Source organism: Streptomyces scabichelini, from assembly GCF_011045015.1.
GTDB classification, from domain to species: domain Bacteria; phylum Actinomycetota; class Actinomycetes; order Streptomycetales; family Streptomycetaceae; genus Streptomyces; species Streptomyces scabichelini.
This window is the reverse complement of the sequence record NZ_JAAKZY010000022.1, coordinates 1-56259: the sequence shown is the minus strand read 5'-3', so window position 1 is coordinate 56259 and position 56259 is coordinate 1. Positions and strand designations below refer to the sequence as shown.

At 69.6% G+C, this 56259-nt stretch carries 53 protein-coding genes (1 of these 53 only partly in view); 27 read left to right on the top strand and 26 right to left on the bottom strand.

Annotated elements, in window-relative coordinates; translation table 11 throughout:
- The 4 genes from G5C60_RS09830 to G5C60_RS09815 form a co-directional block, all read left to right on the top strand.
- On the top strand, positions 1 to 2600 hold the 3' portion of the coding sequence (locus G5C60_RS09830; RefSeq protein WP_165256920.1) for a S8 family peptidase. It extends 760 nt beyond the left edge of the window; the window shows 2600 of its 3360 coding nt (coding positions 761-3360); its start codon lies off the left edge, out of view; the stop codon is at positions 2598 to 2600.
- A 738-nt stretch (positions 2601 to 3338) separates the two neighbouring features.
- On the top strand, positions 3339 to 3572 hold the full coding sequence (locus G5C60_RS09825) for a hypothetical protein (RefSeq protein WP_165256918.1): 234 nt from the start codon (positions 3339 to 3341) through the stop codon (positions 3570 to 3572).
- 243 nt (positions 3573 to 3815) lie between these two features.
- Positions 3816 to 4325, top strand: a complete 510-nt coding sequence (locus tag G5C60_RS09820; RefSeq protein ID WP_338145764.1) for an NUDIX hydrolase — start codon at positions 3816 to 3818, stop codon at positions 4323 to 4325.
- 303 nt (positions 4326 to 4628) lie between these two features.
- Positions 4629 to 5342, top strand: a complete 714-nt coding sequence (locus G5C60_RS09815) for a class I SAM-dependent methyltransferase (RefSeq protein WP_165256914.1) — start codon at positions 4629 to 4631, stop codon at positions 5340 to 5342.
- Between the two features lie 45 nt (positions 5343 to 5387).
- Here G5C60_RS09815 and G5C60_RS09810 read toward each other — a convergent pair whose 3' ends face one another.
- The 3 genes from G5C60_RS09810 to nadC all read right to left on the bottom strand — a co-directional run bounded on the left by G5C60_RS09810 (position 5388) and on the right by nadC (position 7768).
- Positions 5388 to 5684, bottom strand: a complete 297-nt coding sequence (locus G5C60_RS09810; RefSeq protein ID WP_165256912.1) for a DUF1330 domain-containing protein — start codon at positions 5682 to 5684, stop codon at positions 5388 to 5390.
- A gap of 345 nt (positions 5685 to 6029) precedes the next feature.
- Positions 6030 to 6887: a PhzF family phenazine biosynthesis protein gene (locus tag G5C60_RS09805; RefSeq protein ID WP_165256910.1), complete on the bottom strand. Its 858-nt coding sequence runs from the start codon at positions 6885 to 6887 to the stop codon at positions 6030 to 6032.
- Positions 6875 to 7768 carry a carboxylating nicotinate-nucleotide diphosphorylase gene (gene nadC / locus G5C60_RS09800; RefSeq protein WP_165256908.1) on the bottom strand — a complete coding sequence of 298 codons (894 nt, stop codon included), beginning with the start codon at positions 7766 to 7768 and terminating at the stop codon, positions 6875 to 6877. Before nadC ends, G5C60_RS09805 begins: the two co-directional genes overlap by 13 nt.
- Before the next feature lie 387 nt (positions 7769 to 8155).
- Between nadC and G5C60_RS51740 the strand changes: the two genes are divergently transcribed.
- Positions 8156 to 8581, top strand: a complete 426-nt coding sequence (locus G5C60_RS51740; protein ID WP_165256906.1) for a winged helix-turn-helix transcriptional regulator — start codon at positions 8156 to 8158, stop codon at positions 8579 to 8581.
- Between the two features lie 358 nt (positions 8582 to 8939).
- Here G5C60_RS51740 and G5C60_RS51735 read toward each other — a convergent pair whose 3' ends face one another.
- Together G5C60_RS51735 and G5C60_RS09785 are read right to left on the bottom strand one after the other, a co-directional pair.
- The gene (locus G5C60_RS51735) at positions 8940 to 9581 is read right to left on the bottom strand and encodes a TniQ family protein (protein WP_338145763.1); all 642 of its coding nucleotides are present in this window, start codon (positions 9579 to 9581) and stop codon (positions 8940 to 8942) included.
- Between the two features lie 354 nt (positions 9582 to 9935).
- Positions 9936 to 10568 carry a TetR/AcrR family transcriptional regulator gene (locus tag G5C60_RS09785; RefSeq protein WP_165256904.1) on the bottom strand — a complete coding sequence of 211 codons (633 nt, stop codon included), beginning with the start codon at positions 10566 to 10568 and terminating at the stop codon, positions 9936 to 9938.
- 95 nt (positions 10569 to 10663) lie between these two features.
- On the opposite strand from G5C60_RS09785, the gene G5C60_RS09780 reads away from it, so the two are divergent.
- Together G5C60_RS09780 and G5C60_RS09775 are read left to right on the top strand one after the other, a co-directional pair.
- The gene (locus G5C60_RS09780; protein ID WP_165256902.1) at positions 10664 to 11404 is read left to right on the top strand and encodes an SDR family NAD(P)-dependent oxidoreductase; all 741 of its coding nucleotides are present in this window, start codon (positions 10664 to 10666) and stop codon (positions 11402 to 11404) included.
- 204 nt (positions 11405 to 11608) lie between these two features.
- Positions 11609 to 12001: an ester cyclase gene (locus G5C60_RS09775; protein WP_165256900.1), complete on the top strand. Its 393-nt coding sequence runs from the start codon at positions 11609 to 11611 to the stop codon at positions 11999 to 12001.
- Positions 12002 to 12471: 470 nt separating this feature from the next.
- Here the strand turns inward: G5C60_RS09775 and G5C60_RS09770 are convergent, their stop codons facing one another.
- Positions 12472 to 13752: a cytochrome P450 gene (locus G5C60_RS09770; protein WP_165256898.1), complete on the bottom strand. Its 1281-nt coding sequence runs from the start codon at positions 13750 to 13752 to the stop codon at positions 12472 to 12474.
- A 153-nt stretch (positions 13753 to 13905) separates the two neighbouring features.
- Between G5C60_RS09770 and G5C60_RS09765 the strand changes: the two genes are divergently transcribed.
- From G5C60_RS09765 to G5C60_RS09745, 5 genes are all read left to right on the top strand, one after another.
- Positions 13906 to 15456, top strand: coding sequence for an FAD-dependent oxidoreductase (locus G5C60_RS09765; protein WP_165256896.1), 1551 nt, complete (start codon positions 13906 to 13908; stop codon positions 15454 to 15456).
- Positions 15453 to 16034, top strand: coding sequence for a nitroreductase/quinone reductase family protein (locus G5C60_RS51005; RefSeq protein ID WP_206439304.1), 582 nt, complete (start codon positions 15453 to 15455; stop codon positions 16032 to 16034). The genes G5C60_RS09765 and G5C60_RS51005 overlap by 4 nt, the downstream gene beginning before the upstream one ends.
- Before the next feature lie 96 nt (positions 16035 to 16130).
- Positions 16131 to 16472 carry an ArsR/SmtB family transcription factor gene (locus tag G5C60_RS09755; RefSeq protein WP_165256894.1) on the top strand — a complete coding sequence of 114 codons (342 nt, stop codon included), beginning with the start codon at positions 16131 to 16133 and terminating at the stop codon, positions 16470 to 16472.
- A 61-nt stretch (positions 16473 to 16533) separates the two neighbouring features.
- Positions 16534 to 16983, top strand: a complete 450-nt coding sequence (locus G5C60_RS09750) for an SRPBCC family protein (protein WP_338145762.1) — start codon at positions 16534 to 16536, stop codon at positions 16981 to 16983.
- Positions 16983 to 17603, top strand: a complete 621-nt coding sequence (locus tag G5C60_RS09745; RefSeq protein ID WP_165256890.1) for a dihydrofolate reductase family protein — start codon at positions 16983 to 16985, stop codon at positions 17601 to 17603. The genes G5C60_RS09750 and G5C60_RS09745 overlap by 1 nt, the downstream gene beginning before the upstream one ends.
- Before the next feature lie 73 nt (positions 17604 to 17676).
- On the opposite strand, the gene G5C60_RS09740 is transcribed toward G5C60_RS09745, so the two are convergent.
- Complete coding sequence (locus G5C60_RS09740; protein WP_165256887.1) at positions 17677 to 18072, bottom strand: RidA family protein; 396 nt, start codon at positions 18070 to 18072, stop codon at positions 17677 to 17679.
- A 139-nt stretch (positions 18073 to 18211) separates the two neighbouring features.
- On the opposite strand from G5C60_RS09740, the gene G5C60_RS09735 reads away from it, so the two are divergent.
- Both G5C60_RS09735 and G5C60_RS09730 read left to right on the top strand, forming a co-directional pair.
- Positions 18212 to 19186 carry a helix-turn-helix transcriptional regulator gene (locus G5C60_RS09735; RefSeq protein ID WP_165256885.1) on the top strand — a complete coding sequence of 325 codons (975 nt, stop codon included), beginning with the start codon at positions 18212 to 18214 and terminating at the stop codon, positions 19184 to 19186.
- Between the two features lie 194 nt (positions 19187 to 19380).
- Entirely contained in the window at positions 19381 to 20520 is a 1140-nt protein-coding gene (locus G5C60_RS09730; protein ID WP_165256882.1) for an FAD-dependent oxidoreductase, read from the top strand.
- A 120-nt stretch (positions 20521 to 20640) separates the two neighbouring features.
- Here the strand turns inward: G5C60_RS09730 and G5C60_RS09725 are convergent, their stop codons facing one another.
- Positions 20641 to 21342: an iron-dependent transcriptional repressor DtxR gene (locus G5C60_RS09725; RefSeq protein WP_165256880.1), complete on the bottom strand. Its 702-nt coding sequence runs from the start codon at positions 21340 to 21342 to the stop codon at positions 20641 to 20643.
- An 8-nt stretch (positions 21343 to 21350) separates the two neighbouring features.
- Positions 21351 to 21884 (bottom strand): YbhB/YbcL family Raf kinase inhibitor-like protein, encoded by a 534-nt coding sequence (locus G5C60_RS09720; RefSeq protein WP_165256878.1) that lies wholly within the window; start codon positions 21882 to 21884, stop codon positions 21351 to 21353.
- A gap of 164 nt (positions 21885 to 22048) precedes the next feature.
- Between G5C60_RS09720 and G5C60_RS09715 the strand changes: the two genes are divergently transcribed.
- Complete coding sequence (locus tag G5C60_RS09715; RefSeq protein ID WP_165256875.1) at positions 22049 to 22744, top strand: GntR family transcriptional regulator; 696 nt, start codon at positions 22049 to 22051, stop codon at positions 22742 to 22744.
- Between the two features lie 26 nt (positions 22745 to 22770).
- Here the strand turns inward: G5C60_RS09715 and G5C60_RS09710 are convergent, their stop codons facing one another.
- Complete coding sequence (locus G5C60_RS09710; protein WP_165256873.1) at positions 22771 to 23796, bottom strand: Lrp/AsnC family transcriptional regulator; 1026 nt, start codon at positions 23794 to 23796, stop codon at positions 22771 to 22773.
- 115 nt (positions 23797 to 23911) lie between these two features.
- On the opposite strand from G5C60_RS09710, the gene G5C60_RS09705 reads away from it, so the two are divergent.
- The 3 genes from G5C60_RS09705 (at position 23912) to G5C60_RS09695 (ending at position 28166) form a co-directional block, all read left to right on the top strand.
- Positions 23912 to 25504: an AbgT family transporter gene (locus G5C60_RS09705; protein ID WP_165256871.1), complete on the top strand. Its 1593-nt coding sequence runs from the start codon at positions 23912 to 23914 to the stop codon at positions 25502 to 25504.
- Between the two features lie 104 nt (positions 25505 to 25608).
- A complete protein-coding gene (locus G5C60_RS09700; RefSeq protein ID WP_165256868.1) occupies positions 25609 to 26802 on the top strand; it encodes a M20 family metallopeptidase in 1194 nt (397 codons plus the stop codon).
- A 497-nt stretch (positions 26803 to 27299) separates the two neighbouring features.
- Positions 27300 to 28166, top strand: a complete 867-nt coding sequence (locus G5C60_RS09695; RefSeq protein WP_165256866.1) for a nitroreductase/quinone reductase family protein — start codon at positions 27300 to 27302, stop codon at positions 28164 to 28166.
- A gap of 141 nt (positions 28167 to 28307) precedes the next feature.
- Here the strand turns inward: G5C60_RS09695 and G5C60_RS09690 are convergent, their stop codons facing one another.
- From G5C60_RS09690 to G5C60_RS09675, 4 genes are all read right to left on the bottom strand, one after another.
- Positions 28308 to 30425 (bottom strand): HelD family protein, encoded by a 2118-nt coding sequence (locus G5C60_RS09690; protein ID WP_206439303.1) that lies wholly within the window; start codon positions 30423 to 30425, stop codon positions 28308 to 28310.
- A gap of 93 nt (positions 30426 to 30518) precedes the next feature.
- A complete protein-coding gene (locus tag G5C60_RS09685; protein ID WP_165256968.1) occupies positions 30519 to 31133 on the bottom strand; it encodes a TetR/AcrR family transcriptional regulator in 615 nt (204 codons plus the stop codon).
- A gap of 96 nt (positions 31134 to 31229) precedes the next feature.
- Positions 31230 to 33362: an aminoglycoside phosphotransferase family protein gene (locus G5C60_RS09680; RefSeq protein ID WP_165256965.1), complete on the bottom strand. Its 2133-nt coding sequence runs from the start codon at positions 33360 to 33362 to the stop codon at positions 31230 to 31232.
- Between the two features lie 199 nt (positions 33363 to 33561).
- Positions 33562 to 34629, bottom strand: a complete 1068-nt coding sequence (locus tag G5C60_RS09675) for a phosphotransferase family protein (RefSeq protein ID WP_420907356.1) — start codon at positions 34627 to 34629, stop codon at positions 33562 to 33564.
- Between the two features lie 285 nt (positions 34630 to 34914).
- Between G5C60_RS09675 and G5C60_RS09670 the strand changes: the two genes are divergently transcribed.
- Positions 34915 to 35718 carry an HAD family hydrolase gene (locus G5C60_RS09670; RefSeq protein ID WP_165256854.1) on the top strand — a complete coding sequence of 268 codons (804 nt, stop codon included), beginning with the start codon at positions 34915 to 34917 and terminating at the stop codon, positions 35716 to 35718.
- On the opposite strand, the gene G5C60_RS09665 is transcribed toward G5C60_RS09670, so the two are convergent.
- On the bottom strand, positions 35687 to 36556 hold the full coding sequence (locus tag G5C60_RS09665; protein WP_165256852.1) for a GntR family transcriptional regulator: 870 nt from the start codon (positions 36554 to 36556) through the stop codon (positions 35687 to 35689). The genes G5C60_RS09670 and G5C60_RS09665 overlap by 32 nt on opposite strands.
- 169 nt (positions 36557 to 36725) lie before the next feature.
- Between G5C60_RS09665 and G5C60_RS09660 the strand changes: the two genes are divergently transcribed.
- Positions 36726 to 36908, top strand: a complete 183-nt coding sequence (locus tag G5C60_RS09660) for a hypothetical protein (protein ID WP_165256849.1) — start codon at positions 36726 to 36728, stop codon at positions 36906 to 36908.
- A gap of 7 nt (positions 36909 to 36915) precedes the next feature.
- Here G5C60_RS09660 and G5C60_RS09655 read toward each other — a convergent pair whose 3' ends face one another.
- The 3 genes from G5C60_RS09655 to G5C60_RS09645 all read right to left on the bottom strand — a co-directional run bounded on the left by G5C60_RS09655 (position 36916) and on the right by G5C60_RS09645 (position 39495).
- On the bottom strand, positions 36916 to 37788 hold the full coding sequence (locus G5C60_RS09655; RefSeq protein WP_165256847.1) for a GntR family transcriptional regulator: 873 nt from the start codon (positions 37786 to 37788) through the stop codon (positions 36916 to 36918).
- Positions 37789 to 37852: 64 nt separating this feature from the next.
- Positions 37853 to 38587, bottom strand: coding sequence for an HAD family hydrolase (locus G5C60_RS09650; protein ID WP_338145761.1), 735 nt, complete (start codon positions 38585 to 38587; stop codon positions 37853 to 37855).
- Between the two features lie 29 nt (positions 38588 to 38616).
- Positions 38617 to 39495, bottom strand: coding sequence for a winged helix-turn-helix domain-containing protein (locus tag G5C60_RS09645; RefSeq protein ID WP_165256842.1), 879 nt, complete (start codon positions 39493 to 39495; stop codon positions 38617 to 38619).
- Positions 39496 to 39712: 217 nt separating this feature from the next.
- On the opposite strand from G5C60_RS09645, the gene G5C60_RS09640 reads away from it, so the two are divergent.
- Positions 39713 to 39901, top strand: coding sequence for a hypothetical protein (locus G5C60_RS09640; RefSeq protein ID WP_165256840.1), 189 nt, complete (start codon positions 39713 to 39715; stop codon positions 39899 to 39901).
- Between the two features lie 48 nt (positions 39902 to 39949).
- Here the strand turns inward: G5C60_RS09640 and G5C60_RS09635 are convergent, their stop codons facing one another.
- On the bottom strand, positions 39950 to 40870 hold the full coding sequence (locus G5C60_RS09635; protein WP_165256838.1) for a winged helix-turn-helix domain-containing protein: 921 nt from the start codon (positions 40868 to 40870) through the stop codon (positions 39950 to 39952).
- Between the two features lie 255 nt (positions 40871 to 41125).
- On the opposite strand from G5C60_RS09635, the gene G5C60_RS09630 reads away from it, so the two are divergent.
- Complete coding sequence (locus G5C60_RS09630) at positions 41126 to 41314, top strand: hypothetical protein (RefSeq protein ID WP_165256834.1); 189 nt, start codon at positions 41126 to 41128, stop codon at positions 41312 to 41314.
- A gap of 109 nt (positions 41315 to 41423) precedes the next feature.
- On the opposite strand, the gene G5C60_RS09625 is transcribed toward G5C60_RS09630, so the two are convergent.
- A complete protein-coding gene (locus G5C60_RS09625) occupies positions 41424 to 42722 on the bottom strand; it encodes a GNAT family N-acetyltransferase (RefSeq protein ID WP_165256831.1) in 1299 nt (432 codons plus the stop codon).
- A 169-nt stretch (positions 42723 to 42891) separates the two neighbouring features.
- Between G5C60_RS09625 and G5C60_RS09620 the strand changes: the two genes are divergently transcribed.
- The gene (locus tag G5C60_RS09620; RefSeq protein ID WP_165256828.1) at positions 42892 to 44895 is read left to right on the top strand and encodes an NAD-binding protein; all 2004 of its coding nucleotides are present in this window, start codon (positions 42892 to 42894) and stop codon (positions 44893 to 44895) included.
- Positions 44896 to 45085: 190 nt separating this feature from the next.
- Here the strand turns inward: G5C60_RS09620 and G5C60_RS09615 are convergent, their stop codons facing one another.
- Positions 45086 to 45487: a nuclear transport factor 2 family protein gene (locus G5C60_RS09615; RefSeq protein WP_165256824.1), complete on the bottom strand. Its 402-nt coding sequence runs from the start codon at positions 45485 to 45487 to the stop codon at positions 45086 to 45088.
- 126 nt (positions 45488 to 45613) lie between these two features.
- Between G5C60_RS09615 and G5C60_RS09610 the strand changes: the two genes are divergently transcribed.
- Both G5C60_RS09610 and G5C60_RS09605 read left to right on the top strand, forming a co-directional pair.
- Positions 45614 to 47467 (top strand): S9 family peptidase, encoded by a 1854-nt coding sequence (locus G5C60_RS09610; RefSeq protein ID WP_206439301.1) that lies wholly within the window; start codon positions 45614 to 45616, stop codon positions 47465 to 47467.
- A 63-nt stretch (positions 47468 to 47530) separates the two neighbouring features.
- Positions 47531 to 48343 (top strand): SURF1 family cytochrome oxidase biogenesis protein, encoded by an 813-nt coding sequence (locus G5C60_RS09605; RefSeq protein WP_165256820.1) that lies wholly within the window; start codon positions 47531 to 47533, stop codon positions 48341 to 48343.
- A gap of 166 nt (positions 48344 to 48509) precedes the next feature.
- Here the strand turns inward: G5C60_RS09605 and G5C60_RS09600 are convergent, their stop codons facing one another.
- From G5C60_RS09600 to G5C60_RS09585, 4 genes are all read right to left on the bottom strand, one after another.
- On the bottom strand, positions 48510 to 49730 hold the full coding sequence (locus G5C60_RS09600; protein ID WP_277611166.1) for a hypothetical protein: 1221 nt from the start codon (positions 49728 to 49730) through the stop codon (positions 48510 to 48512).
- Positions 49727 to 50302, bottom strand: coding sequence for a SigE family RNA polymerase sigma factor (locus tag G5C60_RS09595; RefSeq protein ID WP_165256818.1), 576 nt, complete (start codon positions 50300 to 50302; stop codon positions 49727 to 49729). Before G5C60_RS09595 ends, G5C60_RS09600 begins: the two co-directional genes overlap by 4 nt.
- A 459-nt stretch (positions 50303 to 50761) precedes the next feature.
- Entirely contained in the window at positions 50762 to 51835 is a 1074-nt protein-coding gene (locus G5C60_RS09590) for an aspartate-semialdehyde dehydrogenase (protein ID WP_165256815.1), read from the bottom strand.
- Positions 51836 to 51893: 58 nt separating this feature from the next.
- Positions 51894 to 53171: an aspartate kinase gene (locus G5C60_RS09585; RefSeq protein WP_165256804.1), complete on the bottom strand. Its 1278-nt coding sequence runs from the start codon at positions 53169 to 53171 to the stop codon at positions 51894 to 51896.
- Positions 53172 to 53407: 236 nt separating this feature from the next.
- Between G5C60_RS09585 and G5C60_RS09580 the strand changes: the two genes are divergently transcribed.
- Both G5C60_RS09580 and G5C60_RS09575 read left to right on the top strand, forming a co-directional pair.
- Entirely contained in the window at positions 53408 to 54139 is a 732-nt protein-coding gene (locus G5C60_RS09580; RefSeq protein ID WP_165256802.1) for a response regulator, read from the top strand.
- Positions 54136 to 55548 carry a sensor histidine kinase gene (locus G5C60_RS09575; RefSeq protein ID WP_165256800.1) on the top strand — a complete coding sequence of 471 codons (1413 nt, stop codon included), beginning with the start codon at positions 54136 to 54138 and terminating at the stop codon, positions 55546 to 55548. The genes G5C60_RS09580 and G5C60_RS09575 overlap by 4 nt, the downstream gene beginning before the upstream one ends.
- Here the strand turns inward: G5C60_RS09575 and G5C60_RS09570 are convergent.
- Entirely contained in the window at positions 55514 to 56032 is a 519-nt protein-coding gene (locus G5C60_RS09570; protein WP_165256798.1) for an SgcJ/EcaC family oxidoreductase, read from the bottom strand. The genes G5C60_RS09575 and G5C60_RS09570 overlap by 35 nt on opposite strands.
- Positions 56033 to 56259 lie beyond the last annotated feature (227 nt).

Below are 56259 nucleotides of genomic sequence, written 5' to 3'. Positions count from 1 at the left end.
TCGACGCGGCGAAGAACTTCTCCGAGGCGGCGGACACCGTCGACCGGGTGGGTCACGGCACGCATGTGGCGTCGACGGTCGCGGGGTCCGGCGCGCACTCCGGGGGGAAGTACAAGGGGGTCGCGCCGGGTGCCCGGCTGATCAGCGGCAAGGTGCTCGACGACGAGGGCTTCGGCGAGGAGTCCGGCGTCATCGCCGGTGCGCAGTGGGCCGTCGCGCAGGGCGCCGAGGTGGTCAACCTGAGCCTGGGCGGCCCCGACAGCCCCGGTGACGACCCCCTCGAACAGGCGGTGGACGAGCTGTCCGCCTCCTCCAGCGCCCTCTTCGTGATCGCCGCCGGCAACGATGGCCCCGCCGCCGGCACCGTCGGTTCGCCGGGCAGCGCCGCCGCCGCGCTCACCGTGGGCGCGGTGGACCGCACCGACGCGATGGCCGATTTCTCCAGCCGCGGCCCGACGGCGGACGGTTCCCTCAAGCCCGACCTCACCGCCCCCGGCGTCGACATCGTCGCCGCGAAGGCCGCCGAGGGCACGGAGGGCGACCCGGCCGCCGACGGCTACGTCTCGATGAGCGGTACGTCGATGGCGACCCCGCATGTCGCGGGCGCCGCCGCGATCCTCGCCCAGCGCCACCCCGACTGGACCGGTGAGCGCATCAAGGCCGCGCTCACCGCATCCGCCAAGCCGACCGCCGGTGTCTCGGCGTTCGCGCAGGGCACGGGCCGTACGGACCTCCCCCGTGCCCTCGGCCAGCAGCTCACCACCAACCCGGCCACCCTCGGCTTCCCCGCCCAGCAGTGGCCGCACACCGACGACCAGCCGGCCACGAAGACGGTCACCTACCGCAACGACGGCGACCGCCCCCTCACCCTCGACCTGAGCACCGAGGCGTACGGCGAGGACGGAAAGCCCGCCGCCGAGGGCATGTTCGAGGTCTCACCGAAGCAGCTCACGGTTCCGGCGGGCGCCACCGCGACCGCCCAGGTCACCGCCGACAGCGGCGCGGGCACGGCCGACGGCTCCTTCGGCGGCGCGCTCACCGCGACGGACGGAGCGGGTACGACCGTACGGACCGGCATCGGCGTACACCGCGAGATCGAGTCGTACGACCTGACGGTCAAGCATCTCGACCTGCAGGGCAAGCCCGCCAGGCGTTCGGAGACCGGGGTGCAGGGTCTGGACAACGAGATCGGGCAGGCCTACTCCGACGACACGGACGGCGAGTTCACCGTACGGCTGCCCAAGGGGCGTTACAGCCTCGAAGGCCGGATCGACACGGGCGCGAACCCCGAAGACCGCTCCGGGGAGCTGGCCCTCCTCCTCAACCCGAAGTTCTCGCTCACCCGTGACACCACCCTCGTCATGGACGCCCGCAAGGCCAAGCCGGTCCGGATCACCGTGCCGGACAGCAGGGCCAAGCACACCGACGCCACCCTCAACTACGGGTTCGAAATCGGCGGGAACCGGTACTTCTCCACGTACCCCATCGGCGACTTCGGCAGGCTGCGCGTCGGTCAGTTCGGGGCCCGGCTTCCGGCGGGCGAGGCGTTCGCGCAGTACAGCGGCACCTGGACGCACGGCAGTACGCACTACCGGCCGGCCTGGAACCGTACCGGCGACCTGTCGGGCTTCACCGCGAACCTGAAGCGCGGGCAGTTCGCCAAGGTCACGTTCGCCGCCGGTGCGCCCGCCAGGGGCAAGACGGCGACGTTCGCCGCCGCGCCGCTGACTCCGGTCGGCCAGTCGGGCGGCATAAACCCCGACACGCGCTCGCTGCCGGGCGCTTTCACCGAGTACGTCCTGCCGGGCGTGCGGTGGCGGTACTCCGTCGAGCAGATCGGAGGCAAGGACGCGGACGGCGAACCGGTGTGGGAGGCCCGCCAGTGGAGCGCGAAGCCCCGCTCGTACAGCGCGGGCAGGCAGTACACCGAGCGCTTCAACACCGGCGTCTTCGGCCCGCACCTCACCGGCCCGCTGACGGACGGCGCGGACCGCCCCGGCGCGGTCCGCGTCGGCGACACCTTCCTCGCCTACCTCCCCCTCTTCTCCGACGGCGCCGGCCATATCGGCGACTCCCCGTACAGCAGGGCCAGGAGCACCCTGTACGCGGGCGGCACGCGGGTCTTCGCCGTGGACACGCCGCTGACCGGCGTCTCGTACGAACTCCCCGCTGCCAAGCGCTCGTTCCGTCTCACCACGGACGTCTCCCGCCCCACCACGCTGTCCTCGGTCAGCACCCGGGTCACCGCCGAGTGGACCTTCACCTCCGCGCACGTCACCGGTGAGCAGCGGCTGCCGCTGTCGGTGGTCCGCTTCACGCCCCGGCTGTCCACGGAGAGCACGGCCAAGGCGGGTACGCGTTTCTCTGTCCCGTTCACGGTCGAGGGCGCGGCCACCGCGCGCACCGCCCGCAAGTTGGCCTTCTCCGTCTCGTACGACGACGGCCGGACCTGGCACCCGGCGAAGGCGGTCGACGGCAAGCGCCTCGACCTGCGTCACCCGGCGAAGGCGGGCGCGGTCTCTCTGCGCGTGACGCTCACGGACGCGGCCGGCAACACCCTGAAGCAGACGATCCACCGGGCCTATCGGACCGTCAAGTAGGCCTCTGTACACGTGTGTTGGTTGGACGCCCGGGTCGGCTTCGGCCGGCTCGGGCGCTCTTGCCCTGAACGGGACCCGCTGACCGTCGGAAAGTGAGAGGGGCCGGAGGGGAGGAGGGGAGCAGCTCGATCAACAGGGAGACGATCGGCACGAACGGCACCATCGAGGCGAGCTCGTCGCGCAGCGCCTTGGCCTCGGCCGGGATGTCCTCGGCCGACAGCGGCGGGATCACCAGCTTCCCCTGCTCGTCCAAGCGGACCGCGCCCACGTCACCCGGAGAGGCGCTCGCCAGAGTCTCCTCCAGATCGGTGAGGGCCCTGGTGGAGCTGCATCCGGGCCCCCGACGGAAGAGACACGCCGATCGTCCCACCGCAAGCCCCCAACTGCCTTCAAAACAAGCGACATCACCCTCAGAACACCAAGCCACCTCCTGTACCCACCAACAAACGTCTCCCCGACTCACGTACGTAGCTACATGACTAACGTGCTTTACACGGCATCAACGCATTGACCTGTAGAGACACTTGACAGCACTAGATAATCATCGACACGACCGCCGCAAGGACGCCTACCTGGCCTACGTCAACGCAGCGCGGGCGTTCATACCCGTAACTGAGGAACTGTTCCGCGCCGAGGAAGCGGACACACTCTGGACGCCCTTCCCGGCCGAACCCAGTGCTGCCTGGCGCAAGAAGGCACCCGAGCGTCTGCGCGCGTTGACCACCGCGTTCGATCGCATTGACCTGGAGGGTCCGCCGGAGGTCATCGCCCCCCGGGCTCGCGATCATTGCGTCAGCGCACCGCCTGATCGCGGGCTCCGAAATCTTCGCCAAGGAAGCTGAGCAGGAAGCCGCCGAGGGCGGCAGCGCCACCGAAATGGATCTGCTGCGCGCCGAGGTCCACCACTACAGGATGCTCTGCGGCGAGTTCCGCAAGCAGGCCAAGAAGGCGCTGGATCTCTCAGGCAGCTGAGGCAAATGCCCCAAGCCAGCATGCCCGGAGTCAGCCGAGACGAACACAAGCTGAACCGTCTCACTGATCTCCGGGCACCGCAGGTCACCGACTCGCGCTACCCGGACTTACCTGAGACAGGACAATAGGTGTCGTATTTGCAGGACAACTGTCGTCATCCGCGTCCGGCCTCCTGGTGCAGGTGCTTTGGGGCCAGCCTCCGCGAGTCGCCGAGAAACGACGTTGTCGGTGGACTCTGCCAGGGTGTGCGACGTGGATGAATTGGTGGAGCGTGTCGACGGTCGAGATCGCGTGCTGGGGGTGGTCAGCCGTCGGGAGGCCATCCGGGAGGGTTGGCTGCACCGGGTCGCCGTGACGGTGTGTCGTGATGAACGTGGGCGGATCCTCATCCACCGGCGGTCGGAGCAGGTATCGCGCTTCCCCGGGCTCTATGAGGTCGAGGTCGGTGGCACCGCAAATGTCGGCGAGTCCTATGAACAGGCCGCCGCGCGGGAGCCGACCGAAGAGCTGAGCATTCGTGCGCTGCCGCGCCTGGTGTTCACGTTCATCAACCGCAGCGGCTTGAGCCCTCACTGGCTCGGCGTGCACGAAGCCGTGGTGCCGGACGCCATGGTCCCCGATCCCGATGAGGTCGCCTGGCATGGCTGGCTGACCGAGCCGGAGCTCGACTCGGCCCTGCTGGAGTGGCGCTTCACCCCCGATAGCCACGAAGCCTTCAGCCGGTATCTCGCGTTCCGGACCGCGCAGTCCTGACCTCTCTCGCCTCGCGGGCTGGGACGCCTGCGTGCGGCCAACGCGCCTTGTGAGATCGGCTGATCGCCATGGCCGAACTCCCGGCGATCGCCGGCGCAGACCGCGCGACCGCACACCGCTACTTCGACGACTTCGCCCTCCGCCGACTCCCCGCCGCGCTCGCCACGGCCCGTCAGGACACCGTCACGGCGGCCATGGCACCGCTGGCCGAGATGTTCGGCGACGCCGGCGGCATGGTCCAGCTGAGCCGTGAGCAGGCTCGCGGCCGGGCCGGCGACTTCGAGATCATCGAGTACATCCTGCGTGCTCAGCCCGGAGGCGTGCCCGGCACCTGGGGCCACCACTTCGACGACTACCTCCTGCACGCTCCCATCACCGACCAGCACCGCAACAAGATCGCCCACCAGGCCGCGCTCATCGAGTCCGCACTCGGGAGCGACCCGGCGGACGTCCCGAGCACGGCCCCCGCGCGCCACCGGCCGCCGCATCCTGCTGATCGCGTCCGGAGGCGCCGCCGACCTGCGCCGGGTCGACCCGGCTCTCCTGCACCCCGCCGACCGCCTGGTCCTCAACGACGTCGACCCCGACGCCCTCCAGCACGCCCTCACACACCTGCCGCCCGCGACCCGCGCCCAGACCGCCGCGGCCCCCGGCAACGTCCTGCGCACCGCCGCCCACCTGGCCGCCGACCACGGCCCCTTCGATCTGGTCCTGGCCGGAGGCCTCTTCGACTACCTCGAAGAACGCTTCGCCCGAGCCCTGATCCGCACCACCCTGTCCCGCCTGTGCCGCCCCGGAGGCACGTTCTACTTCTCCAACATCGCGACCCCGAACCCGTACGCCGCCCTGATGACCCACATCGGCCGCTGGAACCTCGTCGAACGCACCCCCGCCGACATCGAGGCCGACGTCCGAGCCGCCGCGCCGCCGGGAACCGTCGCCGGACTGGACATCACCGCCGATGCCACCGGCCTGACGCTTTTCGCGACGGTGCGGTGCGCTGACGAGCCGGGGTGATCCCCGCAGCCGGCATCGTGTTCCTCCCTGACGCAGCATCGGTCGTCAGTCGAGGCCTTCGATGATGCGGAAGTCGCGCTCGAAGCCGTCGGGGAGTTCGGCCAGCGCCTTCTGGTAGGCCGCACTCTCGTATGCGGCGACCGCCTGTTCGAAGCTGTCGAACTCGATCAGGACAACGCGCTCGGCGATTCCGGCTTCGTGTGCGACGACCCGGCTGCCGATGCTGGCGAGCACCCGCCCGCCTGCGGCCTTGACGGCCAGACCGGCCAGTTCGTTGTAGACATCAAGCCCCTCAGGGTCTGTGATGGTGGGGTAGACGCTGACCCAGTAGCCCTTGGCCACGGTTCCTCCTGTGTTCGGGATTGATGATCAGAAGCTTGCTCAGATCCATGGCCGGCGCGCTGTGGGTCAGCGAGCCGACGGAGACGGCGTCGAAGTCGGACGGCTTCGGTCAACCGGCTGGGGCTGCGGTCGGAGCCGGTCGAGTCGATGACCGGCCTCGCCGGAAGGGCGGCGGCCTGAACTGGAACGAAGAGGAGCCGACAAGTAGGGAGGAGTCGCACCAGTACGGCGTGATCGGCCATCAACCCTGAGCCCCTGCCACAGATGCCGCCAGAACTGGCCGGGCTCTCACCGGAGCAGTTGGACCTGCTGCGCACCGGCACCCTCGCCTTGAGCGCGCGGGCCTCATCGCATGACCCTGCGCACGATCGCTGCCTGGCCGCCGACTCGGATCCGGTGTCCCGTGCGGTCGCGGCGGACGGTCGCTGTGATGGTGGACGGGCTGCCGAGGTGGTCACCCATGTCGACAGTGAGGCGGTGTGTGCCGAACCCGGCAGCATGCGCTGCCAGGCAGGCCGTGCTGTTGGCGTTGGCGATGTCCTCGGCGACGCCGATCGGCGGGGCGAACATCCGGGCTGCTGCTCGGCCGTGTCGGTCCGGGGGCGAGTAGGCGTAGCAGCCCAGCAGACCGTAGCGGTCACAAGCTGCGCGTAACAGGGTTGAGTCCGGCGTGAGTTCGGCCAGTGCGGCGCGGGATCGGATGGGCAGCAGAAGCCTCGGCCGCCCGTTCGACGCCACGCAGGCGTCGCCGGCGACCGCGTCCTCCGTCAGTCCGAGGCCGCCTGCGACTGCCCTCAGTTCGGGTCCACCGGCGCTACGCAGGCTGACCGGGCCCGGGCCGAACGACGCCGTCAGGCCGTCACCGTTTCGGCTTGCCCGACCGTCGAAGCTGCGGTGGGCTGTACGCAGGACGGCGCGGTAGTCGTGGTCGCCGCCTTCCCGTTCGGCGAGCACGGCGAGGGCGGCGACGGTGCCGTGGCCGCAGGCGGGCAGTTCGTCCTGGGCGGTGAAGAACCGCAGTGTGTACGCGGGCTGACGACGCTCGATTCCGGTCGCGCGGAGGAAGACGGCGTGCGATGTTCCCAACTCCGCGGGAATGCGGCATCGCTCCTCGTCGGTGAACGGCGCATCATCCAGAACGGCGGTCGGGCTGCCACCCGCGCCGTCTCGCTGACACGCGTCGACGACCGCTACCTCGGACATGGCACCGGGCCGGTGGTCAGCAGCATGGTCAGGTCCAGTGCGGGCGCGCTGTGCGTCAACGCCCCGACCGAGATGAGGTCGACGCCCGTCCCGGCGATGGCGAGAACTGTGTCCAGGCGGATGGTGCCCGAGGCCTCCAGCAGGATCCGGGAAGCGTCGGCCCGCCCGGCCCGGAGCTTCACGACCTGCTCGATGTCGGCCACCGGCATGTTGTCGAGCATGATCCAGCGGGCTCCGGCGTCGAGGGCCTCGACGGCCTGTGTGACGGTCTGCACCTCGACATCGCTCTCCACGGTCCGCCCGGTGCGCGCCATCCCGCGCCTGACCGCCTCGATCGCGGCGGTCACCCCGCCCGCCGCGGCGATGTGGTTCTCCTTGAGCAGGACCATCGCCGCGAGATCGGGGCGGTGGTTGTGGCCGCCGCCGGCGGTGACCGCGTACTTGTCCAGGGCGCGCAGGCCCGGCGCCGTCTTGCGCGTGTCCAGGATGCGCGCCCTGGTCCCTGCCACAGCTTGGACGTAGCGGTCGGTCAGCGTCGCGATGCCGCACATGCGCTGCAGGAAGTTCAGCGCCGCACGCTCCCCGGTGATCAGGCTGCGCGCCGAACCGGACAGGTGCACCAGGACCTGGCCGTCGGCCAGTCGGGCGCCGTCGGCGACGGCCGGCTCGACCTTGACCTCGGGGTCGACCTGCGCGAAGACCTCGGCGACCACGGGGAGGCCGGCGGCGATGCCGCTTTGCCGGGTGCGGATCTCGGCCGTGGCCGCCAGGTCCTCGGGAACGCTCCACTCGGTGGTGATGTCCTTCCCTGACGCGTCCTCGGCCAGGGCGGCAGCGGCGGCGGCCCGTGCTGCCGCAGAGGGAAACTCGGTCGTGGTCATCTGGTCTCCAGCTCTGAGTGGACGTTGGCTTGGTGGCGGCAACCGCTGACGAGGCAGCACTGAAGTTCCGCTGGGCCGGTTTGCAGGACCTGGTGGATCCTGTACTCGATCTCCCGCGTGCCGGTCACCCGTCCCCCCGCCACGAACAGGTTCCGGGTGAGCCGTCCGTGCGACTCGGCGCCGACGTCGGACTCGGGGCACCATGCGCATGTACTGGTCCTCCCAGCCGGTCTCGCCTCCGTCGACCCGGGCTTTCAGGAACGCCTCTCACCCAGGTCGTCAGGGCAGGTGCCACAACAGCCTCCTCCGTTTCGATTTCCGAAGCGGTCACCGATGCTAGCGTGTCGGAATTCGAAGCATCAACCCTGGAGAGCTGGACATCCCGACATGGCAACACCCAGACCTGGCAGTCCTGTTCGCGGCTCGACCACCGGCCGCCCCCTCATGGCCGCACTCGATCTGTTCGGGCGGCGGTGGAGTCTGCGCATCCTGTGGGAGCTTCGCGCGGGTCCGCTTGGATTCCGCCCCTTGCAGAAGCGGTGCGACGACATGTCCTCCAGCGTGATGCGGCAGCGCCTGACCGAACTGCTGGATGCCCAGGTGATTCACCAACTACCGGACAGCCGCTACGAGCTCACCCCGCTGGGACAGGAGGCGCGCCACGCCCTGAACCCCCTCGCCCGCTGGGCGGAACACTGGGCGGCCACGATCGACCCGCAAGGGGCGGACCACACCGACGACCAGTCCGCCAGCCGCGTCTCACATCCGGACACAGTGGGCGACGGGGCGACGGAGAGGGGCTCCGCGGACTGACGCCCCGCCTCGGATCGGAGGCGGGGCGGGACCGCCGGGTCACGAGGTTGCCGTGGCTCGGCCGAGCGCCGGGGGCAGGCGCGAAACCTCCGCCAATCCTTCTTCGGATTTCGAAGCGATGGTGTCCAGCCTGCGACAGTGCTTCGATATTCGAAGCGCACTTGTCCGACTTCGATCAAGGGGGCGGCATGACTCAGCAGAACACCGACACGGAACGTTCCACCATCCTGTCCTGGAGGGAACCAGGGCCGCTCTTCGCCTTCAAAGGGGAACTGACGGGCCTGCAGTACTTGCAAGGCCTGGCACAAGTAGACGCTGAGCGCACGGTCGGCATCGCGAAGTCTGTGAACGAGCGGGGTCATCGACTCTCGCGCTTCGCAGGGATCCGCAGCTCGGAGCAACCGCGTCGCGGTCTGCAGAACCGCGCCCGTGGCCAGAGAGTCGGTCGGCGGCGCGGTGTAGGGCTTGGAGGTCTTCTTCTTCCCGGTGGTGTTGAGCAGGGGCTGGGCCTGCGCGGTGCGGGAAGCATGCTCGGCGTCGAGCACGGCGGCCAGGAACGATGTGCCTGCGTACGGGCGGGCTTCGGGCCAGGTCCGGAAGGTGCCGACGGGGCGTCGCAGCCCGCAAGACACTGCGGGCAGTACGGAGAGGTGCGCATGAAGACCCAACGGTTGGGCCGGGCGAGCTGCCGGGGGTCCTTCCCTTCCCCGTAGCGGCGGCTGAGGAGGCCATATCGCTGCCCCAGCGGGGCGAGCAACAACGTGCCGGCCTCCGCCACGGTCAGCTGTGCCGCGCGGGCCACCCGCACAAGGCGCGGCTTGTCCATGTCTGCAAGAAGCCAGGGCGAAACGATGACGGCGCTGCCACTCCCTTCGTCCAACAATCCCATCCTGGCGGCGACTTGGGCCGATGCCGTGCCGTTGCGATAGGCGAGGCGGAGGATGAAGCCGATCAGGGTCTCGTCGTCGAGCGGGTCGAGGCTGCGGGGAAGCGGGCGCACGCCGTGCTCACCCCGCTTCCGTTGCCGGCGTCTGTGACACGCTGCGCGGACTGCCCGTACGCGAGCGCGGAATCAGCCCGAGGGTGCGGCTCAGAGACGGAGACGCCCCGAGACCTGCCACGAGCTGCCGGCCGAGCGCGGCGCGGCCTTTCCCTGCCTGCCGGTAGAAGTCAGCAAGCCCGGCGCGCTCAATCTGAACCACCACAGGTCACAGCATCACGCTGGTTCACCTTCACTGAGACGGGTCGGGTCACTGGTGACCTGGCTGTTCCGTCGCACCGAAGGTTGGTCGGCAGGGCGGAGTGCCCCGCCTGCGGTCGGGGCTCGTGCCCGGACGAGGCGGACAGTGCCGGCTCAGCCGCTCGGCTGAGTCGGGCCCGTGGCTGGTGGCCAGCTCCGGAGGGCCATGTCGGCCACGTGTTGCAGGTCGTCGCGGGTGGTGCCGCTGGCGGCCTGGACCGCGATGCCGTTGGCCACGGTCATGAGGTAGCGGGCGAGCAGGCCGGGATCGGTGCCGGGGGGCAGGTCGCCTTCGTCGACGGCTCGCTTGAACCGGTCGCGGAGGAGGGAGGTGTGCTCGTTGCGCCAGGCGATGAGGTCGTCGCGGGCCTTGCGTCCCGGGTCGCCGGCGGCGAGGGACGCTTGGACGCCGAGGCATCCGGTGGGGCAGCCGGGGCGGGTGGTGGCCCGGACGGAGCCGTTGAGGAACGCGGTGGCCACCTGCCGGGCGGTCGGCTCCTGCATGGCACGCGCTCCGTACGAGGCGGGGCCCTCGGTGTAGCGCTCCAGGGCCTTGCGGAACAGGTCCTCCTTGTTGCCGAAGGCCGCGTACATGCTGGTCCGGGTGATGCCCATGGCGCTGGTCAGGTCGGTGAGGCTGGCGCCTTCGTAGCCCTGTTCCCAGAAGACCCGCATGGCGTGTTCAAGAGCTTGGTCGGTGTCGAAGCCTCTCGGTCGGCCGATCGGTGCCTTCCGTCGTGTCTCCATGCAATCGATCGTACCTCTTTTGCACTGGTCGGTACGGAAGGTGTTACAGTCTCGTTCGGTACCGATCGGTACTTGAATTTGGGGAGGTCATAGTCATGGGACAGCTTGAGGGTAAGACCGCAGTCGTCACCGGCGGCAGCGCCGGGATCGGCCTGGCGACTGCGAAGCGATTCGCGGCCGAGGGCGCGCACGTGTTCATCACCGGCCGGCGCGAAACCGAGCTGGAGAAGGCCGCCGCCGCCATCGGCAACGCCACCGCGGTGTCCGGTGACGCCAGCGTCGCGGCCGACGTGGACCGCCTGTACGAGCGCGTGCGAGAGCACGGGCAGGGCCTGGACGTGGTGTTCGCCAACGCGGGCATCAACCTCCTCGCGACGCTGGACGAGCTCACCGAGGACATCCATGACGCGGTCTTCGACACCAACGTCAAGGGCACCTTCCTCACTGTGCAGAAGGCCCTCCCGCTGCTCAACGACGGCGCTTCGGTGATCCTCACCGCCTCCACCGCCGCCGAGGGGGGCGCGGCGGGCATGAGCGCCTACGGAGCATCGAAGGCGGCCGTGCGGGCTTACGCCCGCGCCTGGGCCGACGAGCTCGGCAGCCGGGGTATCCGGGTCAACGCGATCTCGCCGGGCCCGGTGAACACCCCCATGTGGGAAGCGGCTTTCGGCGATCGCGCCAGGGAGATGCTGGAGACCGTCGCGGCCGGCCTGCCCCCCAAGCGGTTCGCCGACCCCGACGAGATCGCCGCCGCCGTGACCTTCCTCGCCTCGTCGGACAGCAGCTTCGTCTACGGCGCCAATCTCTACGTCGACGGCGGAATGAACCAGATCTGAGCGGACCGCCGGGTGACACCCAGGGAACGGGTGACACACAGGGAAGCGGACAACCAGGGGAGGGCGCCGCCGGCACGCCCAGAGCGGACGTACCCGCAGTCGAGATTCCTGCCTTCAGCGACGGCCGCCACGGCGAGACCGTGCAAGTGCGTCGCACATCATCACCATCCGGAAACACCCCGATCCGGGAACTGAGAGGCAATCATGTCTGACGCCGAACTGCGCGATTTCTTCCAGCGCTACATCGATGCGCTCAACGCTCATGAGTTTCACCGCATGACCGAATTCATCCACGACGAACTCATCATGAACGGCCACCCGGTCACGCGGGACGACGTCATCGCGGACCAGGAGGGCCACGCCGACGCGGTCCCGGACTTCACCTGGCGGGTCAAGGACCTCGCCATCGACGGTGACCGAGTGGCGGCCCGTCTGTTCAACAAGGGCACGCCCGCGAAGGAGTGGTTCGGCGTGCCCCCCACCGGCGCCACGGTCGAGTATGCCGAGTACGCCTTCCACAAGGTTCGTAACGGGCGCTTCTATGAGATGAATTATCTGATCGACGCCCAGGCAGTGCAGCGACAGCTGGTCGCCTGACCTTCCTCTGGCAGCCCGGTCCGGGCCATCTGCGCCGTACGCTCGCTCAATTTGCGGCACCATCCGGGGTTGTGCGATGGCAGCGCTGGTCATGGGGTGTGCTGCCCTGTATCCGGTGCCCGCTGGTCCCGTGGCTCCCGGCTGCTGCGTAACCCGGCCCTGCAACCGCCTCGCCGAGGTTGACTGCCGGGTGCAGCACCGGCAGTCCCGCCGCGAACGGCCGGCTCCGCCGCCGGTGTCCGGCCGGCCAGGCGGCGCACCAGTAGGGGGCCGCGGCTGTGGCGGCCCTGGGCGGGCCACCGCGCTCGGTGACGTCCGGGGCGCAACACAGGTTCCCGACCGTCATGTACCGGTTTCGTCCTACGTACGCGGAGGAGGAACCCTCGCGGTGACACCGTGCGTTCGCTGCCAGGGCTGCTGCGGGACGAGGCCGAGGAAACGTGGAACGGGCCCGGTCCGCGTCGCCTGGGCTATGCGCCGCGGGGGTGGCAGGTCATGGGCAGCTCGCCGGGAGAGATGACGACGCGGGCGTGCGGCCGGTAGCGGTGCCCGGGCACGGTGCGCAATTGCCAGCGGCCGGCGATGGTGGCCAGGGCGGTGAGGATCTGATTCATCGTCAGGGCGTCGCCGATGCATTTGCGTACCCCCGCGCCGAAGGGGATATCGGCGCAGCGTGTCAGGGCCTTCGCACGGTCGGGCAGCCAGCGGTCGGGATCGAAACGCAGCGGATCGGGGTGGATCGCGGGGTTTCGGTGAACCGCGTAGGTGCAATAGGCGAGTTCGGCGCCTGCGGGGAGCTCGACCGGGCCGAGGCGTACGGGGACGAGGCTGCGCCGGGCCAGCATCCAGACTGCCGGGTGCAGTCGCAGGGTCTCTTTGACGACGCGCCGGGTGTACTCGAGTTCGGGCAGGTCCTCGGCCTGTACGGGGCGGTCGCCGAGAACGGAGTCGATCTCCTCGTGCACACGCTGTTCCACGTCCGGATGACGTGCCAGTTCGTAGAAGACATGGGGCAGTACGTCCTTCAAGCCGTGCACCGCGGCCCAGACCAGGAACAGCGTGTCGGCGATGATCTGCTGGTCGCCGAGCGCTTCGCCGGTGTCGGCGTAGCGGGCTTGCAGGAGCAGGGAGAGGACATCGTCGCCGGTCCCGCCCTGGCTGCGGTGATGGACGAGGGCGGCCGCGACGGCAGTGCGCAGATCGGACAGGGCGCGCCGGAACCGGCCGGTGCCCGGCACATGCCTGAGGTGGGCGAGTCCGGGAAGGGCGAGGCGCCAGTACAGGCCTTGGGTGGTCCGGGAGGACAGGATCGCGAGGCCGGCCGCCACCTGACCGAGGACCGGGGTGTCGCCGCACACGGCGCGGGCGTTGACCCGGTAGGCGAGCTGGGCCATCGCCTTGTCCACCCTGACCGTCTCCCCCGGGTGCCACCGGGCGATGGCTTCCTGTGTGGCCCGCCGGACCTCCGGGGTCCGGGCGGCGATCCGTCGCGGGTGGAAACCCGGTTGCACGGCGCGACGGTGCCGGCGGTGCGATGCGAAGAGAGTCAGTCCCTCGAAGTCCATGTCCATCACCAGGCCGACGCCGAACTGGGAGCCGATTCCCGCGGTGATCCTGCCCTGGGCGTAGCTGCGGGCGTCGGTCACCAGGACCTGATGCAGGAGTTCCGGTGAGTTGACCACGTAGACATCGGGGGTGAAGGCCGGGCCCCGCATCCGCACCAGGGGGCCGAGCTCGTTGAGCGACGCCATGAAGCCGAGCGGATCACACACCATCCTCAGGCCGTGCCCGAGCAGGGGCAGAGCTCCGGGAGCGGTCGGCACGGCGGGGGGAGACGCGGAAACAGCCACGGGCTCTCTCTCGGTCGATCACGATCGCGTTCAGCGATCGGTAATGTACTGGCTGTGACGACTGGTTGGGGCGGGGCAGGGTCGTGCGACGTGATCGTCGTGGGCTCCGGGTTCGGCGGTAGCGTGACGGCGCTGCGTCTGGCGCAGAAGGGCTACCGCGTCACGGTCGTCGAGGCCGGGCGGCGGTGGCGGCCGGAGGACTTCGCCGCATCCCCCTGGCAGGCGCATCGCCTGCTGTGGGCGCCCTGGCTCGGGTGCCGGGGCATCGTACGGCTGCGGGTGCGCCGCCGGCTGATCGCCCTGACGGGCATCGGGGTCGGTGGCGGGTCTCTCGTCTACGCGGGGGTGCACTACCGGCCCGACGCACCGGTGTTCCGGGCCCCCTGCTGGGACCCGGCCCTCGAGTGGGAGGCGGAACTCGCCCCGTACTACGCGCTGGCTGAACGGATGCTGGGCACGACCGAAGTGCCCCGGCCGACGGCGGGCGATGACGTCCTGCGGCTGGCGGCCGATGCACTCGGGGTATCCACAAGCGTCCACGCCACCCGCGTGGGCATCCACTTCGGCCCGCCCGACCGGACCGTGCCCGACCCCTTCTTCGACGGCCGCGGGCCTGCTCGGGCCGGCTGCACGGAATGCGGACGCTGCACCCTCGGCTGCCGTGCCGGCGCGAAGAACTCCCTCGACCACAACTACCTGCATCTGGCCGAACGGTCAGGGGCCGACATCCGGCACCTGACCGAGGCCCGCAGACTGCTCCCGCAGCCGGACGGCACCTGGCAGGTGCACACGCTCCAGAACAGCGGCATCACACGACGCCGAGCGGTGCTGACCGCGCATCAGGTCGTGCTCGCCGGCGGCGCGTGGGGGACCGTGGAACTCCTGCACCGCTCACGGCCCCACCTTCCGAAGCTGTCGCAGGCACTGGGCACACGGACGCGGACCAACCGCGAGGTGTTCGCCACCGTGTCCGCGCCAGGCTTCGACGTGGGACCGGGCGTCGCGATCAGCTCCGCGCTGCAACCACACCCGGACCTGCTGGTCCAGCTGTGCAGACTTGGGCCGGGCTCGCATCCCGCAGCGTTGCTCGCACGATCGGCCCGGCTCCCCTGGCGGGACTTCGGCCGTCGTACCGCCGTGCTCTTTGCCATGGAACAAGGCGACTCACACCTGACCAGCCACTACCGCCTCGGGAAGATGACCTTCCGCCCGGGAAGCCCGGGGCCCGAACCCGTACGGCTGGCTGCCGCCGAGGCCGTGGCGCACCACTACGCCCGGCACATCGGCGGCCGGGCCGGTCTGCTGTGGAACACCGCCCTGGGGCTGCCGGTCACCGCGCACCTGATGGGCGGCTGCCCGATCGGCAGTGACCCCGCCACGAGCGTCGCCGACCTCTACCACCGGGTCCACCGCTACCCGACCCTGCACATCGCCGACGCCTCCACCGTCCCCACCAACCTGGGCGTCAACCCGGCACTCACCATTACCGCGATGGCCGAACGCGCCTGCGCTGCCTGGCCCGTGAGCGGCCGGCCCGACCAACGCCCGCCCCAGCACCTGCCGTACCGGCCCGTTCCGCACCGGACGGAAGAGACCGGCTCATGACACATCCCCTCATCGCCCGCCTTGCCACCAACCGCGCCGTCACCCGGCTCGCCGCCCACGTGCTGCCCCAGTGCGATCTGCTCATCCACCGCCTGACCCGGGGCCGCATGCTGCCGAGCCGCCTCTTCCTGGACACCATCGTGCTGGGCACCACCGGGCACCGCACCGGAGCCCCACGCGCCACGCCCCTGTCCGCCCATCGGGCCGAAGACGGGACCTGGACGGTCGTCGGCAGCAACTTCGGCCGCCCCGACCACCCGGTGTGGTGCGTGCCCGCTGGTGCGCAGCTTCGACCGGGGGCGCCCGCCTCTGCGCGGCGGCGCGACTCCCGCAGGACCGCCGCGGAGACCCCGAGGGTGTCGGTGGACACCAGCACGCGGCCCACGCCGAGCGCCCCGGCGGCCGGCCGTCAGCCGGACCACCCATGCGGCCTTCTCGGCGTTGGGGAACACGGACGAGCTCGCGACGAGCCGCCGGATGTCGCGGCCCGACACCGGGTTGGCGATGACGTCGACGTGGCGTCGGCCACCAGCCGGTGGCGGCTCACCCGCCGGCCGTTGCCGTGCTGCAGCCGCTGACAGCGGTCACAGTCGTCATCCGACAAGACCCGCTTGATCCTCTCCGCTTGATGTTCTCCGTTTGACGTATGCCGATATAGGCATACGATGGCTGCCATGGCACGAGCAGCGACGACGTCGGATGTCTTCAACGCGATCGCCGAGCCGCAGCGCCGGGAGATCCTGGTGCTGCTGCGGGCGGGTGAGCGGCCGGTGACCGAGTTGGCCCAGGAGCTGGGGATGACCCAGCCGGGAGCGTCCAAACACCTGCGGGTGCTCCGGGAGGTCGGGCTGGTGCGCGACCGCAAGGCAGGCAAGCAGCGCCTGTACGGCCTGGACGCCCGTGGGCTGCGACCGGTCCACGAGTGGACCGGCGGGTTCGAGCGGTTCTGGAACGAGAGCTTCGACCGGCTGGACGCGTACGTGCAGGACCTCAGGCAGGCAAAGCAGGAGGAGTAGCTGATGAGCGCGACAGGACGAGGAGCGCCGGGCGCAGTCCGCGACGGCCGACCGCGAGATCGTGATCTCCCGGGTCATCAGTGCCCCACGGGAGCTGGTGTTCGAGGCGTTCACCGAAGTCCGGCACCTGTCGCGGTGGTGGGGGCCGGAGGGGTTCACCACCACGACGCGGTCCTTCGAGTTCCGCGTCGGCGGGGAGTGGGACTTCGTGATGCACGGACCGGACGGGACGGACTACCAGGAGTGGATCTCCTGGACCGAGATCGTCCCGCCGGAGCGGATCGCGCTGCTGCACGGCGAGTCCCGCGGCGACCCGAACGCCTTCGAGTCGGTCCTCACGTTCACGCCCGACGGCGCGGCGACCCGGATCGAGATGCGCACGGTGTTCCGCACCAAGGAACTGCGCGACCAGGCGGTCGAGAAGTACCACGCGATCGAGGGCGGCCGGCAGACCCTGAGCAACCTTGCTGCCTACGTGACCGAGAGCGTTCGGAAGGGAGTTGAGGACTGATGGCCGGAAAGGTGTTCTTCAGCGTGTCCATGTCGCTGGACGGCTTCATCGCGCCCGAGTCCCTCGGGGACCTGATGGGGCAGCAGTGGATGGAACTGCAGCAGTGGGTCTTCCCGCAGCGGTTCTTCCGGGAAAACCTGAAGCTCGGCGAGGGCGGCGAGGAAGGGCGTGACAACGACATCTTGCGGGAGACGTTCGAGCGCACCGGCGCGAGCGTCATGGGCAAGCGCATGTTCGACGCCGGCGAGCAGGCGTGGCCGGAGGAGGCGCCGTTCCACACGCCGGTCTTCGTCGTGACGCACGAGAAGCGTGACCCCTGGGAGCGGCCGGGTGGGACCACCTTCCACTTCGTCAACGACGGCATCGAGAGCGCGCTCGACCAGGCCCGCGAGGCCGCCGGCGACCGAGACGTCCGTATCGCGGGCGGCGGCGCGACGATCCTGGAGTACGTGAACGCCGGCCTGATCGACGAGTGCTCGATCGCGCTCTCACCCGTACTGTTCGGCTCCGGAATCCGCCTGTTCGAGGGCGTGGACGCGGGCCGCGTGGCCCTGGAGCCGGTCCGCGCGGAGCCGACGCAGCGGGTGACCCACCTGACCTACGCAGTCCGGGAGCGGTGACTGTCCCGACCTCGGCGCTCCCCCGCCGAGGTCGGCAGCACGGTGAGATCCTCCTGGAGGAGAAGGGGTCACATCACGCGACGGCGGTGCCCTCGAGTTCGACCATCTGGCCGGGGATCGCCAGGCGCGTCACACCGAGCATGGTGGTGGTCGGCGCGACCTCGGCGGCGCCCAGCCGGCCCGCCAGCACGCCGTAGTGATGGAAGAGCAGGTCGACGTCGGTCGTGTAGACGTTGAGCCGGACGAGGTTCGGGAGGGACATGCCGGCCTCGGCGAGCACCGCCTCGATGTTGTCGATACTCAGCGCCAGCTGCGCCGCCATGTCACCGTCGTGCTCGGGCTTGCCTTCCTTGCTCATCGCGGTCTGCCCCGAGATGTACAGGGTCCGCGAGTGCCCGGAGACGACCTCGCCCTGGTTGAAGCCCATCTCGACCGACCACGTCACCGGATTGACCGCGTTACGTTCCATCGCCGACTCGCTCCATCCATTAGGTTTGCTGAATTGCGTACGTTCAACGGCCCGGCATTCGCCGGGCTTTGTCGTCGCGTAACAGACCCTTCCAGCAAAAGGTGACATCTTCAGTCATGTATTTGGTTAGGGTTTTCGCATGCGCGCCGACCGGTTGGTTTCCCTGGTGCTCCTGCTGCGTCAGCGCGGCCGGATGACCGCGGAGACACTGGCCCGCGAGCTGGAGGTATCCACCCGCACAGTGCTGCGTGACATCGAGGCGCTGTCCACGGCCGGCGTCCCGGTCTACGCCGAGCGCGGCCGACACGGCGGTTTCGCGCTGTTGCCCGACTTCCAGACGGCGCTCACCGGACTGAATCACGACGAGGCGCTTGCCCTGCTGGTCGCCGGATCGCGGCGCGGCGCACAGCTGTTCGGCCTCGGTTCGGCGCTCGCCTCGGCCATGCTCAAGGTGGTCGACGCGTTGCCCGAGGGCCTTCGGGACACGGCGGCCGATGCGGCGCAGCGATTACTCATCGACCCGGAGACCGATCTCCTCTCGCGCCGCGTGGCCATCGAGGAGATGTCCGACGCCATCGTGGCCGAGGTCCGGCGCGCGGTGTTCGCCGGACACAGATTGCGTATCCACTATGGGGCAGTGGACCAGGCCCCGAAGTGGCGCACGGTGGACCCGATCGGCCTGGTCACCGTACGGGAACAGGGTTACCTGCTGGCCAAGAGAGCCGGCGAGGACCGCACCTACCGGCTGTCCCGGGTGCTGGCCGCCGAGGAACTCGACGAACCCGCGCAGCGACCGGACACCGTCGACCTGGACCGAGCCTGGCAGGAACGCAACGCGCAGTTCCGGACCGGCGGTGACAAGGTCGCCGTACTGGTACGGGTGGACCCGGCGCGGCGGGAGCACCTGGTTGGCACCGCCCTGGCCGTGTGCGTCGAGGAAGCCGACGCGGACGGCTGGCTGCGGCTGAACGTGATCTTCCAGGATTCGCGACACGCCGAGTGGGCCCTGTGGCAGTACGCCACCGACGCGGAAGTCCTGGCCCCGCAGTGGCTGCGCACCTCCCTGTGCAACCGCGCCGCCGCGATCGCTGCCCGCTATGGTCCGCCGTCCTGAGCGTGGGGAGCGACCCGAGACCGCGGACATGAGCACGATCGATCCAGACGCCGAGCTGCGCGCCCTTCCGGGTGCGTGTCGGTCATCTGTCAGGGGCTGTCCGTCCCATGTAAGTGGCTTGTCGGCGGGGCCTGGCACCTTTCCGGAATCGGCCGCCGGAGATCACGGGGCGGTCCCGACCCCGAGGAGCCACCATGCACACCCCCGTCACGATCATCGGCGCCGGACTCGGCGGACTCACCCTGGCCCGCGTCCTGCACGTCCACGGAATCCCGGTCACGGTCTACGAGGCCGAGTCCGCCCCGACGGCACGCACGCAGGGCGGGATGCTCGACATCCACGACTACAACGGGCAGCTCGCACTCCAGGCGGCCGGCCTGATGGACGAGTTCCACGCCATCGTCATCGAGGGCCGCCAGACGATGCGGCTCGTCGAGCAGGACGGGACCGTTCTGCACGAGATGGCCGACGACGGCACGGGCGGACGCCCCGAGGTGCAGCGCGGGGAGCTGCGAAGGATCCTGCTCGACTCGCTCCCGGCCGGCACCGTCCGGTGGGGGCACAAGGTCAGCGGCACCCGTGCCCTCGGCGAGGGCCGCCATGAGGTGACGTTCGCCGACGGCGGCACCGTCGTCACGAACCTGCTGGTCGGCGCGGACGGCGCCTGGTCGCGGGTCCGGCCGCTGCTCTCCGACGCCGCACCCGAGTACGTCGGCACGTCGTTCGTCGAGACCTACCTGTTCGACGCCGACACCCGGCACACCGACTCCGCGAAGGTGGTCGGCGGCGGGTCGATGATCGCGCCCTCGCCGGGCAAGGAGATCCACGCTCACCGGGAAAGCGGTGACACCCTGCACGCCTACGTGGCACTGTCCCGGCCGCTGGACTGGTTTGCCGCCATCGATTTCACCGATGCCTCCGCCGCGGCCGCGCGCATCGCGCGGGAGTTCGACGGCTGGGCGCCGGAGCTCACCGCGCTGATCACGGACGCCGATATCGCGCCTGCTCTGCGCCCTCACCACGCCTTGCCGGCCGAGCACCGGTGGGGCCGGGAGCCGGGGGTGACGCTGCTCGGTGATGCCGCCCACCTCGCGGCCCCGAACGGCGAAGGAGCCAACCTGGCCATGCTCGACGGCGCCGAACTGGGCAAGACCCTCGCCGCGCATCCCGACGACATCGAGGTCGCGCTCACCGAGTACGAACAGGCCATGTTCGCCCGCAGCTCCGAACCAGTCACGTTTGACGGCACCGAGGTCCACGGGATCGAGTCCGAAAACAACACAGCCCAAGCCATGTTCAAGATGATCAACGAGCAGGGTCAACAGGCGACTTGAGCCTCAGGCGGCGGGCCACGACCAGCTCAGTAGGTGCGCGGGTGGCCCTCGACCACGATCGTGGTCGAGGGCCACCCCCTGCCTGCACGGGCCACGGCACAGGCCGGCGCCCGGCTGGGCTCAGCGCCTGGCCACGACGACGTGCGCGGCGGTCTGCGTGGGGACTTCGGCGGCCTCCCCGCCGCCGCTGACCATCACGCCGCCGGGCGAGGACGTCACGCTCACGACCGCGCCGGGCCGCACCCCGGCGTGCCGCAGGGAGTACATCAATTGGGGGTCGGTCTGGATCAGCTCCCTGATGCGCCGTACGACCGCACTCGCGCCGTTCGGCCCGGGAACGAGGTCGCTGAGCCTGACCATGCTCTCGTCGCTCTCGTCGGGGAACGGATCCACGGTGCTCTTCCCGCCGAGTTCCTCCAGGCCCGGGATCGGGTTGCCGTAGGGCGACTTGGTCGGGTGCCGCAGCAGCTCAAGGACGCGGCGTTCGACGGCCTCGCTCATCACGTGCTCCCAACGGCAGGCTTCGGCGTGGGCCTGCTCCCACTCCAGCCCGATCATGTCGACGAGCAGGCACTCCGCGAGCCGGTGCTTGCGCATCACGCGCGTGGCCAGCCGACGGCCCTCCTGCGTCAGCTCCAGATGCCGGTCGGCGGCGACGTGCAGCAGACCGTTGCGCTCCATGCGGGCGACGGTCTGGCTGACGGTGGGGCCGCTCTGGTCCAGGCGCTCGGCGATACGGGCGCGCATGGGGAACACGCCTTCCTCCTCGAGCTCCAGGATCGTACGGAGATACGTCCCGGTCGTGTCGATGAGTGGGGACATGCCGTCCGTCAGGCGGGAGTTTCGGCGGTGGCGGTCAGGACCGCGCGGCCGAGGATGTGGCCGGCCATGGTGAAGCCGAGGACGGCCGGGGTGGCGTCGGCCGGGACGCCGATGGACTCGACGTCGAGGGCGTGCACCACGACGAAGTAGCGGTGCGGGCCGTGCCCGGCCGGCGGAGCGGCGCCGATGTAGCGGGCCGCCCGGGCGTCGTTGGGCAGTTGGAAGGCGCCCTCGGGCAGGCCCGAACCGGTGTCGTCGCCGGCGCCCTCGGGCAGCGCGGTGACGGTGGCGGGGATGTCGGCGACCGCCCAGTGCCAGAACCCGGACCCGGTGGGGGCGTCGGGGTCGTAGACGGTGACGGCGTAGCTCTTGGTGCCTTCCGGGGCGCCGCTCCAGGACAGCTGCGGGGAGACGTCCTTCCCGCCGGGGACGCCGGAGGAGTACTGCTCGGGCGACCAGGCGGCGCCGTCGGTGACGGTGGTGCTGGTAACGGTGAAGGAGGCCGCCTCGGGGAGGCGGGCGAAGGGGTCGTTGGCGCTCATCGCGTCGTTCCTTTCAGGCCGTCAGGCCGTGCTGTGGGGTGGCCGAGATGCGGCCGACGGGGTCCACGGCATCGCGCAGAGGCACCGCCGCCGCCTTTCATCGGCCGCTGGATCGACCATAACACTGATAATCGATTATCTATTGGATCGTCTACGCTGAGGGCATGACTCAGACGGGCCACACCTCGACCTCACCGGGGAAGCAGATGCTCTCCGAGCAGGTCTACGCACACCTGCGGGACGCGATCATGCGTGGGGTGTACGCCCCCGGTGACGCCCTCAAACCGCAGGACCTCGCCAAGGAACAGGGCGTGAGTCTGGCCGTCGTGCGTGAGGCGCTCGTGCGGGTGGTCGGCGAGGGTCTCGCCGACCGGCTGCCCAACCGCGGCTTCGCCGTCCCGGCCGTCTCCGACCGCCGCTGGCAGGAGATCGCGGAGGCTCGCCGGACCATCGAACCGCTCGTGCTGCGCATGTCCATCGAGCGCGGGGACGTCGACTGGGAGGCCCGCGTACGAGCGGCCCACCACCGTCTGGCCCGCACCCCGGCGTACGTGCCGGAGGAGGGCGAGTACTACAGCAGCGCATGGTCCGAAGCCCACCGGGCATTCCACCGCACCCTGCTGGAGGGCTGCGGCAACCCCGTTCTGCTGGAGACCTTCGACCGGATGTGGACCGCCAGCGAGCTGGCGCGCCGCTGGTCGGCGCGCCGCACCGACCGGGACGACGCCCGTGAGCACCGCCGGCTGGAGGAGGCGGCGCTGGCCCGCGACGCCGACACCGCGGCCGAACTACTGGCCCAGCACGTCACCCAGACCGCGGCCGGACTGACCGGGAGAGTCTCCACGGCCGTTGAGATGTGACTTGGCCGGCCGGCGTCATCAGGGGCTTACAGCAGCGTCGGCGCGTGGAATGGTCCGAGGCCGGAGGTCAGGTCCCGGTCCAGCCAGTAGCGGCGCGGTTCGGCGAGCATGACGTGGACGCTGGCCGTGAGGATGCCGGGGATCTTGGCGAGTTCGTTGTCGATGAAGAGCGCCAGGGTGGAGCGGTCGGCGACCAGGCCGGTGGCGAGGACGGACATGTCGCTGGCCACGTGGGCGACGAGCCGGGTCTGGGGGAGCTGGTCGATACGGCGCATGACGTCGGCGGTTTCGCCGGGTGCGACCCGCAGGCGGAGCATGAAGGGGGTCTGGAAGCCCAGCCATTCCGACACGATCTCCAGGCGCGGTTGGACCCATCGTTCGTCGAGGACCCGGCGGACGACGCGGTGCGCGGTGGAGGTGGCCAGGCCCGCGGCTCGGGCGATGCTCGCGGCGGAGGCCCTGCCGTCCTGGATCAGCTGGGTCACCACGGTGCGCTCGGTCTCGCTGAGGGGCTTTGCGGGTGGTGTCGCGGTCGCGGCGCCTTCCGGGCGGGCGCCGGTCAGTTTCAGCAGTTCGGTCCGCTCGGTGTCGGCGAGGAACTGGGGGTCCCACGTGATGCCCCGGCGCAGGGTGCTGAGGGCGGGCAGAGCGTTGACGCGGCGGACGCCGGGCACGGAGAACATCCGGTCGATCGCCTCGCTGGTGGCCGCCTCCGACGGGGCATGGACGACCGCGTAGAGCGGGTAGTCGCCGGAGATCTGCGCCAGGAGCTGCAGGTGGGGCAGGTCACGGAGCCGGTCGAGGACGGCCAGCGGCGTTTCGCCGGTGATGTCCAGGAAAACGTGGACCGGCATCGCCGTGGAGTGCATGCCCCAGTCGGCCTGCCCGATCACGCGGACCATCCGGGCCTCGTGCAACCGGTCGTAACGGCGTTTGAGCGTGCTGGCGTCCGCGGTCAGGATCCCGCCGATGTCGTCCCAGGTGGCCCGGGGTGCCAGGTGCAGCGCCCCGATGAGGCGCCGGTCGAGCTCGTCGAGGAGAGGACGGGTCATGGTGCCCCACCTTAGACCGCCGATTAATCCCACTGTTACACCCAGGGGCTAGAGAATCTCTCATCGCGGTGCCATTGTTCGCAGGAACATCCCTCAATCGCACGAAGAGGTACCGATGAGTGCCACCTCCGCCCAGCCACAGCCGCCCCAACCGCCCCAGCCCCAGCCGACCGAGTCACAGTCGACCGAGCCACAGTCGAGAGTCCTGCGTATCGCGTTCCGGGGTTTCGCGGCGATCGAGAAGATCGGTAACAAACTGCCCAACCCGTTCTGGCTGTTCTGGATCCTCGCGGGGGTCGTGGCCGTCCTCAGTGCCGTGCTGGCGGCGGTCGGCGTGAGCGCCGTGCACCCCGGCACGCACGAGACCATCAAGGTGGAGAACCTGCTCAGCAAGGACGGCCTCACCATGGCCGTCGAGGGAGCCGTCGAGAACTTCGCGGCCTTCCCGCCGCTGGCCACCATCCTCACCGTGATGTTCGGTATCGCCGTCGCCGAGAGGAGCGGGCTGTTCTCGGCGCTGCTGCGCCGCATGGTCGCGCGGGTGCCGGGCAGGTACCTCACCTTCGCCCTGTCGATGACGGCCATGGTCAGCCATGTCGCCGGCGACGCCGCCTACGTCACCCTCATCCCGCTCGGCGCACTGGTCTTCCGTGCGGCGGGCCGCAGCCCGGTGCTCGGCTGCATCGTCGCCTACGTCTCGATCTCCGCGGGCTACGACGCCTCCCCGTCGCTGACCACGACCGACGTACTGCTGTCGTCGATCTCCACCGCCGCCGCCCACACCATCGACGCCGACCAGGTCGTCACCCCGGTCGCGAACTACTTCTTCGGGCTCGGCTCGTCCGTCCTCGTGGCGCTGGTGATCACCCTCGTCGTCGACAAGGTCCTCGCCCGCCGCTCGGACCTGGAGCCCGACGAGCCGGTCGCCGCGCCGAACGCCGCAGAGCTGGAGGCGATCGAGGTGACCGCGCAGCAGCGCCGTGCGCTGCGCGTGACCGGCCTTGTCGCCCTCGGCTTCATCGCGTTCCTGGCGGTGGCCATGATTCCCACGTCCTCACCACTGCGCGGCGAGGGCGGCAGCATCGTCGACTCCGTACTGATCGGCGGGATGGCGCTCGTCCTGGGCGTGTTCTTCGCCGTGCTCGGCACCGTCTACGGCCGGATGACCGGCACCTTCTCCGCATCCCGCGACATCATCGCCGCGATGGTCGACGGCACCCGGTCGATGGCGCCGATCCTCGTCCTGTTCTTCGCGATCTCCCAGTTCCTCGCGTACTTCAAGTGGACGAACATCGGCAACATCCTCGCCGTCAAGGGCGCCGAGACGCTGCGCGACGTGGACATGCACGGCTGGACCGTGCTGGTCGGCGTCGCCGTGCTGATCACGTTCATGAACCTCGTCATCACCAGCGGTTCCGCCCTGTGGGCCCTGGCCGCCCCCGTCCTCGTACCCATGCTGATGCTCATCGGGATCGAGCCCGCGACCACTCAGGCCGTCTACCGCGTCGCCGACTCGGTGACCAACTGCGTCACCCCGATGAGCCCGTACTTCGTGATGGCGCTGGGCTTCATCCAGCAGCATCGCAAGTCCGCCGGCATCGGCACCCTGGCCTCCTTCACGATCCCGATCGCCGCCGTCGTCTGGGTCGTCTGGATCGCGTTCTTCGTGGCCTGGTACCTGCTGGGCATCCCGTTCGGCATCAGCTGAACCCGCCCTTCCACCCTTCGCCCTGCCGTCCTTCGCCCTTCCGGCCTCTCGGCGAAGGAACGCCACCCCCCCACCTCCGTACGAGAAAGCAGATGGAGCAGATCATGCCCGCATCCCCCGCATCCCCCGCTGCCGCCGCCCTCACCGCCCGCGCCCAGCAGGTCTCTTCGGAGATCGTCACCGACATCCTGACCCTCGTCCGCCACGAGACCAGCAGCTACGACCTGCCCGGCCTCGCGGCGGGCCTGGATCTCCTGCGCGAGGTGGCCGTCCAGCGGCTCGGCCGGCCCGATCACGAACAGCGCCACCCCGGCGGCGAGTGCGGCGACACCCTCACTCTGACCTACACCGGCACCGGCACCGGGCACGTCGCGCTCGTCGGCCACTACGACACCGTATGGCCGACCGGCACCCTCGCAGGATGGGAGCAGCCGGAGGCGTCCGACGACGGTCGGGCGAAGCTCAGCGGGCCGGGCATCTTCGACATGAAGACCGGCCTGGCGCAAGGGATCTGGGCCCTGAAGCTGGCCCGGGAGAGCGGGGCGCCCGTGCCCACCGTCACCTTTCTCTTCAACGGTGACGAGGAGATCGGCTCCCTGTCCTCGCGGCCGGTGATCGAGGAGGTCGCGCAGAAGGCCGACGTCACGCTGGTGCTGGAGCCGACCGCCCACGGCGCGGTCAAGACCGCCCGCAAGGGCTCCGGAATCTTCCGGGTCACGGCCACCGGCGTCGAGGCGCACGCCGGGCTCGCGCCTCAGGACGGGGCGAGCGCGATCACCGCGCTGTCCGAGTTCGTGGTCGCCGCGGCGGCCGTTGCCGCCCCCGACAAGGGCACCACGATCAACACCGGGCTCATCAAGGGCGGCTCCGCCACCAACGTCGTCGCCGGGCAGGCCACCGCCGGCCTCGACATCCGGGTCGCCAGCGAGGCCGAACAGATCCGTGTCGACGACGAACTGGACGCCATCAAGGTCAGCGACCCCCGCGTCCGCATCGAGATCGAACACGCCTGGAACCGGCCGCCGATGACCCTCAACGCCGCCTCCGCCCCGCTCCTCGGCCTCGCCCGCGAGGTCGCCCGCGAGCAGGGCCGCGACGACTTGCCCGACGCCTCCGTCGGCGGCGCCAGCGACGCCAACTTCGTCGCCGCCCTCGGCCTGCCCGTGCTGTGCGGCATGGGCGCGGTCGGCGACGGCGCCCACGCCCGGGGCGAGTTCATCCACCCCGACACCGTGCCCGCCCAGACCGCCCTGGTCGCCGGACTGCTGGGACGACTGGCAGAACCACTGCGGAGCTGAGCCTTTGGACGATGAGTTCGCGGCGCACGACGGGTCTTCACAGAAATAAGGCATTGCTCAACCGCCCGCATTCCATTAACGTCTTCTCCGTGACTGCCGGGTCGGCCATGGGCCAAGAGCGAGTTGGGTTCCCGGCCTCTGCGTGAGGTCGGGGTGGGCCAGGGGCCCGCCTTTTTCTGAGTCCGCGTATTGAGTACGGCGGCTGCGTCGCCACGCGTGTTTTCCTCCGTGATCCGCGTGCCGGTACGCCCCTTGCCGATGCTCACGCGACGTCTTCACCTGGTGTCGGACGCATCCCAGGTACATCTCAGGTACTTCTCCTGGTACTTCCTTCCAGGTACATCTCAGATGTGTCCCGGATCCCTCCGTCGGGAATCCGCGCACCCTTCCCCTTCCCTTCACCACGGCAGCGCGCCATTCGCCGCCCCGTGGCAATTCGCCCTGCCCTGATGCGGAAATCCGCAGAACTCACAGAACTCCGAAGAAGAAAGAAGAGAATGCCCAACGACTTCAATCAGCAAGTCATCGAAGAGTTCCGCAGCAACGCCGGCCAGGTCGGCGGCTACTTCGAAGGAGCCCGGCTGCTCCTGCTGACCACCACGGGAGCCCGCTCCGGCACCCGGTACACCACCCCCCTCGGCTACCTCCCCGACGGCGACGGCAGGGTCCTGGTCATCGGCTCGGCAGGCGGCTCGCCGAAGCACCCGGACTGGTTCCACAACCTCCTCGCCCACCCCCGAGTCACCGTGGAAACAGGGGTGTTCATATACGAGGCACGGGCCGTCGTCCTGGAGGGCGAAGAGCGCGACCAGGCCTTCGCCCGCGCGGTCGAGGGCGACCCGGGCTGGGCCGAGTACCAGGCGAAGACGGACCGCGTGATCCCCGTGGTCGCCCTGCACGAGATCCCCAGCGACGGCCCGCCGAACGTGACCGCATCCTCGATGGCCGAGTACCTCAAGCTCGTCCACGACGCCTTCCGCCGCGAACTGGCCCTGATCCGCAAGGAGTTCGCCGAAGCGAGCCCCGGCACCACCACCCTCGGCGCCCAGCTGCGCGTCAACTGCCTGGCCCTCTGCCAGGGACTGCACAACCACCACACCGGCGAGGACATCGCCATGTTCCCGCTCCTCGCCGACCGCCATCCCGAACTCGCCCCGGCCATCGACCGACTGGGCCGGGAGCATGAGCAGATCGCCGCGCTCATGGAGGAGTTGAAGACGGTCATCGACACCGCGGACCCCGGCAACGGGGGCGACGCAACCCTCGTACGCAAGGAAGTCGAACGCCTCACGGACGCGCTCGAAGCCCATCTGGCGTACGAGGAAGAGCAGTTGATACCCGTACTCGACGTACCGCACCCCTGAGCACCACAGGGGTTCGGAAGCACTCCTAACCCGTGAGCGGCACCCGGCGTATCGGCCGCCCGACGTACCGGCCGGGGCCGCCGCTCACCGGCCGGACGGCGCGGGCGGGCAGGCGCGACCCTCCGCCGCCGTCCAGCGCCCTCAGTCGAACGGCAGCGGCCGCCCATGCACCACATCGAGCCGCGACACCGCCCGCGTCAGCACCACATACAGCCGACGCAACCCCCGCGCACCCGCACCCGCACCCGCACCCATCCTCATCCCCACCCAGCCTTCCGCCTCTTCCTCCGCGATCGCCGCCGGCTCCACGGCGACGACATGGTCGTACTCGAGCCCCTTGGCGACCCCGGCGCCCAACACCGCGACCCGCGCGCCCAGTTCGTCGGGCCCCGCCGTCCCGATGCCCGCGGCGCCGAGCGCCTCCCGGACCCGTACGACGTCCGAGTCGGCCGCGATGACCCCGACGGACCCCTCGTGCGCGAGCGCGTCCCGTACGGCCGAGACGGTCTCCGCGACGACATCACCCGGACTCGCCCGCCGGACTCGCAACTCACCGTCACTCCTCAGTGACCGAGCCGCGGGCACCCGCACATCCAGCCGCGCCAGCAGCCGGTTCGTCAGCTCGACCACCGCCCCCGGCACCCGGAACCCGGTCGTCAACGGCACCACCGCGGCCTCCGGCTTCCCCAGATGCCCGAGCAGTTCGGCCCAGTCGCGGGCGGCCCACGGCGTGGTCCCCTGCGCGAGATCGCCGAGCACGGTCACCGACCCGAAGGCCGCCCGCCGCCCGATCGCCCGGCACTCCATCGGCGACAGGTCCTGCGCCTCGTCGATCACCAAGTGCCCGTACCCCTCCGGGTGTTCCACGAGCCCCGCCACCTCGTCGAGGAGTACGAGATCGGCCGCCGACCACCGCGCCGACTTGTACGACCGAGGCGGCCGCGCCCACAGGACCGCCTTCTGCTCGTCCGCGTCCAGCACCCCGTCCGCCGCCGCGGCCAGCACGTCCGGATCGGCGAGCAGCTCCGCGACGACCTCCTCCGGCCGCACTCTGGGCCACACAGCGTCGACGTACTCGCCGACGGCTCGCGCCCGCTCGATCTTCCGCATCCACGCGTTCGTGGGCGGCCCCGCCCGCAACTCGGCCTGCCGCTGAATGTGCCGCACGACCCGCGTCCGTACGCGCTCACGTCCGACGGCGTACGGCGGCTCCTCGCCCCGTACGCCCGCCACGATCCGCGCCAACTCCTCACCCGACACCCGCCAGCGGTACGAACCGTCCGGCACCGCCAGGTCGTCGAGGCCCGCCGTCACCACCCGGGCGTACAGCGCCCGGCGCAGCACCTCCGCCATCCGCGCATCGTGCTTGACGACGGCGGCCGCTTCCCTGTCGGTGGCCGTCACGGGATGGCGCGCGATCTCCTCCGCGACCGTCGACTGCCGCACACCCGTCTCGCCGAGCGCGGGCAGCACCTCCGAGATGTACGAGAGGAAGGTGCGGTTGGGGCCGAGGATCAGCAGGCCGCCGCGCTGGATGCGCCGCGGGTACGTATAGAGGAGGTACGCGGCCCGGTGCAGCCCGACCGCGGTCTTGCCGGTGCCCGGGGCGCCCTGCACGCAGACGGAGGTGGCCAGGTCGCCCCGTACGAGATCGTCCTGATCGGGCTGGATGGTCGCGGCGATGTCGCGCATGGGGCCGACGCGGGGCCGCTCGATCTCGCCCGTGAGGATACGGCTCTGGATACGGCTCTGCTGCCGCGTCTCCCCCGCCCCCAGGTGCTCGTCCTCCAGACCGGTGAGGTCGGCGGAATCGCCCCGGCTGCCCGGTGCCCAGCCGAACCGGCGTCGCACGCGAACGCCCTGCGGGTCGCCGGCGCTCGCCTGGTAGAAGGCGCGCGAGACGGGAGCGCGCCAGTCGACGACCAGGGGCGGGGCAGCGGGGTGTTCGCTGATCCTCAGCCGGCCGACGTGGTAGCTCTGCCCGGCGTGCTCGCCCGCGTCGAAGTCCAGCCGCCCGAAGAACAACGGCCCTTCGGGCAGCTCACGCAACTCCTTTGCCTTGCTGCGCAGTTGATAGCCGAGCACTTCGGCGTCGGCTCCGGAGGCGGAGACGTCCTCGCCGGTGACGACGTGTTCCTGGGCGCCTTCGACCATCGCGGCGAGGGCGGCGCGGCAGGTGTCGTGGTGGGTGCGTTCTTGGGCGAGTTCTCGGGCGAGGGGGTGGAGGGAGGGGGAGAGGGAGGACTCAGGAGACGTCATTCCAGCAAGGATAACGACCAAACGTTACCGAGTTAAATTTCTTATCGAGTCTCACTTGTGGGCGGGCGCGGCGGGCTGGGGCCCACCGCGCGCTCACGCGAACCGCTTCAACCCCGTCGTCAACTGCCGAAAGGCCAGCTCGGCCGCGGCGACAGCATCCGCCCGGACCTCCTCCGCGCGCTCCCCTGCCGTCATCCGCCGCACGTTCTCCATCGCGAGGATCCGCCGCACGGCGACAATCTGCCCGGCGGCGAGCCGCGCCTCCAGGTCCCCGCCGAGGGCACGGGCGAGCGCCGCCTCGGACCGCTCCAGAAACCCGGACAGCCGGGCCACGAGCGAGGGCGTCCCGTAGAGCAGCCGGTGAAAGGCGAGCACGGGCTCCGCGTCATTGAGCCCGGTGACGGGATCACACCGCTCCAGCCCGTCGAGGAAGTGCACCCGCAGCGCTTCGAGCGGCGACTGCCCCTCGGCCCGCTCGTCAACGACCCGCGCGGCCTCGTCCTCGTGGTCGGCGAACCGGTGCAGGACCAGGTCCTCCTTGGCCGGGAAGTACCGGAAGAGGGTCGGCTTGGAGATCTCCGCGGCGGCGGCGATCTCGGCGACGGAGACGGCGTCGAACCCCCGCTCCAGGAACAGCCCGATCGCGACCTCGGAGACGTCCTGGTACATCCGCCGCTTCTTGCGCTCGCGCAGACCTGTGTCACGCAGTCCCGTGTCGCTCATGCGGACGAGCGTACGCACCACGGGGCCGCATGCGAGCGGAGCGGCTGAGCCGCCGGTGACGTCCTTCGAGGACGCCTCACGTCACAGAGAACCCGCCCGACTGATGCTGCCATGGCCTCCGTACGGCAACGCGCGGGCAAGATAGGGGTTCGCGGTAGCGCGAGTGGGCAGTCCGAGTGACCCCTTGGCCACCGCGAGGGTCACAGCGTACGAGTCCACCGCCCTGCGGACGTTCGGGGCATCGAGGCTGTCACCGGTGACCAGGCGGTCGAGATCCACGTAGGCGGAACGAATGCTCTCGATCCGCCGGTAGACGCGCCAGTCCTGCTGCCAGTCCCTCGTGTGCGTGCTGGGAAGACTGCGCGCCCAGCGGCGGAACATGCGCTCGCGGATCTCCGGCTGGGTCGGGGTGAGATGCATGTGCCGGACCAGGTCGTACAGCGGGTCGCCGACCATCGCCATCTCCCAGTCGATGAGGGTGAGGGCGAGTGCGTCGTCGCGGCGCACGAGGTTCCAGGGGTTCAGGTCACCGTGCAGCAGGGCCGGCCGGCGCGGTGTCACGCGATGCCCGGAAAGGATCTGCCTGAGCCGGGAGGCATCGGGCAGGCCGAGGTCGCGGGCCACCTGCTTCGATTCCTTGGGTAGTTCCCGGACCAGCGCCACCAGTTGCTCGCTCAGCCAGTCGTAGAACCTCGGTGCATACCAGGCCTCCCCCATCGGGTCCAGAGAGCGGCAATCAACCTGGGTCAGTGCGCAGAGCTGGTCCACGAGTCCGTCCGCCTCATGAGGCAGCAGTCCGTACACCGGATGGCTGGGGGGCTGATCACCGTCGGGCGGACCGACATAGGTGTGGATGGCGAACGGGTCGTTCTGATGGCTCATACCCAGGGCGAGCACCCGCGGCGCTCTCACTGCGACCCGGGACCGTTCGATGGCCTGGAGCACGGCGTGCTCGCTGAGGAATCTGGGCTCTCGGCGGCTGACCGATGCCACCTTGCGGCGTACGACGACCGGAAAGTCGACACCCGGCACCCGGACCACCGAGTTGAGGTGTGCGGTGCCCTTGAACACCCGGCTCGCGGGGGCCGCCCCCTCCGCGATCAACGCGTCGAATACCGCGGACTTCGGGAAGTCGGGTTGCTCCGGCACCCTCCGATCCGGATCCCAGCTGAGGACGTTGACCGACCGGACGCCCGGCCGCCGATCACGCCGGGACGCCTGCCACCGGAACAGAACTCTCTCGATCTCCGTCTCGCCCGCCACACTGGCGAGTCGGAGAGGTCTCGCGGCGGCCTCCAGAGCACGGTGCACCGATGCCGTCGCCCCGTCCAGGCTCTTCTGGTCGAACGATTCCTCCAGGGACTTCGCCGCACGCATCACATCGGGATAGACGGACTGGGCCCGCTCGAAGTCGATGTAGTGGCGCAGGTCCTTGGCGAGGCCGTTCACGGCGAGAGGGCGCGTTGCCTGTACGGCCTCGGCCCACGCGTCTATGACCTCTTCCCACTGGAACTCGGGATACCTCATGCGGACGAGATGCGTGGCGAGGTCGTGCAGAGGGTCACCGTAAAGGGCGAGTTCCCAGTCGACGCAGATCAGGGGCGGATCACCGCTGTAGGTCACGATCACGTTGTCCCGGTGGAGATCGGCGTGGAGCAGGCTGTACGGGCGGCGAGCCATGGCGGGCACGCGGTCTGCCATACGGGTCAGGGCATCCTCGGGAATACCCAGGGCCGCGAACAGCCCGCCGAAAGCAGACCAATTGGGCTGACGGATCTGCAGGTCCGCAAGGCGCACCAGCGTCCGCAGGAACCCCTGGCTGTCCTTGTCGTTACACGGCCAGGCATCGGGCAGCGGCGGCAACGCCTCCCTGCGCACCTGTGACATCTGTGCCAGCAGCTCGGCCAGCGCCCTGATCAGCAGTCCGTCGACCGGCTTGCCGTTCGGACACACGCTGGAGAGGGGGACACCCTCCACATAGCTGTGGACGGCGGAGCCTCCGCGCTCGGCCAGGCACTCCGGCACGTGGCGCAGGACGCCCTTGATGGCGTTCAGAATCTCCGACTCGTGCTGCCAGGTCCTGATCACTACCGGCAGCGCCTCGGGCTTGCGGATCCGCACCGTCACATATGTGCCGGCCTCGCGCCGCACATGACGGGCCATGTCCTCGGTCAGCGGCAGCACATAGTTGCGGTTGTGATGGCCACCGCTCATCGCCCCGTGCTCTTTCGCCAGGTCCACGAACTTGTCGTAGGCCTGATCGGCGAACCTTGGCTCCGAGGCGGCTGCCTCTCGCTCCGCTCGTCGACGATCCACGCGGCCTCCTGCCCATGAACGGCGAACCGGTGCAGACCCAGGGTCCTCCTTGACCGGGAAGTACCGGAAGAGGGTCGGGTCGGAGATCTCGCCGCCCTTACTGCGCGTGCTTCATTCCGGGCTCGCGATCCCGGTACCACTCTGCGAGGGCACCCTTGATCTTCTGTGGGCTCGGCACCGTCTCCAGACCGAGCGGATCGGCGGCGGCGGTGAGGACGTTGTGGACTTTTCTGCCCGCCTGGGAGAGGCGGATCGGGTCGGGCTCCTGGCCGGCCCCAAGAGGCTCAAGGGGCCCAGGATGAAGGGTCAGCGACAGGGACTCCCGGATGACATCGGTGAACACCGACTGAGCCTTCTTGTAGTCGCGCAGCTTCGGCAGATCCTCCTCCCAGCCGGCCGAACTGCCAGTCCTGACCTCTTCGACGACCTCGCACCACCGCTCGATCATCCGGTCCTCCTGATGCTTCGGGTAGCGCATCAGGTAGAGGTGCGTGGCCAGGTCGTAGAGCGGATCGCCGAGCATCGCCAGTTCCCAGTCGATCGTCCAGAGCCGGCCCTCGGGATCGAGGATGAAGTTCTCGCGGTGCAGATCGGCGTGCAGGAGACAGAAGGGTCGCTCGTTCAGACCGGACACTTGCTTACGGAGGTGCTTGAAGGACACGTCGTGCACGCCGAGCGCGCGGAACAGTCCTCCGAAGTCCTCCAGGTTCTGCTCGTACACACGCTCCTCGGTGAACGTGATGAGCCGCTCCAGGAACCCCGAGGTGTCGCGGTCCGTCGCCCGGTCCGCGGGCTTACACGTCCGCTTCGCGAGAAGCGTGTCCGGGGTGATGTCGACCAACTGCCGGAAGAGTTCGACGATTTGACCGAAGACGGACGACGGAATCGCCCGCCCCGCTCTGTAGTGCCACCCGAGCGTCTCTCCCTCGATGAACCGCTGCAGAGGGACGGTCTCCGCCTGAATGATGTCGGGGATGCTCGTGATGCGCCCCTGCAGGGCGCCCACCAGGTCCTCTTCCGAAGCGAAGCAGCGCCGGTCGAACCAGAACGCGCCAATGCGAGGCTCACGGCATTTCCAGCGGACCTGCCACAGCCCCCCGGCCTCTCCGGGCAGCGGAAACACATACGTCTCGTGGTGGTAGCCCTGGAGTGGTCCTTCGACCACGCTCGCGTTGCCACTCACCTCAACGGCCCGCTGCCGAGCCAAGGAAGCCGATTCCGGTGACATTGCCCGTTCTCTCGCTGAGACCGCACCAGTGGTGACGGATTGGAGCACGCTACTCCTCCGCGGATGAGCATGGTGCCAGAACCGTTTCCCTGAGTCGCAACCGTCCCTTGCGTGAGTGGCGGAACGCCCGCTTGTACGGCAACGGATTCATGACCACGTACCCGGGCGTGTCCGTTCCCGGGCGCGTCCAGATCCCATGCTCCCGTGGTCCACACTGGCCCGGTGACGACCAAGAGCCCCACAGACAACAAACTTGATGAACCCGGCGAACCCGGCGAACAAGAGGCCCTACGGGCGCTTCTGCATGGAGTGGATGCGGTGCTCCTCGACTTCGACGGCCCCATCTGCGACCTGTTCGGCCCGGCGCCGACCGCGCCCATCGCCGAGGAGGTCAAGGTCATGGCACGGGAGGAGTGGGGCGTACTGGACCGGGCGGTCGAGGACTGCGACGACTCGCACGGCATCCTGCTGCGGCTCAGCGACATGCGCGACCGGACGTCACCGGTCCCTCTCAGCCGTACACCGCTCGACCTGGCACACAGAATTGTCACGCGGCATGAATACGCAGCTGTCGCCTCCGCCGAGCCCGCCCCGGGCGTCGAGCCGCTGCTGGACGCCCTGCTCGATCTCGGCAAGCGCCTGGTGGTGGTGAGCAACAACGCCGAGGGGCCCGTGTGGGAGTACCTCAAGCGCAGGGGGCTCCAGTCGAAGTTCGTGGATGTCTGCGGCCGTGATCCGCACGAGCCGCGCCATATGAAGCCGCACCCCGACTCGTTGCACCGCGCGCTGAAGTGCCTGAACGGTCTGGCCCCCTCCCGTGCCCTCATGGTCGGGGACCAGCTCACCGACCTGGCGGCGGCGCGGACGGCGGACGTCCGATTCCTCGGCTACACCGGCGATGCGGAACGGATGCGGGACATGAGACGGGGCGGTGCGGATTGGGTGGTCGCCTCGCATGCTCCGGTGGTCACCGCCGCCCGGACACTTGTGGGGGCTACGCCGAGAGCAGGTTCCACACCGAGTTGAACCAGTCCTGCATGCTGTTCACGAAGAAGGTGCCCGGAGAGTCCGGGTCGTCGTCCTTGACATAGTGCGTGAGGCTGGCGCCGATCCCGACGACGTCGATCGCGTCGATCTCCTCGTTCTTGTCCAGGAAGATGGGGCGTTCGGTCACCTCGTACGGTCCGAACAGCGCCCCGGTGCCATTGAGCAGGTAGAGCTTGAAGACCGGTATCAGCGGTGCGTGGCGGATATCCAGGCTGACCTCCGGCACGAGGTTCTCGACGCGCAGAGAGTCGAGAACGTCCCGCAACGAGGCCGTGGACCGGTGTGCGATGGACCGCAGGCGCTCCCGCGGGCGCGCATCGGTCGGGTCGTCCTTGGCGCGCGGATAGGGCAGTTCGAGCGTCTCGGACGGCAGCAGCATGCGCACGGCTATGCGCCGTGGGGCGATCTCCTCCACGCGGATGCGCTCCGCCTGCAGCCGGATGTGCGTGTCCAAGGACTGGGACGTCAACGTGTAGACATCCAGGGTGACTTCGGGCTCGCTGAATGCCTCGCCGATCATTGGGCCCAGCCTCATATGGCCCGGCTTCGCGCTCGGCACCGTCGTGGTCCGTATCCGCTGGGCTTTGATCACACGGGAGCCGCTGCCCTGACGTGACTCGATCCAGCCTTCGGTGACCAGTGCCCTCAGGACGCGCTGCACGGTGTCCCTGGAGACATCGAAGTGTTTGGCGAGCTCTCGCTGCGGTGGCAGCCGGCTGCCGACTTGGTACGTGCCGTCCGTCAAGCGAGTCCGCAGCGCGTCCAGGACACGCTCGAACTCCCTGCCACCACTATCGCCGGTCCGTTCATCACCCACATGCCGACCGTACCGCTTCCGACCGACAAGCAAACCGGTTCCAGTCAACTTTGCAAGACAATTTGACTGCTCTGGTTAGGTGATCAGACCGACAGGGCAGAACCACATTGAGTCAACCAGTCCAATTGGACCGAGAGTTGATCGCTCGACTGGACTCAAGGGGTGGGAGATGGTCTTCTTTCAACTGCTGTCGGCGGTTCTGGGCCTCGGCCTGGAGCAGGCTGTTCAATGGCGGTACGGCGCCATGGGCGTCGTCTGCCTGATACTGGTCGCCTGGGGGGTCCGGGCCCGCAACTCGACGTGCCTGACCGTTGCCGCCGTGTTGTTCGTGCTGTTGATGGCTCAGGCCTGAGGACTGGCTACTCGGCGAGCAGGTTCCAGAGGGAGTCGAACCAGGACTGCATGCTGTCGACGAAGACCGACCCCTGTGAATCCGGGTCGTCGTCCTTGACGTAGTGCGTGAGGACGGCCCCGAGGCCGAGCACGTCGAGGGCATCGATCTCCTCGCCGCTCTCCAGCTCGATGCGGCGCTCGACCACCTCGTACGGGCCGTGCAGCACTTCGGCACCGTTGAACACGTAGAGCTTGAATGCCGGGGTCAGCGGCACATGCCGGATCTCGACGTCCACGATGGGGACCAGGCCCTCGGTCCGCAGGTCCCGTAGGGCGCCTCGCAGCGACGCCGTGTGCCGGCGGGCGATGCCGAGGATGCGTTGTCGCATGGCCTCGTTGTAGGCGGGGTCCATGGCTCGCGGATAGGGCAGTTCCAGTTGCTCGGAAGGCAGCAGCATGCGCAGCGCGATGCGCTGCGGTGCTGTCTCCTTCGCGCGGATCCGTTCCGTCTGCACCCTGACGTGGGCGTTGAGGGACTCGGACGTCAGTGTGTAGACATCCAGGGTGACCTCGGGCTGCTCGAATGCCCTACTGATGAGACTGGACAGCGTCACGGCGCGACCCCATCGCGCTGCTCCCGCCGTCGGGGACTGGATCCGCTGTGTCCTGATCACGCGGGTTCCGCTGCCCGAACGCGATTCGATCCAGCCTTCGCCGTGCAGCGCCTTCAGAACCCGCTGCACGGTGTCCCGGGAGACACGGAAGTGTTCGGCGAGCTCTCGCTGCGACGGCAGCCGGTTGCCGACCTGGTACGTGCCGTCAGTCAGGCGAGTCCGCAGCGCCTCCAGGACACGCTCGAACTCCCAGCCACCCCGCTCTCCCGTCCAGTACCCGCCCACGCACCGACAGTACCTCCGTCAACCACCAAGCAAGCCAGTCCAATTGGACGCACAGCCGTTCGTCTCACGGCCTCCGGGCGCGACTCAAGCCCTCCGTCCGCAAAAGCCTCAGCACCGGCTCCAACGAGTCCACGATGTGGTGGGGATCCGTGCCCGCCTCCTGGAGGAGCTTGTTCTTGTGCCCGTTACGCGCGTAGCCCAAGAACGGAACACCAGCCTGCCGAGCAGCGACGAAGTCGGAGGGCGCGTCGCCGATCATCAGTGCTGCGGACGGCGCCGCTCCCATCGCGTTGAGCGCGCAGCGCAGGTAGTACGGGTCCGGCTTGAGGCGTTGCAGGTCCTGGGAGCGGCCGTAGATGTGGGGGGCGAAGGAGGAGACCAGGCCGCGGCTCGCCAGGTATTTGCGGACCACCCGCGGGGAGTTGTTCGTGGCGATGGCCAGCCGGGCGCCCACCGCCGTCCAGGTGCGTATCAACGGGTCGGCGTACGCCGTGGGCATCGACGAGGACGCCGCCCGGAGTTCCTCCTGGGTGAGACGTTCCTCCAGTTCCGCCACGAGGTCACTGCCGGGGTGCAGGCGATCGACGGCGCGCAGGACGCTGTGCGGGTCCAGGGACTCGCGTTCCGTCTCCGTCAGCAGCCCGTGCAGGCCCTGTCGTTCGAGCCACTCCACCAGGTCGCTCGCCACGCGCCCCGCCTTGTGCCCCGCGAACAACCGGCATATCGGACCGTCGAAGTCCCACAGGACGAACCGCGCTCCCGTGATCAGTCTCCGCAAGTTCTCTGTCTCTGCTGTCACCAGCTCAGTCTGCGTCGTATCAGAAGTCACTAGGAGAGTGTCAGGTCAGTGGTGATGGTTGCCCAGAGGGCGTCGAACCACTTCTGGGACTGTTCGACGAAGGCCGCGTCCCGTTCGCCGGCGCCTTTCGCGAAGGAGAAGAGGAGGGACGCGGAGCCCAGGGCGTCGTACATGTCCAGGGTTCCGGTGTCCCACTCCTCCTCGCGCCTGGTCAGCATGTAGTACGCGATCAAGGCCTCGACCTCGTTGAGCAGGTACAGCTTCACCGGCGGAGTGAACGGCAGCGCGCGGAACGTCACATGGACGTCGATGCCGTGGGAGGCACGCAGGGCCTGGAGGTTGTAGCGCAGAACCTGGCCCTGGGCGTTGCGCTGCTCCAGCCAGCGCCGGTGGACAGGGTCGTCATCGCTGCGGCCGTCCACCGGGACCGGGAAGGCGAGGTTGATGTCCCGGGAGGGCATCAGGATGCGTACGTCGATGGATTCCGGGCGGATGGTGCCCTCGTGGATGTGGCGCACCGGTTCGGCCAGGGCGGTCAGCAGGGTCTCGGCGGTGAGGCAGGCCGCGTCGATGCGTACGTGTTTGGCCTTGAAGGCATGCATCAGCTGTGGAGCCAGGCCCACCATCGTCGGCTGGGGCTTGTCGGTGGGCGGGGTCACCTCGGCGATGCGCGGCGGGCTGCCCTTGCTGACGTTGCTGAGCAGGCCGTCCTCCTGGAGGGCGCGGAGCGCCTGACGGACGGTGCCGCGCTCCACGCCGAACTCCTCGGCGAGTTCGGCCTGCGTGGGCAGGCGGTCTCCGGCCCTCAGCTCGCCGCCGCGGATGCGGTCCCGCAGGATGTCGGCGATCTCCTGGGGCGAGAGCCTTCTGCTGCCGTTCACTGCAACGTTCTCCTGGGTCACGACCAAACGCTACAACTTCAATCCATCTTAGGCGAGTTGTTCGGGAGTTGTCGGTTACCTTCGACCAACTGAGGGTAAGTTAGTCATAGTTGGCAACCAACTAGGCCAAGATGGTGGAACCTTCCCCTCCTTTCGCAACCACTTGGCAGCTACGCAGTACCCGCCTGGATGTACGCCCTGCCTGTCACCGGAAGCCCCACCACTCACCGAAGGAGGATCCACCATGCCCGCCATCGCCCTCATCCCCGCAGTCTTCGTCGTCGGCTTCGAGCAGCTCGTCGAATGGCGGTACGGCCCCGTCGGCATCTTCGGCCTGCTTCTGCTCAGCATCGGGATCAAGACGAAGAACTCCACCTGCAGCTCCGTCGGGGCTCTTCTGCTGGCCGTGCTCGTCACGGGCCCGGCCCTGTGAGCTGGGACGACCCCGCCCACGCCCCCGAAGACCCACTCCCGGGAGACCTCAGCTCGTGAGCTCCAGCTCCGAACTGATGGTCTCCCACAGTGCGTTGAACCACAGATTCGACTGCTCCACGAACGTGGTGTCACGCAGCCCCGCGCCCTGTTCGAAGGGGAACAGCATCGACTGCGTACCCTCGGCGTCGTACATCTCCAGGTACTCGTGGTCGATCTCCTCGCCGCGCCGCGTGAGCGTGTAGTACGCGAACAGCGCCTCCGCCCCGTTGAGCAGGTACAGCTTGACCGGCGGAGTGAACGGCAGCGCGCGGAAGAGGACCCGTACGTCGATACCGTGCGTGGCCCGTAAGGCCAGCAGGTTGTGGCGTAAGACCTGGCCCTGGGCGTTGCGCTGGGACAGCCAGCGCTCGTGCAGCAGGTCGTCCTCGCTCCGGCCCGTCACGGGCACCGGGAAGGCGAGGTCGATCTCACGGCTCGGAAGCAGCACCCGGACATCGACCTTGGCCGGTTTCATACGGCCTTCGTGGATGAGACGGAGGGGCTCGCCCATGGCGAGTGTGAGGGAGACCGCCGTCAGGCACAGGGCGTCGATCTCCACGTGAGGGGCCGCGAAGGCGGCCGCTATCCGCGGCGCGAGCGCCACCATGGTGGGCTGCGGCGCAGTTCCAGGTCCTGGCGGGGCCTGGTCTATGTGCTGGGCGACGGTCGCCGGGCTCCCTTTGGACACGTTGGACAGCAGGTGTTCCGACTGCAGGATGCGCAGTGCCTGGCGTACGGCCCCGCGCTCGACGCCGAACTCGTCTGCCAGCTTGGCCTGCGTGGGCATGCGCTGTCCCGGCTGCAGCTCACCGGACCTGATCCGGCTGCGCAACTCGTCTGCCACCTCGCGGTGTGACCGAGGTGACCGATGCGACCGCTGAGGCCGATTCCGCCCATTGACGGCGACGTGTTCCGGGTCCACAACCAAACACTACAACTTCGCGCCATCTTTGGGCAGTTACTGGGAAGGTGGTTATGAGACGCTTCCAAGCGGAGATAAGTCCCTTGGAGTTGGTCGCCAACTTTAGCAACATGGCCGAACTTTCCGGAGGTTGGTCACCACCGGTGACTGCATCGACCAGTTGGTCACCGCCGGTGATTCCGTCGGTCACGCGGCCAAGCCTCGCCCAGGGGGCCCACCTCCCGTCCCAGGGAGGGTCCCCACCCCGAAGGAGGGACCGTCATGCCGCTCATCGCCACCCTCGCCATCGCCGGCCTCATCATCGGCTTCGAACAGTTCGTCCAGCTGAAGTTCGGGGTGATGGGCCTCATCGCGTTCGTCGCTCTCTCCATCGGCATCAAGGCCAAGAACACCTACATCGGCGGCATCGGAGCGTTCATCCTCGTGTTGCTGCTGGCCCAGTCCGGCTGACCGGACGCCACCGTCCGTCAGTCCGGCTGACCGGGCTCCCTTCCGGAGGGGAGCCGGGAGCTCGGTCAGTCCGTTACCTCACGCTACGGAGAAGGAGGTGACACCGAACTCAGAAGACGTCCGGGCACCACGGTCGCCTGGACGTACGCAACAGGGCGTCGGCGGCGGTTGCGGCGCCCGCCCGCGACTCGGCCACCCGGCCGAGCGCGGCGAGCCGCACCGCCGACTCGTCCCCGAGCCAGAGCGCCGCCAACTCACCCGCATCCAGCGTGAGTTCGGCGGCGTCCGTCGTCCGCACGCAGCTCGCCCCGTCCGGTGACGCATCCAGCCGGTACCGCCCGGTGGACAGGCCGTCCGAGTCGGTGACCTCCAGCACGAGCGTCCCGGATGCGGCGTACGTACGCGCCTCAAGAGCCCGTACGACATCCAGGATCCGCACCCAGAGCCAGTCGGCCTGCGTGGTGATCCGCGCGGCCCGCGGGTCCGGCAGCAGGTGCGGCACCAGGTCGTCCGGAGCGCGCCAGCCCGTCTTCACCGTCGCGACCCAGTCCACCGAGCAGAGGTACCGCCACAGCGCGCGCTCCGCGGCCGGAGACACCGCGATCATGTCCTTCACCGTCGCCGTGTTGAGCGGCTGCTTGGCATCGCCCCAGTGGTCGTCGACGGTGTAGGTGAGCAGGCCCTCGACCTCGCCGTGCGCATTCCGGTAGGCGGCGTAGAAAAGCTCGGTCCACTTCTCCCGGTCCAGCGTCAGCGCACCGGTGGCAGCCTGCCACCACCGCTCGTCCCGGTCGACCACCCCGGCCTGGACCCGCCTGAGCCGCTCATGCAGCTCCGGCCCGATCTTGCGTACGTCCTCGCCGTCCACGAGGTCGATCCGCCCGCCGTCGTCCGGGCCCGCCCACCGGGGATCAAGACCCGTCCGCGGCACATCGATCGTCCACTCGGTGGCGGTGGTGGCCGGTCCGAACCCGTACCGCCCGTAGATCTGATACTCCGCGGCGATCAACGTCGCCACGACGTCGCCCCGCTCCTTCGCGGCGGCCAGGTCCCGCGCCATCATCCGCGTGAGCAGCCCACGCCGGCGGTGGGTGGGGGTGACGGTCACATTCGAAATGGCGTCGGCCGGTACGACAGTCCCGCCCACCGCCGTGAGCTCCTGCGCGAACGACCGGAACGTCGCCACGCACCGCCCGCCGTCGAACGCCCCCAGGGTCCGCTCCGGCACGGTGTACGTACTCCGGTCCGCGACCTCGGCCTCCGACACGGCAGGCGGTCGCAGAAAACCGGTGTTCAGCGCGCGGGTCCAGTCCGGTAGCTCGGCTTCGGTGATCGGGCGTACGTCCATGTCTCGTACGTCTCGTACGTCTATGGCTCGTACGTCTGTGTCCTGGCGGTGGCGGCTCATGTGGTCACCCTAGGCAGATGTGCACCGGCCACCCCAGGGAATTTCGGACCGGCAGGAACGCGGGAGATACGTCAAGGGCGGCGGTGGAACCACCCGTGCTGGTGAGGCAGTCTTTGCTGGTGTGGCGAGCCTTCCGAATCAGAGCAGGTCAGGTGACGGTGCCGCGCACATGGTGGTGTGCGGGGACGACGCCCTGGCGCACCGGCTGGCGGCCGAGTTGCGCGGGGTGTACGGGGAGCAGGTGACGCTGGTCGTGCCGTCCGCCGAACGGACCGTAAGACCACCGGTCGTCGGCCGGGCGTCGGCACTGTTCGACCGGGTGTCGGCGGCGGTGAGCCGGGCCGCGGGCAACGGCGATGGCGGGGGCGAGGCTTCGTCGGGGCGGACCACCGCCGGAGGCCCGCAGGGGGAAACGGTCGTGGAGACCGCAGATCTGACTGAGGCCGTGCTCGCCGAAGTGGGCGTCGAGCGGGCGGACGCGCTGGCGCTCGTGTACGACGACGACGAGACGAACATCCGCGCCGCGCTCACCGCCCGCCGCCTCAACCCCAGGCTTCGCCTGGTCATCCGGCTCTACAACCGCCGCCTGGGCCAGCACCTCAAAGCCCTGCTGGACCAGGCCTCGACCCTGGCCATGGCCGGGTCCGGGGACGGCTCTGGGGACGGCTCCGGGTCCGGGGACGGCTCCAGGTCCAGGTCCGGGGACGGTGAGTCCCGCGAGCCCGGTCTCGTCGACGCTTCCACCACCGTCCTCTCCGACGCCGACACCGCCGCGCCCGCCCTGGCGGCGACCGCGGTGGCCGGGACCACCAAGGTCGTGCAGGCGGAGGGACTGATGCTGCGGGCCGTGGAACGGCCACCGCCGGGCGCGGGGCATATCGCCGACCCAGGCCTGTGCACGCTGGCCCTGCTCTCGGCGACGACCAACGACCCGGCAGGCGCGGACGGTTCCGAGAGCAGCGGTGAGAGCGGGCCCCAACTCCTGCCCGACGAAAGCTCCGTGGCCGCCGCAACCGGCCGCGGCACCGTCGTGCTCGAAACGGTGTCGTACTCCGGTCCCACCGCCCCCGCCGGCCGTGGCGTCATGCCCGCCCTGCCCTTCGCCACCCTGTTCTCCCGCCGTCTGCGCTGGTCGCTCGCGGGCCTGGTGGCCTGCGTGGTCGCGCTCGTGGTCGCGTCGACGCTGACGACGGGCGACCACCCGCTGCACGCCACGTATCTGATCCTGCTCGATCTCTTCACCATCAACGACCCCGCACTCGACCAGTCGCAGAGCCGGCAGATCCTCCAACTCCTCACCAGCCTCGTCGGGTTGCTGCTCCTTCCCGTGCTGCTCGCCGCGGTCCTCGAAGCCCTCGGCACGTTCCGCAGCGGGTCCGCGCTGCGCCGGCCGCCCCGCGGTCTCTCCGGCCATGTCGTCCTGCTCGGACTCGGCAAGATCGGTACGCGCGTCCTCACGCGGCTGCGCGAACTCGACACCCCGGTCGTATGCGTCGAAGAGGACCCAGAGGCACGCGGGATCGCGACCGCGCGCCGTCTGCGCGTGCCCGTCATCCTCGGCGACGTCACCCAGGAAGGCGTCCTGGAAGCCGCCAAGATCCGCCGGGCGCACACACTGCTCGCCCTGACCAGCGCGGACACCACCAACCTCGAAGCCGCCCTGTACGCCAGGACGGTGCGCCCCGATCTACGGGCCGTCCTGCGGCTGTACGACGACGACTTCGCCACCGCCGTCTACCGCACCCTGCGCTCTGCCCACCCCTACGCGCTCACCCGCAGCCGCAGCGTCACGTACCTGGCCGCGCCCGCCTTCGCCGGGGCGATGATGGGCCGGCAGATCCTCGGCGCCATCCCCGTCGAACGCCGGGTACTGCTCTTCGCGGCCCTGGAGGTCGCCGGGCATCCGCAACTTGAGGGCCGTACAGTCGCCGAGGCCTTCCGCGCGGGCGCGTGGCGGGTCGTCGCGCTGGACACGGCGGCTCCGGACGAACGCCGGCGCGACTTGACGACCAACCCCGCCCCGGACGCCCCCGCCCGGTCACCGGGCCTGGTGTGGGACCTGCCGCCCGGCTATGTCCTGGGCCCCGGCGACCGCGTGGTCCTGGCCGCCACCCGACGCGGGCTCGCAGAACTGCTGGGCCGCCGAGCGCTCCGCTCGGGTGTGCGGGTTTGAGGTGGGTGGGGGGAGCGTCGTACGTAGGCCGCGGGTCCGTTGTGGCTGGTCGCTCCCCCACTCTCGGCTGCGCTCGAGCGGGGGGACCCCCATCGCGGCGGAGCCGCAATTCAATGCTGCCCCGCGCCCCTAAAGGGCGCGCCCCAGCCGCACCGGACTTCGCCCGACCCGCTTAGGTGCCGAGCGCGCCTCAGTAGCGCTCCACCAAGTGCTCCCGCCCCGCCGGAGGCTCGTACGGCTCGGGCCAGAAGTCCGTGACCGATATGACGCGGCCCTCCTCGTCCCCCGTGAAGAACGAGATGCCGTACATCTCCTCCAGACCCACCGTGAAGTGGATCCAGGTGACGACCTGCCCGGGCTCGGCGACCATGCGCTCGAGCCGCAGATGCCAGTCGCCGGGATACTCCCGGTTGAACCGGACGTACTTCTCCCGCCCGCGGATGCGCTCGCGCGTCTGGGGCAGGGTGTAGACGACGTCCTCCGCGAGTGTCTCCGCGAAAGCCGCCCAGTCGCGGGCCGCGGCCGTGGCCCAGAAGGTCTCAACTGTCTTGCGCAGATCGGTCAGTTCACCCGGATCGGTCGATGAGGTCATACCGCGATAGTGCACCCCGCCACTGACAATCGCCCTGACCTGCGAAAGTCCAGAAAGCCCACGAGTTATCCACAGGCTGGGGGGCCTCGGCAGCGGAATGTCGTCGGGAACGGGCAGTATGGGGCCATGACTGAGAGCAACGGGGCCAACCCGGACGACGGGACCATGCCGCACGACGAGGCCATGCCGGACTGGGAGAAGCGCTTCCGGGCGCCGCGCGTGTCCCTGCCGGACTGGGCGGAGGACGCACCGCACCGGTCCCTGTTCGTGTCCAACGCGACGGGGACGTACGAGTTGTACGCGTGGGATCGCGCGACGGGCGCCCAGCGTCAGGTCACGGACCGGCCCAACGGCACGACGGACGGAGTGCTGTCGCCCGACGGCGAGTGGATCTGGTGGTTCGACGACAAGGACGGGGACGAGTTCGGGATCTGGCGGCGTCAGCCGTTCGTGAGAGGGGAGGGCGCCCCGTCCGGCCCCGACGAGGCGGCGGCTCCCGGCCTCCACCCGTCGTACCCGGCCGGGCTCGCGCTCGCCCACGACGGACGTACGGCGGTCGTCGGCCGCTCGACCGACGAGGACGGCTCGACGATCCATGTCGCGCGGACCGGTGAAGACCCCGTGGAGATCTACCGGCACCGGGAGTCGGCGGGCGTCGGCGACCTCTCGTACGACGGCTCGCTGATCGCGATCGAGCACACCGAGCACGGCGACGCGATGCACTCGGCGCTGCGGGTGCTGCGGGTGGACGGCTCGACGGTCGCGGAGCTGGACGACACCAAGGGCGGCACGGTCGAGCTGGGCCTTGAGGTGCTGGGCTTCGCCCCGGTCGACGGGGACACCCGGCTGCTCGTCGGGCACCAGCGGCGCGGGCGCTGGGAGCCGATGGTGTGGGACGTCGCGTCCCGCGAGGAGACGGATCTGGCGCTGACCGAGCAGCTGGAGGGCGACCTCAGCGCCGAGTGGTATCCGGACGGTTCCGCACTGCTGATCGTGCACAGCTACGAGGCGCGCAGCGAGCTGTGGCGGTTCGAGCTGGCGTCCCGCCGGCTGGAGCGGATCCCGACGCCGAAGGGCATGGTGTCGGGGGCGACGGCCCGCCCGGACGGCAGCGTGGAGTACCTGTGGTCGTCGGCGGCCGAGCCCCCGGTGGTCCGCTCGACGTCCGGCGCGGTCGTCCTCGACTCACCCGGGATGAAGTCACCGGGATCGGTGCCCGTGGAGGACGTGTGGGTGACGGGCCCCGGCGGCCTCATCCACGCCCTCGTCCAGCGGCCCGCGGGAGTGACCGGCCCCCTGCCCACCGTCTTCGACATCCACGGCGGCCCGACCTGGCACGACAGCGACTCCTTCGCGGCGGGCCCGGCGGCGTGGGTGGACCACGGGTACATGGTGATCCGGATCAACTACCGCGGCTCGACCGGATACGGGCGGGAGTGGACGGACGCGCTCAAGCACCGGGTCGGCCTGATCGAGCTGGAGGACATCGCGGCCGTCCGGGAGTGGGCGGTGACCTCCGGTTTCGCCGACCCCGGCCGGCTGATCCTCACCGGCGGCTCCTGGGGCGGCTACCTCACACTCCTCGGCCTCGGCACGCAGCCGGACCTGTGGGCCCTCGGCATCGCGGCGGTGCCGGTCGCGGACTACGTCACGGCGTACCACGACGAGATGGAGGCCCTGAAGGCGATGGACCGCACGCTCCTCGGCGGCACACCGGAGGAGGTCCCGGAGCGCTTCGAGGCCTCGTCCCCGCTGACGTACGTCGACGCGGTCCAGGCCCCGGTCTACATCTCGGCTGGCGTCAACGACCCCCGCTGCCCCATCCGCCAGGTGGAGAACTACGTGGCCCGCCTCACCGCCCGCGACGCCGTCCACGAGGTGTACCGCTACGACGCGGGCCACGGCTCCCTGGTCGTGGACGAACGAATCAAGCAGGTCCGCCTGGAGCTGGACTTCGCGGAGAGGCACCTTGGGAAGTGACTCGCGGGGGAAGGCCGCACCCCCTCGGCCGAGCGCCCGGCAGGGCCCCGTACCGTTGAGGTTGTGTACCGGTTCCTGCTGACGCCCCGCTGGTGGGGGATCAACGTCTTCGTACTGCTGGCCATCCCCTTCTGCATCTTCATGGGCTCATGGCAGTTGGGGCGGTTCGAGGACCGTGTCCAGGACCACCGCACGGCCGACGAGAAGGTGTCCTCGGACCAGCAGGACGCGGCCCGGCCCCTCGCCGAGCTGCTGCCCGTGGACAAGGAGACATCGGGCGAGCAGGCCACGGCGACGGGCCGGTACGGGAAGCAGCTGCTCGTGCCTGACCGGGAGCTGGACGGTGAGCGCGGCTACTACGTGCTGACGATGCTGCGTACCGACGACGCCAAGGCCCTGCCCGTGGTCCGGGGCTGGCTGCCCGGTGACGCCGACGCCGCGAAGGCCCCGGCCGCTCCGGCCGGCGAGGTCACCGTCACCGGTGCGCTCCAGGCCTCGGAGAGCCCCGGCTCGGACGGTGTGAGCGCCGCCGGTGGGCTCCCCGCCGGCCAGACGGCCGCGATCAGCGCGGCATCGCTGGTGAACCTCGTGCCGTACGAGGTGTACGACGCGTGGGTCACGCTCGCCGAGGCCGGCGCGGGGATGACGGCGGTGCCCGCGAAGGCGCCGCAGGACACGGGCCTGGACCTGAAGGCGTTCCAGAACCTCGGCTACACCGGCGAGTGGTTCGTCTTCGCGGGCTTCGTGGTCTTCATGTGGTTCCGGCTGCTGCGCCGGGAGGTGGAGTTCGCGCAGGACGCGGAGCTGGGCCTCGCCGAAGAACGGACGAGCGAGCCCGCGGAGGAGGCGAGGACATCGTCCTCGCCCATGGCCTGAGCACCTGACGGCCCGCGGACTGAAGCCCGAGGCCCACGGTTGGAGCACCCGACGGGCCACGGCCTGAACTCCGCCGCCCCACGGCCTGCCGGGGCATGGCCTGAAGTCCCACGTGCCGGGGCATGGCCTGAACACCCGGCCTCACAGCAGACCGTCGTACCGCGGGTCACGACCCGGCGAGCACTCCGGTCCGGTACACCGTCCCCGCGCAGGCGTTGGGCACGGTCGCCGAAGCCGTCGGTGCGCCGCCCTCCGCCGTGTTCGACACCACGACGCTGCCGTCCTGGACGCCGCCCTCCGTGGCGAGCTGCGTGGTCGTGCCGCCGTCGCCGCCCTCCGAGGTCGTACCGCCGCTGTCCCCGCCGGTGGTGCTGTCCGTGGGCGTCGGGTCGGGCGTCGGGTCGGGGTCGTCGGGGATGGTCGGACAGGTCTCCGAGGGAACCCAGGCGAACTGCACCTCGTATGCCGCGCCCGGCTGAAGTACCAGCGAGCCGGCCTCCGTCGACGGATCGGGCAGCCCGGTCGCCTCGTCGCCCGCGGCGTGCTGGACCACCTGGATCTTGGACGCGTCCGCCGCGCCCTGCGGGAGAGCGGACACGGAGCCCGCACCGGTGACCGTGCAGCCGGCGGTGGAGACGTTGGCGATACGGAAGCTGCCGTAGACGGCGCCGCCGGCGTCCGGGGCGCCGACGTTCGAGGTGACGTTGCCGAGCTGCGCGGACGTACAGGTGGGCGAGTTCGCGGCGGAGGCCGAGGGCTCCACGCCGCCGGTGGCGCCGCTGCTCTCCCCCTTGTCCTTGCCCGGTGTCTCCTTCTTGTCGTTCTTGTCCTTCTCCTTGGACTTGCCCGGGGAGCTGCCGGGACCGCTGTCCGTGCTGTCCTGGCCCGCGCCCTGACTCGCCCCGCCCTGGGTCTTCGAGGTCTGGTGCGCGGCGTTGGAGGGGTCCGCGTCGGAGCCGGCGGAGTTCGAGACGTGCACGAGGGCCGGTACGGCCATACAGACGAAGAGCGTGGCGGCCGCCGCGCCGACGACGGCCTGGCGCTTGCGCGCCCGACGGGCCGGCACCGCGCGCCGCAGATGCTCCAGCGTGCCGTCGGTGGGTTCGATCTCCTGCACAGCCTGATGCAGCATCCTGCGCAACGCCAGCTCGTCGGACGCGAGGCCCTCCGCTCCTCCCAGGCCGGGGACAGCGCCTCCGGGACCCGGGACACCGGAAGTGCCCGGCGCACCCGGCGCACCCGGCCCGCCCGACTCTCGCGGGCCCGGATTCTCCGAGGGGCCGTGGTTCACAGTTCCGTTCCCAGCGTGGCGCTCATGATCGTGCTCGTACCCATGCTCGTACTTCTTGTCATCGCGCTTCTTGTCATCGCGCTCGTGGTCGCTCATGCCGACGCCTCCATGGCGACGCGCAGGGCCGCGATGCCGCGCGAGCCGTACGCCTTCACCGAGCCGAGCGATATGCCCAGCGTCTCGGCGACCTGCGCCTCGGTCATGTCCGCGAAGTAGCGCAGAACCAGGACCTCGCGCTGGCGGCGCTGGAGGCCCTTCATGGCCTTGATCAGGGCGTCGCGCTCCAGTTGGTCGTACGCGCCCTCCTCCGCGCTCGCCATGTCGGGCATCGGCTTGCTCAGCAGCTTCAGGCCGAGGATGCGGCGGCGCAGCGCGGAGCGCGACAGATTGACGACGGTCTGGCGCAGATACGCGAGGGTCTTCTCCGGGTCGCGTACGCGCTTGCGCGCCGAGTGCACCCGGATGAAGGCCTCCTGCACGACGTCCTCGCAGGAGGCGGTGTCGTCGAGGAGGAGCGCCGCGAGGCCCAGGAGCGAGCGGTAGTGGGCGCGGTAGGTCTCGGTGAGATGGTCGACGGTGGTGCCCGCGGCCATGGTGTCGTCAGCGCCCTCGCGCTGGTCCGGGATGCGGGTGGGCCGAGCTGCGGGCATAGGGGCGATCACCGGCATGCCGCCGGACGCACCGGACAAGCGGGGTCGGCGGGGCGGGCGCAGGGCTGTGGCCCGCGCGGCTGCAGTGAAATCGAGTACCTCTGCCACGCCAGTTGGACACGTTTCCCCCCGTCAGGGTTGTACGCGACAGGCATCACATTTGTGTCAGACGGCGCGTCCGACTCCGCGCCCGACAATGTGTCGAATGCCTTCATGCGTACCAGCTCTTCCTTTATGCCCCATGTGACGTGGCGTCCGGCCGCCCTCAAGGGCGACCGCAAAGACGCTCCCCGCCCTCCGCTCGGTTGCGGAGAACGGGGAGAAAAATCTTCGAACGCCGAAGGCTCCGATTCAGTGGTCCGGACCAGCGGCTGAACCACCAAACTCACACAGATTCTACAAACGTTTCAACCCAAGACCGCACGTTTTCCGGCGGTCGGCCGTCTGCCGGACCGATGCCCCACCGCGAAGCGCCGTTCAGGACCCGCCCAGCTCCGCCGCCACCAACTCCGCGACCTGCGCCGTGTTCAGGGCGGCGCCCTTCCTCAAGTTGTCCCCGCACACGAAGAGTTCGAGGGCCGTCGGGTCGTCGAGCGCCCGCCGTACGCGCCCCACCCAGGTGGGGTCCGTGCCGACCACGTCGACCGGTGTCGGGAACTCGCCCGCCGCCGGGTCGTCGAAGAGCACCACCCCGGGCGCTGTGGCGAGAATCTCGCGGGCCTGGTCGACGGTGACCTCACGCTCGAAGCAGGCGTGGACGGTCAGCGAGTGCGTGGTGACGACGGGCACGCGTACGCAGGTGACGGCGACGCGCAGGTCAGGCAGCCCGAGGACCTTCCGGGACTCGTCCCGTACCTTCATCTCCTCCGAGGACCAGCCGTCCTCCCGCGCGGTCCCGGCCCACGGCACCACATTGAGCGCCACCGGCTCCGGGAACGGCCCGGTGTTGTCCCCCACGGCCCGACGTACGTCACCGGGGGTCGTCCCCAGCTCCGTACCCGCGACGAGCGACAGCTGCTGCCGCAGGGTGTCGATGCCCCGGCGTCCGGCACCGCTCACCGCCTGGTACGAGGACACCACCAGCTCGCGCAGCCCGAACTCGGCGTGCAGCGCGCCCAGGGCCACGATCATGGAGAGCGTCGTGCAGTTGGGGTTGGAGACGATGCCGCGCGGCCTCAGGCGGGCGGCGTGCGGATTGACCTCCGGGACGACCAGCGGCACGTCCGGGTCCATCCGGAAGGCGCCGGAGTTGTCGACCACGACGGCGCCCTTGGCGGCGGCGATGGGCGCCCACCGCTCGGCCACCTCGTCCGGTACGTCGAACATGGCGACGTCCACGCCGTCGAAGGCGTCCTCCGTCAGCGCCACGACCTCGACCTCCTCGCCGCGCAGGGCCAGCTTTCGGCCGGCCGAGCGCGGTGAGGCGATCAGGCGGATCTCGCCCCAGATGTCCGCGCGCTGGGACAGGATCTGGAGCATGACCGTGCCGACGGCTCCGGTCGCTCCCACGACCGCGAGCGTCGGCTTTCCGGTCCGGGCGGTCCGGGCCATCAGTGGCCCGCGCCTCCGCGGGAGAGGCCTCCGTACGTCACTCCGTACGTCAGGAAGGTCATCGCCCGGTGCCTCCGTAGACGACGGCTTCGTCGCTGTCGGAGTCGAGCCCGAAGGCGGTGTGCACGGCGCGGACGGCTTCGTTGACGTCGTCGGCGCGCGTGACCACCGAGATACGGATCTCGGAGGTCGAGATCAGCTCGATGTTCACACCCGCGTCGGACAGCGCCTCGAAGAAGCCCGCCGTAACGCCGGGATTGGTCTTCATGCCCGCTCCGACCAGGGAGATCTTGCCGATCTGGTCGTCGTAGCGCAGCGACTCGAAGCCGATCGCCGTCCTCGCCCGCTCCAGCGCGTCGATGGCCTTGCGGCCCTCGGTCTTCGGAAGCGTGAACGAGATGTCCGTCAGGCCGGTGGAGGCGGCGGACACGTTCTGCACGACCATGTCGATGTTGATCTCGGCATCGGCGATGGCGCGGAAGATCACGGCGGCCTCGCCCGGCTTGTCCGGGACGCCGACGACCGTGACCTTGGCCTCGGAGGTGTCGTGCGCGACACCGGAGATGATGGCCTGCTCCACCTTCTGGTCCCCTTGCTGAATCGGCTCGTTGCTGACCCAGGTGCCCTTGAGTCCGCTGAAGGACGAGCGCACATGGATCGGGATGTCGTAGCGGCGGGCGTACTCCACACAGCGGTGGAGCAGCACCTTGGAGCCGGAGCTGGCGAGCTCCAGCATGTCCTCGAAGGAGATCCAGTCGATCTTCCGGGCCTTCTTGACCACACGCGGGTCGGCGGTGAACACGCCGTCCACGTCGGTGTAGATCTCGCAGACGTCGGCGTCGAGGGCCGCGGCCAGCGCGACCGCCGTGGTGTCGGATCCGCCACGACCGAGGGTCGTGATGTCCTTCTTGTCCTGGCTGACGCCCTGGAAGCCGGCGACGATGGCGATGTTGCCCTCGTCGACCGACGTCCGGATCCGGCCCGGCGTGACATCGATGATCCGCGCTTTGTTGTGGACCGAGTCGGTGATCACGCCTGCCTGGCTGCCGGTGAAGCTCTGGGCCTCGTGGCCCAGGTTTTTGATCGCCATCGCCAGCAGGGCCATGGAGATCCGCTCTCCGGCGGTCAGCAGCATGTCGAACTCACGCCCGGCAGGGATCGGGGATACCTGCTCGGCGAGATCGATCAACTCATCCGTCGTGTCACCCATCGCCGACACCACGACGACCACCTGGTGGCCGTTCTTCTTGGCGTCGACGATCCGCTTGGCGACTCGCTTGATGCCTTCGGCATCCGCTACGGAGGAGCCTCCGTACTTCTGCACGACAAGGCCCACGTGCGCTCCTCGCTCATTTCGTCTCGTACCGCACACTGCGGTCGGCTCAGTCTAACGAGCGGCCGAATTCCACCCGAGTGTTATCGCATCGTGAGATGTCCCGCTCACGACGTGATCCTCCGGCGCTCCGGCCGCTCCAGCACGGCATCTGCCCCGTGAACCGCCGCCCACTCGGAAAAGTGCGGCGCGTCACACCTGTCGTGGAGCCTTAAATTTCAAGCACTAAGGTTCCGCTTGTGCGCGTACTCCTGGTGGAAGACGACGAGCCGATCGCCCAGTCGCTACGGCGCGGGATGACGCGATACGGCTTCGAAGTGGAATGGGTCTCCACAGGTGGAGCGGCCCTGGCCTACGAGGACGCGTACGACGTCGTCCTCCTCGACCTCGGCCTGCCCGACACCGACGGCCTCGACGTCTGCAAGGCCCTGCGGGAGCGCGGTGACGTACCGATCATCGTGATCAGCGCGCGCAGCGACGAGACGGACCGGGTGGTCGGCCTGGAGCTCGGCGCCGACGACTACGTCTCCAAGCCCTTCGGCGTACGAGAGGTCATCGCGCGCGTGCGGGCGGTGATGCGGCGGACACAGCCGCGCGCCGCCGAGGCGACGACGGACGCCGGCCCCGACCGGTACGGGCCGCGCCTGACCATCGACCGCAAGGCCGCCCGCGTACGACTGGACGACGGGGAAGTCGCCCTCGCGCCCAAGGAGTACGACCTGCTCGCGTTCCTCACTCAGGAGCCGGGCGCGCTGATGTCACGCGAGCAGATCATGGAGGCGGTCTGGGACGCGAACTGGTTCGGGCCGACCAAGACGCTGGACGTCCATGTGGCGGCGCTGCGGCGGAAGCTGGAGGGCGCGATCACGATCGAGGCGGTACGGGGGGTCGGGTTCCGGCTCATCGTGAACGAGGGCGAGGACGAGGGCGGGGCCGACTCCCGTGACCAGGGTGACGGCAGCTCCTCATGATCCGCCAGCTCATCCGCAGTTACGTTCTGCTCGTCGCGGTCGCCATCGCCCTGTTCACCGTGCCGGTGGCCTTCACGCTCACCGACCAGTTGCGAGGCGACACCGAGTCGTCCGTCGAGCGCGAGGCCTCCACCATGGCGCTCCTCCTGGGCAGCGGCAGCACCGCCTCGTGCCAGGCCCTGGAAGAGATGGCCAGGGCGTACGAGGAGGACAAGACGCCCATCACGGTCCAGGTGACCGCCACCGAGGGCTGCGCGGAAACCCGCCTGTCCCCGCCGGACCCGGACGCCGCCCTGACCAGGGCCACAGAGAAAGGCGAAGAAACCACCGACTGGGGCTCCCCCTTCATCTGGGGACCCGAGCTGGTGATCACCGTCCCCGCCCGCGCACAGGCCGAAGAAGGGGACAACGGGAACAACGGGACCAACGACGAGGGCCCGGTCATCGGCGCCGTACGGATCGTGTACTCGACCGAGACGCTCACCTCCCGGCTGTGGACCATCTGGGGCTTCCGGGCGATCCTCGCGCTGATCGTCCTGGCCGTCGCCGCCGTGATCGGCGCCGGGGTGGCCCGCCGCCTGACCCGCCCCCTGCGTCAGCTCAACGACATGGCGAGCAAGTTCAGCGACGGAGACCTGACGGCCCGTTCCCCCGTGACGGGCCCCCAGGAGACACAGACCCTGGCGCGCACACTCAACCAGGGCGCCGAACGCCTCGACACGCTGATGTCCGCGCAGCGCATCTTCGTGGCGGACGCGTCGCACCAACTGCGTACCCCCCTCACGGCGTTGAGGCTCTCCCTGGACAACATCGCGGACGGAGTGGACGACGACTTCGTCAAGGAGGACGTGGAACAGGCGACGGCGGAGGTGGTCCGGATGAGCCGCCTGGTCAACGACCTGCTGGTGCTGGCGCGGGCCGAGGCCAAGGTGACGGCCGCGGAACCGCTGCCGCTGGGTGATGTGCTGGAGGAGCGCCTGTCGGTGTGGAGGCCGGCCGCCGACGAGCGCGGAGTGCGCATCGCGCTCGGGGGGAGTGCCGACGGCCGGCTGCTGGTGCTGGCCAGTCCCGGTCATCTGGACCAGGTCCTGGACAACGTGCTCTCGAACGCCCTGGAGGTCTCACCGGACGGCGCGACGATCACCGTCCAGGTGGAGTCCAAGGGCGACCAGGTGGTGCTGAAGGTGCTGGACCAGGGCCCCGGTATGTCGGATGCCGAGAAGTCCCGCGCCTTCGACCGCTTCTGGCGCGGTCAGGGCCTCACCGGGCGCTCCGGCTCAGGCCTCGGCCTCGCCGTCGTCAGGCAGCTGGTGACGGACGACGGCGGGACCGTTGCCCTGGAGGATGCTCCCGGGGGCGGGCTGTGCGTGGCGATCAGCCTTCGGGCATCGCAGAGGAGTGGTGGTTGACGATCTTCCACTCGCCGTCCCGCTTCTCGTACTCGTAGGTGTAGCGGGCCTCGACGACACGCTTCTTGCCGGTCTCGTGGTCGGTGAGCGTGAACTCGTACACGCCGGCGTCGATGGCGGAGTTCGAGTCGAGGACGTTGACGACCGTCTGGACCTTCTTGCCGACCGGCTTGTTCTGCAGGAAGTGCTCGAAGTAGTCGACGATTTCGGCGCGGTCTGTACGGACCTTGTTGGACACGGTCGGCAGGAGGACGGCGTCGTCCGCGTAGAGGTCGGCCACCTTCTCCGCATCGCCGGTCGCCAGGGCGTCGTTCCAGCCGTCGAAGAGTCTGGTGATCTCGGCCTTGCTCGCCTTACCGGCCTTGTTCTCCTTCTTCGGCGAGGCGTCGGAGCCGGCCGCGCTGACACCGACGGCCACGGTGCCGGCGGTGAGGAGGGCGGTAGCGGTGACGAGAGCGGCGCGTATGCGGGTCTTGCGGGTCATCGCAACTCCAGTGCGGTCGAGGTGAGTTGCTCCCTTCGCTTCCTCTGCGGCGGGAGTGACTCCAGACTCGCGTGGCACCGGTTAGGGCTGATCCAGCAGACGTACAGGTGCGGGACAGGGGCCATCCAATTCACGCCGGGTGACACTCTCGTCACGCTCAGGCCCCGCCCGTGGCCTCATTCGACCTCACCGGGCACCCGCCGCCTCGCCCCGCCCCCGCACCAGAC

What these genes read in the sequence shown, in the direction of transcription:
- G5C60_RS09805 (WP_165256910.1), bottom strand. Translation starts at nt 6,887, where the DNA reads ATGTCCGAGGTAGCGGTCGTCGACGCGTGTCAGCGAGACGGCGCGGGT.
- nadC (WP_165256908.1), bottom strand. Translation starts at nt 7,768, where the DNA reads ATGACCACGACCGAGTTTCCCTCTGCGGCAGCACGGGCCGCCGCCGCT.
- G5C60_RS51740 (WP_165256906.1), top strand. Translation starts at nt 8,156, where the DNA reads ATGGCAACACCCAGACCTGGCAGTCCTGTTCGCGGCTCGACCACCGGC.
- G5C60_RS09785 (WP_165256904.1), bottom strand. Translation starts at nt 10,568, where the DNA reads ATGGAGACACGACGGAAGGCACCGATCGGCCGACCGAGAGGCTTCGAC.
- G5C60_RS09780 (WP_165256902.1), top strand. Translation starts at nt 10,664, where the DNA reads ATGGGACAGCTTGAGGGTAAGACCGCAGTCGTCACCGGCGGCAGCGCC.
- G5C60_RS09775 (WP_165256900.1), top strand. Translation starts at nt 11,609, where the DNA reads ATGTCTGACGCCGAACTGCGCGATTTCTTCCAGCGCTACATCGATGCG.
- G5C60_RS09770 (WP_165256898.1), bottom strand. Translation starts at nt 13,752, where the DNA reads ATGGCGTCGCTCAACGAGCTCGGCCCCCTGGTGCGGATGCGGGGCCCG.
- G5C60_RS51005 (WP_206439304.1), top strand. Translation starts at nt 15,453, where the DNA reads ATGACACATCCCCTCATCGCCCGCCTTGCCACCAACCGCGCCGTCACC.
- G5C60_RS09755 (WP_165256894.1), top strand. Translation starts at nt 16,131, where the DNA reads ATGGCACGAGCAGCGACGACGTCGGATGTCTTCAACGCGATCGCCGAG.
- G5C60_RS09745 (WP_165256890.1), top strand. Translation starts at nt 16,983, where the DNA reads ATGGCCGGAAAGGTGTTCTTCAGCGTGTCCATGTCGCTGGACGGCTTC.
- G5C60_RS09740 (WP_165256887.1), bottom strand. Translation starts at nt 18,072, where the DNA reads ATGGAACGTAACGCGGTCAATCCGGTGACGTGGTCGGTCGAGATGGGC.
- G5C60_RS09735 (WP_165256885.1), top strand. Translation starts at nt 18,212, where the DNA reads ATGCGCGCCGACCGGTTGGTTTCCCTGGTGCTCCTGCTGCGTCAGCGC.
- G5C60_RS09730 (WP_165256882.1), top strand. Translation starts at nt 19,381, where the DNA reads ATGCACACCCCCGTCACGATCATCGGCGCCGGACTCGGCGGACTCACC.
- G5C60_RS09725 (WP_165256880.1), bottom strand. Translation starts at nt 21,342, where the DNA reads ATGTCCCCACTCATCGACACGACCGGGACGTATCTCCGTACGATCCTG.
- G5C60_RS09720 (WP_165256878.1), bottom strand. Translation starts at nt 21,884, where the DNA reads ATGAGCGCCAACGACCCCTTCGCCCGCCTCCCCGAGGCGGCCTCCTTC.
- G5C60_RS09715 (WP_165256875.1), top strand. Translation starts at nt 22,049, where the DNA reads ATGACTCAGACGGGCCACACCTCGACCTCACCGGGGAAGCAGATGCTC.
- G5C60_RS09710 (WP_165256873.1), bottom strand. Translation starts at nt 23,796, where the DNA reads ATGACCCGTCCTCTCCTCGACGAGCTCGACCGGCGCCTCATCGGGGCG.
- G5C60_RS09705 (WP_165256871.1), top strand. Translation starts at nt 23,912, where the DNA reads ATGAGTGCCACCTCCGCCCAGCCACAGCCGCCCCAACCGCCCCAGCCC.
- G5C60_RS09700 (WP_165256868.1), top strand. Translation starts at nt 25,609, where the DNA reads ATGCCCGCATCCCCCGCATCCCCCGCTGCCGCCGCCCTCACCGCCCGC.
- G5C60_RS09695 (WP_165256866.1), top strand. Translation starts at nt 27,300, where the DNA reads ATGCCCAACGACTTCAATCAGCAAGTCATCGAAGAGTTCCGCAGCAAC.
- G5C60_RS09690 (WP_206439303.1), bottom strand. Translation starts at nt 30,425, where the DNA reads ATGACGTCTCCTGAGTCCTCCCTCTCCCCCTCCCTCCACCCCCTCGCC.
- G5C60_RS09680 (WP_165256965.1), bottom strand. Translation starts at nt 33,362, where the DNA reads ATGAGCGGTGGCCATCACAACCGCAACTATGTGCTGCCGCTGACCGAG.
- G5C60_RS09660 (WP_165256849.1), top strand. Translation starts at nt 36,726, where the DNA reads ATGGTCTTCTTTCAACTGCTGTCGGCGGTTCTGGGCCTCGGCCTGGAG.
- G5C60_RS09640 (WP_165256840.1), top strand. Translation starts at nt 39,713, where the DNA reads ATGCCCGCCATCGCCCTCATCCCCGCAGTCTTCGTCGTCGGCTTCGAG.
- G5C60_RS09630 (WP_165256834.1), top strand. Translation starts at nt 41,126, where the DNA reads ATGCCGCTCATCGCCACCCTCGCCATCGCCGGCCTCATCATCGGCTTC.
- G5C60_RS09625 (WP_165256831.1), bottom strand. Translation starts at nt 42,722, where the DNA reads ATGAGCCGCCACCGCCAGGACACAGACGTACGAGCCATAGACGTACGA.
- G5C60_RS09620 (WP_165256828.1), top strand. Translation starts at nt 42,892, where the DNA reads ATGGTGGTGTGCGGGGACGACGCCCTGGCGCACCGGCTGGCGGCCGAG.
- G5C60_RS09615 (WP_165256824.1), bottom strand. Translation starts at nt 45,487, where the DNA reads ATGACCTCATCGACCGATCCGGGTGAACTGACCGATCTGCGCAAGACA.
- G5C60_RS09610 (WP_206439301.1), top strand. Translation starts at nt 45,614, where the DNA reads ATGACTGAGAGCAACGGGGCCAACCCGGACGACGGGACCATGCCGCAC.
- G5C60_RS09600 (WP_277611166.1), bottom strand. Translation starts at nt 49,730, where the DNA reads ATGAGCGACCACGAGCGCGATGACAAGAAGCGCGATGACAAGAAGTAC.
- G5C60_RS09595 (WP_165256818.1), bottom strand. Translation starts at nt 50,302, where the DNA reads ATGCCGGTGATCGCCCCTATGCCCGCAGCTCGGCCCACCCGCATCCCG.
- G5C60_RS09590 (WP_165256815.1), bottom strand. Translation starts at nt 51,835, where the DNA reads ATGGCCCGGACCGCCCGGACCGGAAAGCCGACGCTCGCGGTCGTGGGA.
- G5C60_RS09575 (WP_165256800.1), top strand. Translation starts at nt 54,136, where the DNA reads ATGATCCGCCAGCTCATCCGCAGTTACGTTCTGCTCGTCGCGGTCGCC.
- G5C60_RS09570 (WP_165256798.1), bottom strand. Translation starts at nt 56,032, where the DNA reads ATGACCCGCAAGACCCGCATACGCGCCGCTCTCGTCACCGCTACCGCC.